The organism is Alistipes sp. DJF_B185 (genome assembly GCF_964250025.1).
Classification (GTDB): domain Bacteria; phylum Bacteroidota; class Bacteroidia; order Bacteroidales; family Rikenellaceae; genus Alistipes; species Alistipes finegoldii.
In genome coordinates, this window is sequence record NZ_CAXUDY010000008.1 from 1 (window position 1) to 57,671 (window position 57,671).

The 57,671-nt window shown below is 61.0% G+C and carries 40 protein-coding genes and 1 other RNA gene (1 of these 41 running past the window's edge); 16 read left to right on the forward strand and 25 right to left on the reverse strand.

The window, feature by feature from the left end:
- Positions 1 to 122: 122 nt before the first annotated feature.
- From udk to ACESTR_RS11285, 3 genes are all read right to left on the reverse strand, one after another.
- Positions 123 to 746 (reverse strand): uridine kinase, encoded by a 624-nt coding sequence (gene udk / locus ACESTR_RS11275; RefSeq protein ID WP_014776414.1) that lies wholly within the window; start codon positions 744 to 746, stop codon positions 123 to 125.
- A gap of 77 nt (positions 747 to 823) precedes the next feature.
- A complete protein-coding gene (gene gyrB, locus ACESTR_RS11280) occupies positions 824 to 2,785 on the reverse strand; it encodes a DNA topoisomerase (ATP-hydrolyzing) subunit B (protein ID WP_014776415.1) in 1,962 nt (653 codons plus the stop codon).
- A gap of 71 nt (positions 2,786 to 2,856) precedes the next feature.
- Complete coding sequence (locus tag ACESTR_RS11285) at positions 2,857 to 3,594, reverse strand: cell division ATP-binding protein FtsE (protein WP_022043847.1); 738 nt, start codon at positions 3,592 to 3,594, stop codon at positions 2,857 to 2,859.
- Between the two features lie 254 nt (positions 3,595 to 3,848).
- Here ACESTR_RS11285 and ACESTR_RS11290 point away from each other — a divergent pair, with 254 nt between their 5' ends.
- Positions 3,849 to 7,037 carry an ATP-binding protein gene (locus ACESTR_RS11290; RefSeq protein WP_130062722.1) on the forward strand — a complete coding sequence of 1,063 codons (3,189 nt, stop codon included), beginning with the start codon at positions 3,849 to 3,851 and terminating at the stop codon, positions 7,035 to 7,037.
- 426 nt (positions 7,038 to 7,463) lie between these two features.
- Positions 7,464 to 7,866: a transfer-messenger RNA gene (ssrA, locus tag ACESTR_RS11295) on the forward strand.
- Between the two features lie 62 nt (positions 7,867 to 7,928).
- Here the strand turns inward: ssrA and ACESTR_RS11300 are convergent.
- The gene (locus ACESTR_RS11300) at positions 7,929 to 9,785 is read right to left on the reverse strand and encodes an LruC domain-containing protein (protein WP_302576409.1); all 1,857 of its coding nucleotides are present in this window, start codon (positions 9,783 to 9,785) and stop codon (positions 7,929 to 7,931) included.
- Positions 9,786 to 9,934: 149 nt separating this feature from the next.
- Positions 9,935 to 11,794 (reverse strand): PQQ-binding-like beta-propeller repeat protein, encoded by a 1,860-nt coding sequence (locus tag ACESTR_RS11305; protein ID WP_373179300.1) that lies wholly within the window; start codon positions 11,792 to 11,794, stop codon positions 9,935 to 9,937.
- Positions 11,795 to 11,877: 83 nt separating this feature from the next.
- Between ACESTR_RS11305 and purT the strand changes: the two genes are divergently transcribed.
- A complete protein-coding gene (gene purT, locus ACESTR_RS11310) occupies positions 11,878 to 13,053 on the forward strand; it encodes a formate-dependent phosphoribosylglycinamide formyltransferase (protein WP_009596658.1) in 1,176 nt (391 codons plus the stop codon).
- Between the two features lie 14 nt (positions 13,054 to 13,067).
- Positions 13,068 to 13,508, forward strand: a complete 441-nt coding sequence (locus ACESTR_RS11315; protein WP_009596647.1) for a peptidylprolyl isomerase — start codon at positions 13,068 to 13,070, stop codon at positions 13,506 to 13,508.
- 221 nt (positions 13,509 to 13,729) lie between these two features.
- On the opposite strand, the gene ACESTR_RS11320 is transcribed toward ACESTR_RS11315, so the two are convergent.
- The 9 genes from ACESTR_RS11320 to ACESTR_RS11360 form a co-directional block, all read right to left on the reverse strand.
- Positions 13,730 to 14,581 carry a GNAT family N-acetyltransferase gene (locus ACESTR_RS11320; protein WP_195559651.1) on the reverse strand — a complete coding sequence of 284 codons (852 nt, stop codon included), beginning with the start codon at positions 14,579 to 14,581 and terminating at the stop codon, positions 13,730 to 13,732.
- Between the two features lie 220 nt (positions 14,582 to 14,801).
- Positions 14,802 to 15,989: a pyridoxal phosphate-dependent aminotransferase gene (locus ACESTR_RS11325; RefSeq protein WP_014776427.1), complete on the reverse strand. Its 1,188-nt coding sequence runs from the start codon at positions 15,987 to 15,989 to the stop codon at positions 14,802 to 14,804.
- A 185-nt stretch (positions 15,990 to 16,174) separates the two neighbouring features.
- Positions 16,175 to 17,839: a putative transporter gene (locus ACESTR_RS11330; protein ID WP_022043839.1), complete on the reverse strand. Its 1,665-nt coding sequence runs from the start codon at positions 17,837 to 17,839 to the stop codon at positions 16,175 to 16,177.
- A gap of 127 nt (positions 17,840 to 17,966) precedes the next feature.
- Positions 17,967 to 18,665 (reverse strand): LrgB family protein, encoded by a 699-nt coding sequence (locus ACESTR_RS11335; protein ID WP_130062727.1) that lies wholly within the window; start codon positions 18,663 to 18,665, stop codon positions 17,967 to 17,969.
- Positions 18,658 to 19,050: a CidA/LrgA family protein gene (locus ACESTR_RS11340; RefSeq protein ID WP_130062728.1), complete on the reverse strand. Its 393-nt coding sequence runs from the start codon at positions 19,048 to 19,050 to the stop codon at positions 18,658 to 18,660. The genes ACESTR_RS11335 and ACESTR_RS11340 overlap by 8 nt, the downstream gene beginning before the upstream one ends.
- Before the next feature lie 475 nt (positions 19,051 to 19,525).
- Complete coding sequence (gene feoB / locus ACESTR_RS11345) at positions 19,526 to 22,174, reverse strand: ferrous iron transport protein B (RefSeq protein WP_276807522.1); 2,649 nt, start codon at positions 22,172 to 22,174, stop codon at positions 19,526 to 19,528.
- Positions 22,175 to 22,252: 78 nt separating this feature from the next.
- A complete protein-coding gene (locus ACESTR_RS11350) occupies positions 22,253 to 23,617 on the reverse strand; it encodes an efflux transporter outer membrane subunit (protein WP_009596650.1) in 1,365 nt (454 codons plus the stop codon).
- Positions 23,614 to 26,748: an efflux RND transporter permease subunit gene (locus tag ACESTR_RS11355; RefSeq protein ID WP_009596635.1), complete on the reverse strand. Its 3,135-nt coding sequence runs from the start codon at positions 26,746 to 26,748 to the stop codon at positions 23,614 to 23,616. Before ACESTR_RS11355 ends, ACESTR_RS11350 begins: the two co-directional genes overlap by 4 nt.
- A 4-nt stretch (positions 26,749 to 26,752) precedes the next feature.
- Complete coding sequence (locus tag ACESTR_RS11360; RefSeq protein ID WP_014776431.1) at positions 26,753 to 27,865, reverse strand: efflux RND transporter periplasmic adaptor subunit; 1,113 nt, start codon at positions 27,863 to 27,865, stop codon at positions 26,753 to 26,755.
- Positions 27,866 to 28,039: 174 nt separating this feature from the next.
- On the opposite strand from ACESTR_RS11360, the gene ACESTR_RS11365 reads away from it, so the two are divergent.
- Complete coding sequence (locus ACESTR_RS11365; RefSeq protein ID WP_009596623.1) at positions 28,040 to 28,213, forward strand: histone H1; 174 nt, start codon at positions 28,040 to 28,042, stop codon at positions 28,211 to 28,213.
- 76 nt (positions 28,214 to 28,289) lie between these two features.
- Here the strand turns inward: ACESTR_RS11365 and ACESTR_RS11370 are convergent, their stop codons facing one another.
- The 4 genes from ACESTR_RS11370 to ACESTR_RS11385 all read right to left on the reverse strand — a co-directional run bounded on the left by ACESTR_RS11370 (position 28,290) and on the right by ACESTR_RS11385 (position 32,259).
- Positions 28,290 to 30,002 carry a phosphoethanolamine transferase gene (locus ACESTR_RS11370; RefSeq protein WP_022043835.1) on the reverse strand — a complete coding sequence of 571 codons (1,713 nt, stop codon included), beginning with the start codon at positions 30,000 to 30,002 and terminating at the stop codon, positions 28,290 to 28,292.
- Positions 30,003 to 30,016: 14 nt separating this feature from the next.
- Positions 30,017 to 31,219, reverse strand: a complete 1,203-nt coding sequence (locus ACESTR_RS11375; RefSeq protein ID WP_195291448.1) for a BamA/TamA family outer membrane protein — start codon at positions 31,217 to 31,219, stop codon at positions 30,017 to 30,019.
- Between the two features lie 4 nt (positions 31,220 to 31,223).
- A complete protein-coding gene (locus tag ACESTR_RS11380; protein ID WP_009596622.1) occupies positions 31,224 to 31,742 on the reverse strand; it encodes a hypothetical protein in 519 nt (172 codons plus the stop codon).
- Between the two features lie 103 nt (positions 31,743 to 31,845).
- Positions 31,846 to 32,259 carry a DoxX family protein gene (locus ACESTR_RS11385; RefSeq protein ID WP_009596652.1) on the reverse strand — a complete coding sequence of 138 codons (414 nt, stop codon included), beginning with the start codon at positions 32,257 to 32,259 and terminating at the stop codon, positions 31,846 to 31,848.
- A gap of 297 nt (positions 32,260 to 32,556) precedes the next feature.
- Between ACESTR_RS11385 and ACESTR_RS11390 the strand changes: the two genes are divergently transcribed.
- A complete protein-coding gene (locus ACESTR_RS11390; protein WP_022044586.1) occupies positions 32,557 to 33,033 on the forward strand; it encodes a low molecular weight protein-tyrosine-phosphatase in 477 nt (158 codons plus the stop codon).
- Positions 33,034 to 33,124: 91 nt separating this feature from the next.
- Here ACESTR_RS11390 and ACESTR_RS11395 read toward each other — a convergent pair whose 3' ends face one another.
- The 3 genes from ACESTR_RS11395 to fabG form a co-directional block, all read right to left on the reverse strand.
- A complete protein-coding gene (locus ACESTR_RS11395; RefSeq protein ID WP_009596626.1) occupies positions 33,125 to 34,003 on the reverse strand; it encodes a PorV/PorQ family protein in 879 nt (292 codons plus the stop codon).
- Between the two features lie 214 nt (positions 34,004 to 34,217).
- Positions 34,218 to 34,874: a chloramphenicol acetyltransferase gene (locus tag ACESTR_RS11400; protein WP_009596653.1), complete on the reverse strand. Its 657-nt coding sequence runs from the start codon at positions 34,872 to 34,874 to the stop codon at positions 34,218 to 34,220.
- 114 nt (positions 34,875 to 34,988) lie between these two features.
- Entirely contained in the window at positions 34,989 to 35,735 is a 747-nt protein-coding gene (fabG, locus tag ACESTR_RS11405; protein WP_022044589.1) for a 3-oxoacyl-[acyl-carrier-protein] reductase, read from the reverse strand.
- 170 nt (positions 35,736 to 35,905) lie between these two features.
- Here fabG and glyA point away from each other — a divergent pair, with 170 nt between their 5' ends.
- The 7 genes from glyA to ACESTR_RS11440 all read left to right on the forward strand — a co-directional run bounded on the left by glyA (position 35,906) and on the right by ACESTR_RS11440 (position 43,865).
- Positions 35,906 to 37,186: a serine hydroxymethyltransferase gene (gene glyA, locus ACESTR_RS11410; RefSeq protein ID WP_014776438.1), complete on the forward strand. Its 1,281-nt coding sequence runs from the start codon at positions 35,906 to 35,908 to the stop codon at positions 37,184 to 37,186.
- 1 nt (position 37,187) lies between these two features.
- Positions 37,188 to 37,868, forward strand: coding sequence for a DUF2461 domain-containing protein (locus ACESTR_RS11415; RefSeq protein ID WP_130062734.1), 681 nt, complete (start codon positions 37,188 to 37,190; stop codon positions 37,866 to 37,868).
- A 15-nt stretch (positions 37,869 to 37,883) separates the two neighbouring features.
- Positions 37,884 to 38,831 (forward strand): alpha/beta hydrolase, encoded by a 948-nt coding sequence (locus ACESTR_RS11420; RefSeq protein ID WP_130062735.1) that lies wholly within the window; start codon positions 37,884 to 37,886, stop codon positions 38,829 to 38,831.
- Positions 38,832 to 38,963: 132 nt separating this feature from the next.
- On the forward strand, positions 38,964 to 40,994 hold the full coding sequence (locus tag ACESTR_RS11425; RefSeq protein ID WP_130062736.1) for a PTS mannitol transporter subunit IICBA: 2,031 nt from the start codon (positions 38,964 to 38,966) through the stop codon (positions 40,992 to 40,994).
- Positions 40,995 to 41,039: 45 nt separating this feature from the next.
- The gene (locus ACESTR_RS11430) at positions 41,040 to 41,303 is read left to right on the forward strand and encodes an HPr family phosphocarrier protein (RefSeq protein WP_039939670.1); all 264 of its coding nucleotides are present in this window, start codon (positions 41,040 to 41,042) and stop codon (positions 41,301 to 41,303) included.
- Positions 41,303 to 42,943 (forward strand): phosphoenolpyruvate--protein phosphotransferase, encoded by a 1,641-nt coding sequence (gene ptsP, locus ACESTR_RS11435; protein WP_130062737.1) that lies wholly within the window; start codon positions 41,303 to 41,305, stop codon positions 42,941 to 42,943. The genes ACESTR_RS11430 and ptsP overlap by 1 nt, the downstream gene beginning before the upstream one ends.
- 73 nt (positions 42,944 to 43,016) lie before the next feature.
- Positions 43,017 to 43,865 (forward strand): alpha/beta hydrolase, encoded by an 849-nt coding sequence (locus ACESTR_RS11440; RefSeq protein ID WP_227042722.1) that lies wholly within the window; start codon positions 43,017 to 43,019, stop codon positions 43,863 to 43,865.
- A 124-nt stretch (positions 43,866 to 43,989) separates the two neighbouring features.
- Here the strand turns inward: ACESTR_RS11440 and ACESTR_RS11445 are convergent, their stop codons facing one another.
- The 4 genes from ACESTR_RS11445 to ACESTR_RS11460 form a co-directional block, all read right to left on the reverse strand.
- Positions 43,990 to 44,970 (reverse strand): FecR family protein, encoded by a 981-nt coding sequence (locus ACESTR_RS11445; RefSeq protein WP_009596628.1) that lies wholly within the window; start codon positions 44,968 to 44,970, stop codon positions 43,990 to 43,992.
- 39 nt (positions 44,971 to 45,009) lie between these two features.
- Positions 45,010 to 45,636 carry an RNA polymerase sigma-70 factor gene (locus ACESTR_RS11450; RefSeq protein WP_014776446.1) on the reverse strand — a complete coding sequence of 209 codons (627 nt, stop codon included), beginning with the start codon at positions 45,634 to 45,636 and terminating at the stop codon, positions 45,010 to 45,012.
- Between the two features lie 131 nt (positions 45,637 to 45,767).
- Positions 45,768 to 48,761, reverse strand: coding sequence for a fibronectin type III domain-containing protein (locus tag ACESTR_RS11455; protein WP_373179301.1), 2,994 nt, complete (start codon positions 48,759 to 48,761; stop codon positions 45,768 to 45,770).
- A gap of 15 nt (positions 48,762 to 48,776) precedes the next feature.
- Positions 48,777 to 50,156, reverse strand: a complete 1,380-nt coding sequence (locus ACESTR_RS11460) for a BACON domain-containing protein (protein ID WP_130062740.1) — start codon at positions 50,154 to 50,156, stop codon at positions 48,777 to 48,779.
- Positions 50,157 to 50,708: 552 nt separating this feature from the next.
- On the opposite strand from ACESTR_RS11460, the gene ACESTR_RS11465 reads away from it, so the two are divergent.
- From ACESTR_RS11465 to ACESTR_RS11475, 3 genes are all read left to right on the forward strand, one after another.
- Positions 50,709 to 54,341 (forward strand): SusC/RagA family TonB-linked outer membrane protein, encoded by a 3,633-nt coding sequence (locus ACESTR_RS11465; protein ID WP_130062741.1) that lies wholly within the window; start codon positions 50,709 to 50,711, stop codon positions 54,339 to 54,341.
- A gap of 174 nt (positions 54,342 to 54,515) precedes the next feature.
- Complete coding sequence (locus tag ACESTR_RS11470; RefSeq protein ID WP_373179302.1) at positions 54,516 to 56,189, forward strand: RagB/SusD family nutrient uptake outer membrane protein; 1,674 nt, start codon at positions 54,516 to 54,518, stop codon at positions 56,187 to 56,189.
- A gap of 23 nt (positions 56,190 to 56,212) precedes the next feature.
- Positions 56,213 to 57,671, forward strand: the 5' portion of a protein-coding gene (locus ACESTR_RS11475) for a calcineurin-like phosphoesterase C-terminal domain-containing protein (protein WP_130062743.1). Its footprint extends 143 nt past the window's final position; the window shows 1,459 of its 1,602 coding nt (coding positions 1–1,459); it begins with the start codon at positions 56,213 to 56,215; its stop codon lies off the right edge, out of view.

Here is a 57,671-nt window from a genome sequence, read left to right on the forward strand (position 1 = left end):
TAAATCATTACCTCATAAAAAAGCAATGCCGTAACTCATTCAGTTACAGCATTGCTTTGTAAATCCCCGGAAACCGCCGGAGATTCGGGATTTGTAATGAAACAGGGGAGGGGTACTCCGTGCTATTCGTTGCGTGCGATCAGCGAACTGATGTTCTGAATCAGCATCGCTACGGCCACCGAGTTGAAGCCGCCTTCGGGAATGATGACGTCGGCGTATTTCTTCGAAGGTTCGACGAACTCCTCGTGCATCGGCTTCACGGTCGAGGTGTACTGCGTGATGACCGACTGCATCGTACGTCCGCGCTCGCAGACGTCGCGCAGGATGCGCCGCGCAAGGCGGATATCGGCATCCGTATCGACGTATACCTTGATGTCCATCAGATCGCGCAGCTCCTTGTTCTCGAAGATCAGGATGCCGTCCACGATGATTACCTTCGAAGGCTTTACGCTCACGGTCTCCGTCATGCGGTTGTGCTCGACAAACGAATAGACCGGATGTTCGATCGGAACGTTCTCCTTGAGCGCCTTGATGTGGTCCACCAGCATCTGGGTGTCGAATGCCTGCGGGTGGTCGTAGTTGAGCTTCGTGCGCTCCTCGTAAGTCAGTTCCGGATGCGCCTTGTAGTAGTAATCGTGGCAGAGCGTTACGACGTCGTCGCCCTCGAAAGCCTCCTGCAGACGCTTGACGAGGGTCGATTTTCCTGAGCCGGTTCCTCCGGCGACTCCGATAACGGTAACTTTCATAGTGTCGGCCAATTAGTGCGGTTATATAAAGAAAAGGATCGCACCTTTCGCAAGGGCAATCCTCTTCCTGATTTCGATTATGCGTCGATGTTCGCGTAATGCGCGTTCTTCTCGATGAACTCGCGGCGGGGCGGCACTTCGTCGCCCATCAGCATCGAGAAGATACGGTCCGCTTCGGCGGCGTTCTCGATATTGACCTGACGCAGAATGCGCGTGTCGGGGTTCATCGTCGTGTCCCACAACTGATGGGCGTTCATCTCGCCGAGACCTTTGTAGCGCTGTATGTGCACGCCCTTGCCGAATTCGGCCGAGATGGTATCGCGCTCCTTCTCGGTCCAGCAGTAGCGCTCCTGCTTGCCCTTTTTCACCAGATAGAGGGGCGGGGTGGCGATGTAGACGTGGCCGTTCTCGATCAGCTCCTTCATCTTGCGGAAAAAGAACGTCAGCATCAGCGTTGCGATGTGGCTTCCGTCGACGTCGGCATCGGTCATGATGATGATTTTGTCGTAGCGGAGTTTCTCCAGATTGAGCGCCTTGCTGTCCTCTTCGGTGCCGATCGTCACGCCCAGCGCCGTGAACATGTTCTTGATCTCCTCGTTCTCCCACATGCGATGCTCCTGCGCCTTCTCGATGTTCAGGATCTTACCGCGCAGCGGCATGATGGCTTGGAAGTTGCGGTCGCGGCCCGATTTGGCCGTGCCGCCTGCCGAGTCTCCCTCGACGAAGAAGATTTCGGCGATCGAACGGTCGCGGCTCGTACAGTCGGCCAGTTTGCCGGGAAGTCCCGCGCCCGAAAGCACGGTCTTGCGCTGTACCATTTCGCGGGCGTGGCGTGCCGCATGGCGTGCCGTGGCGGCCAGAATGACCTTCTGCACGATGGCCTTGGCATCCTTGGGATTCTCCTCCAGATAGTGGCCCAGCGCCGAGGACATCGCCTGATCGACGGCGGCCGAAACCTCGTCGTTGCCCAGCTTGGTCTTGGTCTGGCCCTCGAACTGCGGCTCCTGCACCTTCACCGAAACCACGGCCGTGAGACCCTCGCGGAAGTCGTCGCCGTTGATGTCGAACTTCAGCTTCGAGAGCATGCCCGAATCCTCGGCGTACTTCTTGAGCGTACGGGTCAGCGCACGGCGGAAGCCCGTCAGGTGCGTACCGCCTTCGATGGTGTTGATGTTATTTACATAGGAGTGTACGTTCTCCGAGAAGGAATCGTTGTACTGCATGGCCACCTCCACCGGGACGCCGTTCTTCTCGGTGTCGAGGTAGATGATCTGGTCGATGATCGGCGTGCCGCGCGTGGCGTCGAGATACTGCACGAACTCCTTGAGACCCTCTTCCGAGTAGAAGTTGTCGTGGACGTATTCGCCGTTCTCGTCCTTGCTGCGCTTGTCCGTCAGGTTCAGGTGGATTCCCTTGTTCAGGAACGCCAGCTCGCGCAGACGGTTGGCCAGAATTTCGTATTTGTATTCGGTCGTGAGCGTGAAGATGCTGCCGTCGGGCTTGAAGGTGATGGTGGTGCCCCGGTCGGTGCACTCGCCGACCACCTCGACCTGCGAGGTGGGCGCGCCCTTGCTGTAGCTCTGGCGGTAAATCTTGCCGTCGCGGCTGTGAATCTCCGCGATGAGCAGGGTCGAAAGCGCGTTCACGCACGATACGCCCACGCCGTGCAGACCGCCCGAAACCTTGTAGCTGCCCTTGTCGAACTTGCCGCCGGCATGGAGCACGGTCAGCACCACTTCGAGCGCCGATTTGCCCTCCTTTTTGTGGTAGTCGGTCGGGATGCCGCGGCCGTTGTCGCGTACGGTGATGGAATTATCTTCGTTGATCGTCACGTCGATGTCGGTACAGTAGCCGGCCAGCGCCTCGTCGATCGAGTTGTCGACTACCTCATAGACCAGATGGTGCAGACCCTTCTCACCAATGTCGCCGATATACATGGCGGGGCGCTTGCGCACCGCTTCGAGGCCCTCAAGGACCTGAATATTCGACGCGGAATATTCTTCTTCTTGCTTTTTTACGTTTTCTAATTCGGTACTCATCTGTTGTCTTTAAAATATCGTACAAATATACGAAATATTTCCGGATAATCCAATAGCCCAAATTCCCAAGATCAGCCCAATTCCGCCTTGAGGTCCACTTCGCGGATTTTGCCCTGCGAGAAGAGGATGGCGCGGGCCGGATGGTTCTCTATGAGGGCGGTGTTGTGCGTGGACATCACCACGGCGCAGCCGCGGCAGGCGATCTCCTCGAAAAGCTGCATGATGCCCTCGGCCGTCACGGGGTCGAGGTTGCCGGTAGGCTCGTCGGCCAGCAGCACCTGCGGGTCGTTGAGCAGGGCGCGGGCGATCACCAGACGCTGCTGCTCCCCGCCCGAAAGCTCGAAGGGCATTTTGTAGCTTTTGGCCCCCAGATCGACCAGATTCAGCACCTGATCGATCCGCTCGCGGATTTCGCTCTCGTGTTTCCAGCCCGTGGCCTTCATCACGTAATAGAGGTTCATGAAGACGTTGCGGTCGGTCAGCAGCTGGTAATCCTGAAACACGATGCCGATTCTGCGGCGCAGGTAGGGGATGTCGCGCCGTTTGAGCCTTCGCAGGTCGAAGCCGGCCACGCGGCCTTCGCCCGTGAGCAGCTGCACTTCGGCGTACAGCGTTTTGAGCAGGGTGCTTTTCCCGCTCCCGACGCGGCCGAGCAGATAAACGAATTCGCCCGGCGCGACGCACAAATTCACATCGGAGAGTACCATCTCGCCCCGCTGGAGCAATTTGGATTCGGACGTGCTGCCGAACGGGTTGTCCGCATGATAAATAGCCGCGTTTTTCAGTCTTACAACGTATTTTTCACTCATAGAGCCGCTCTCTGGAATTATTTTCCAAAGATAGTCAAAATATTCGTTCCGGAAAGTTCCCGAAGCGAAAAAAAATACCTCCGCTGGGCCTCGGTCCGGTTTCGGAGAGGCGTTTGCGGATGTTTTTGTTTAATGAATCAGCCGTTTGTTTTCATAAAATAACCGCAATAATTTGCATATCCGCCCCGGCATGCCTACTTTTGTATAGACGTGCCGGGAGATTCCGGCCTGACAGTGACGCTAAAATTTATCGAATGAAAGAATACGAAATCCTGCAGGAGATCATGCGGGATGCCAAGATAGGTTGGTGGCAGGCCGACCGCAAACGTCGTATGTTCCACATATCGGAAGGGCTTCGCGATCTGCTGGGCCTTGCCACGTGCCAAGTGAGCTACGAGGAGTTCCGGGATATGATAAGCCCCGCCTACAGGGACTACGCCTTCGCTTCGGTGGGGGTGCGCGGGGGCGATTTCAACGAGGAGCGCCTTTACCCGCTTCGGGGACGGAACGGCGAGATCTGGTGCTACTGGAAACTGCTGCGCGAGGAGACCACCGAGGACGGAGGGATGCTGCTGACGGGTTATTTCCGCGTGGGCGATCCGCCGCTCGAAAAGGTCAACTCGCCCGAACGGCAGCAGATCAACGACCTGCTGTACCGGCTCAACAGCATTTCGCATACGCTGCTCTCGCTGCTGAAAACCAACGATCTGGATGTCGTCATCGACAAGATACTCACCGACGTGCAGACCATGTTCCACGGCGGCCGGGCCTATATCATCGAGTTCGACCGCGAGCGCAGGACGCACGACTGCACATACGAGGTTACGGCCGAGAACGTCACGGCCGAGCAGGATTTGGTAAACAGCCTGTCGATGGACGAGGTGCCGTGGTGGACCCGGCGTATCGAGAACGGCAATCCCATCATCATCTCCTCGCTCGACGAACTGCCCGACGAAGCGTTCCGCGAAAAGGAGGTGCTCGCCGTGCAGGACATCAAATCGCTGATCGCCGTGCCGTTGGCCTCGCGCGACAAGGTGTGGGGATACGCCGGCATCGACATCGTGAACGAACCCCGGACGTGGAGCGGGGAGGATTACCAGTGGTTCGCGTCGCTGATGAACATTATCAGCCTTTGTATCGAACTCCAGCGCTCCGAACGGGAGGCGCAGTCCGAGCGGACCTATCTCGAAGGCCTTTACCGCCACATGCCGCTGGGTTACGCCCGGCTGCAGATGCTGCGCGACGACGCCGGCGAGCCGGTCGATTTCAGGATTCTGGATGCGAATTATGCCGCCGACAAGATTTCGGGCGTGTTCCGGGAGCAGTATATAGGCAAACGCGCCTCCGAGCTGGGACTCGACACGCGCTTCTACATGCCGATTTTCCTGCAGGTGTTCGACAGCGGCGATTACATCGAACATGACAGTTTCGACGAGAAATCGAAACACTGGATACATTCGATTCTCTATACGACCCACGAGAACGAGGTGATCTGTCTCTTTTCCGACACGACGGACGTGCACAACGCCCACGAAGCGCTTTTCAACAGCGAAAAGCTGCTGCGCAACATCTTCGACAACGTGCAGGTCGGCGTCGAGCTGTACGACCGGGAGGGGTATCTGGTGGACCTCAATAACAAGGACCTCGAAATCTTCGGACTCAAAACGAAGGAGGCGGTGCTGGGCGTCAATTTCTTCCGCAACCCGCTTGTCCCCGGCGAGATCCGCGAGAACGTGCGCAACGGGCAGGAGCAGGCGTTCAAACTCGATTACCATTTCAACAGGCTGGACGGCTACTATTCGTCGGGCAAGAACGGAAACGTGCAGATATATACGACGGTCACCATGCTCTACGACATGTACGGCGAGCTGATCAATTTCGTGGTCATCAATATCGACAACACCGAGATCAACGAAGCTTACAGCCGTCTTGCCGAGTTCGAAAGTTCGTTTTCGCTGGTGAGCCGCTTCGGCAAGGTGGGCTATGCGCGTTTCGACCTGATGACGCGCGACGGTTATGCCGTGCCGCAGTGGTTTCATAATCTGGGAGAGGAAAGCGATACGCCGATGCCGCAGGTGATCGGGGTTTACAACTACGTGGACCCGGAGGACCGCGACGCCATATTCCGGGAAATCAGGCGCGTCAAGGCGGGCGAATCCAACGGATTCACGCTTGACCTGCGGGTTACGCCCAAAGGCGAACCGACGGGATGGACCCGCGTCAATGTGGTGCGCAATCCGCTGAACACCGACCCGTCGAAGATCGAGATGGTATGCGTCAATTTCGACGTCACGGAGCTGAAGCAGACCGAGAAGAACCTGATCGAGGCCAAGAACAAGGCCGAGGTCAGCGACCGGCTCAAATCGGCTTTTCTGGCCAACATGAGCCACGAAATCCGCACGCCCCTGAACGCCATCGTGGGATTTTCGAACCTGCTGGCCGAGACGGACGACATCGGGGAGCGGCGTGAGTACATGCGTGTCGTCGAGGAGAACAACGAGCTGCTGCTCAAACTCATATCCGACATTCTGGACCTTTCGAAGATCGAAGCAGGCACCTTCGAATTCAATTACGGCCGGGTGGACGTCAACCGCATGTGCGAGGAGACGGTGCGCTCGCTCAGTCTCAAGGTCAAGGACAAACCCGTCGAGCTGATCTTCGGGGAGCACGACGCGCAGTGCTGCGTGGTCGGCGACAAGAACCGGCTGATTCAGGTCATCACCAACTTCATCAACAATGCGGTGAAGTTCACTGACGAAGGCTCCATTACGCTGGGGTACCGTACGGAGGGCGGCGAGTTGCTTTTCCATGTCGAAGACACCGGATCGGGCATCTCCGAAGAGCATAGGCAGAGCATCTTCGACCGCTTCGTCAAACTCAACAGCTTCGCGCAGGGCACCGGACTGGGGCTTTCGATCTCGAAGAGCATCGTCGAGCAGATGGGCGGCCGTATCGGCGTCGAATCGGAGGTGGGGCGCGGCTCCCGGTTCTGGTTCACGATTCCGGTCGTGACGTGCGACGCGCCCGAAAAAAAGGGCGCCGCTCCCGCACCGCGTCCGGCGGCGGTGCATGGCGACGGACGGCTGCCGCGCCTGCTCGTGGCCGAGGATACCGACAGCAATTACCTGCTGGTGTCGCTGATGCTCCGCAAGGAGTTCGACATCGTGCGCGCTTCCGACGGCGAAGAGGCCGTGAAGATATGCCGGGAACTCAAACCCGCCGCGATTCTCATGGATGTCAAAATGCCCGGCATGGACGGTCTCGAAGCCACGCGACAGATCCGCACCTTCGATCCGTCGGTGCCGATCGTCGCCGTCACGGCGTTCGCCTACGACCGCGACCGGCAAAAGGCGCTCGACGCCGGGGCCAGCGAATATCTGTCTAAACCCCTTAACGGCGAACGGCTGCGGCAGACGCTCCGCGAGCTGCTTTCGGAAGAATAGGACAGCTCCGGAAACAGTGGCCCTGCGGTATGCCGTCCGGCGGGATTCGGGCTGTCATGGGTGTCGTTGCCGCCCTCATACGCCAATCATGCAGGCGCGCCCGGCCCGAAATGGCAAGCGGGCCGTTGTCCGACCGGCTCATAAGCGCATCGCGGAGTTTTCCGCAAACAGCGACCTGTCTGCACCCGGTTCAGCCACCCTTCCCGGCGGCGATCGCTTCTCTATTTGTCGCGGTGCAAGGAGACGCTCATGCAGTTGCGCGCAGTTTTTCCTGCCGGGCCGGACAAGTGCGTGAACCGGGACCGGATTCCCCGGCGCAACGCCCTTGGGCGGAGCCGAACAGACGATTTCTCCCGGTGCGGCTGCATTATTCCGAAAATTTGTACTATCTTTGCAATGTTTTCATGAGACTTTGTTTCGCAAAACGGGGGTGCCCGGTTTTGACAGCAGGCAGAGTTTGATTGTAAGCACGCCGAGCGCTGTGTGGCGGCTCGTTAATCCCGATGCTCGATTTACAAATGGCAATAACAGCTATGCACTCGCTGCCTAATTTTCAGAGAAAGTTAGCTTAATCGCTGGGTCCAAGGAGGCTTGGCGACGAGTATCCCGGAGAGTGGTTCCGCTCTTTAACCGCTTTCCATACGGGGTATCATCGATTTAGAGATAGTGCGCCGGACCGTCCCGGCCGGCGTGCGAAATTCAGGGACTGGGACCTCGGTTAGGCGGCCGCCTGCCGGACCGGGGTAGAAGGATCAAGTGGCGGCTAAGCGTGTAGAAAGCTTTCGGGTTCCCTGTTTGGACGCGGGTTCGACTCCCGCCACCTCCACACCGCAACAAAAAATACGACCTGCCGTCACTGCGGCAGGTCGTATTTGTCTGAAAAGCGGAGTATTATTTCTTGTACCAGTCTTTATTCTTTTCGCCGTTCGTAGCGGCCCATTCCGCATAAGCGGGGTAGATCTGATCGATCGGGGACTTTTCATTTGTCTGGTCGAGCAGTTTGGCCACGTCCCCGTCGTTCGCACCCGAAAGGAAGAAGGCGAACGGATAATTCTCGGCGCGTACGTAGTAGATGCCTTTTTCGGGAATCGACTTGTCGTCGTTCGTGCCGAAGAACGACATTTCGGCCCGTGCCGTCGGCGCTTCGTAGGGGATATGCACCTCCCAGCGTTTGCCGGCGGTCAGCCCGTCGCGGTCGGTGCGGTAGATGAACGGCTTGATCGTTCCGGCCTGCGTCTCGGCACCGGGCTTGCGGACGCTGAATTCGAGTTTTGCGTCCGCCGCCGCTCCCGTAAGGGTCACGGCGAGTCCGTTGGCGTTGCCTGCGAAGTTGGCGAAGGTCTTCAGCATGAACGACTCCTCGAAAACGCCCTTTTCGTTGAATACCTTCTCGTAATCGCTGCGGACCATCACGTCGTTCATGTCGTAGTCGCCGCGGCTGGGCCAGAGGTCCTCGAAGGCATAGATGCCGCGCAGTACGTTGGCCGTCTTCTTGCCGTCGTTGACATCGACCGACGGAATGTCCGTCACGGCGTCCACGGGGTTGGAGGTCATCGTGAATACCACGTCGCTGAAGTTCTCGTCGTTGGTGTGGTCCTCGAACGAGAAGAGCACCGAATTGATGCCGCTTTTCTTGTCCGTATAGCGGAATACGGCCGTGCGCGGCGTCTGATAGGCGACGCCGTTGTTATTGACGCTCAGACCGTCGGAAGTCGCGGCGCGGTACTTTTTGTCTCCGGCTCTCAGCCGGTTGGTCCATGCGTTGGTGGCCAGTACGAAGCCGATGCGGTAATCGGCCGGGAATACGGTCGTAGCTCCGGCCTTGCTGCCGTCGGCGATTTCGGGATAATAGATCAGCTGTACGGCGGTGCCGCGCTCCACGCCCTGATAGAGCCGTGATTCCCACGGCGAGTTGCTCCACCGGCCGTCCTGCGTGTTGGGGAAGATCATCACCACATTGGCGTCGGCGAGCGACTTGGGCTTGTTGCCGGTCTTGTAGTAATAATAACCCATCGAGCTGTTCCAGCAGGTGTTGCTGCCCAGCAGGGTGATGACTACTTCGGCCGATTTTTCGAGATAGAGGTCGCGCGAGGAGCGGTACTCCTTCGGACACTTTTTGGTCGTGTCGAACACGCTTGCGTGCGCCTTGAGGAGCGCTCCGTAATTCTTGACCTTCAGATCGCCGTCGTATTCGTAGCCGATGCTGCCGTAGGTCGTGTCGTAGCTGCCCAGCCATGTCTTCCAACCGTCCCGCTCGACAGCCGTCGAATGATACTCCTTGGCGCGCGTCGATGCGGGGGCTGCGTTGGCAGGTGCTCCCGATTCGGCCGATGCGGTCAGCATATCGCCGCTGCGGGTCGCTTCGAGCAGGGTGCGCGCATAGAAGGCGGGGGTCAATACATAAGCCTTCCGGATATACGCGGGCAGTTCGATCGTCCCTTCGAAACGTCCCTGCCCGTCGGTATAGCCGGCATAGAGCGGCTCGACACCTGCGATTTTGGCATAGGCCGTTTCGGTCTCTTCGACGGGACAGGTGTCGTAGACCTCGAAATAGACGTTGGCCGGCATCCCGGCCATGTCGCCGTAATCGACGGAGAGCGTGACCGGAGCGGTTGTCGTGAAGCCGAATTCATTGAATTCCCCGCCCTTTACGGGCGGTTCGGGCGACGGGGTGGGGTTGTCGTGGGAGCAACCCGTCGCAGCGGCCATCGCCATGGCCGCAATCGTTAGGATAGTGACGCTTTTCATTATCGTTGTTAATCACACTCGCTCTGTTTTGTGTATATTTTGGGCGGAAGTGTATATTGTACCGCAAAAGTATGCAAAAAAAGCGTACGTTGTTCTCCGACGCGCGAAAAATTGCCGGAAATTATTAAAAATAAGATTTGTAGGCCCGTTTATGGTATCCGGAAGACCTTGCCTTCGGCGAAGGTCGTCCACAGGGAGCCGTCGGGAGCCTGCGCGAAATCATTTCCGCCCGAATTGCAGCATTTGACGCTCCACAGCAGCGTGCCGTCTTCGCCTACTGCGGCAACGGTGCCGTGACGGCCCGCGACATAGACCACGCCGTCGCGCACGAATGCCGGGCAGGAGTTGTACTCATACCCCCAGCCGAGGTCCGTGCACCATAGTTCGCGGTACCGCTCCGCCGAGGTGTCTATGGCCGCCAGCTCGCCGTCCATCGTCTTGTAGTAGAACCTCCGTCCGTCGCCGCTCAGTCCGGTCGTTTCGCGCGATTTGCGGCTGTTGTCGCGCCATAGCTGCTTCCCGGTGGCGAGATCCAGACAGGTCACGACGCGGTCCGGGGCGACGATGAAGACCTTGCCGCCGGCGATGCGGGGTACGACATGCCCCGGCGAGAAGAAGAGGCTGCCGCTGCCGTTGTTCCACTTCCAGAGCAGTTCGCCGGTGCCTGCATCGAGACAATAGAGATGGCGGTCCCATGCGCCGAATACGAGCCGTCCGTCGGCCAGCGCCGGACGCCCCTGCGCCTGCCCGCAGCCGTAATCGTGCCGCCACAACAGCCTGCCGCTGCGCAGGTCGATCTTGCCTATGGAACCGGTTCCCAGCCCTATATATAATGCCCCGCCGTCCGTAAGTCCGTCGCCCACGACGGCGCTCTGCGTCGGAAGGTGCCATTTCTCGCGCCCCGTCCGGGCGTCGAAGGCCCATATGCCGCCCGATGCGGCTCCCGCGATCACGAGTCCGTCGGTGCAGAGCGGGGTGGTGTAAAGCCCGTCCGGAAAGACGTGCCGCCACAATTCGCGTCCCTTGCGCGTGTCGTAGGCGCGCAGTACGCCCTGCGAATTGCCGTAACAGAGCACCTCGCCGCAGAATGCCGCTCCCGTCAGCACCATGGCGCTGTCCTGCACGACCAGCCGCATGCGGCCTTCGGCGTCGGGCGCCGGCGGCAGCGGGTCGCAGGGGAGGGCCAATATCTGCGGATCGTCTTTCAGGCAGACCGTATACCGAGTGACCGGGGGCATGCCGAGCGGCTTCTCGCGTATGCGCACCGAGTCGGCGAAAAAGTCGAGCAGCGTATACCCCGGCGCTTCGCCCCTTTTGCCCGCGAGCGCGCGGCCCGGAATCCCCGCAATCCCGTCGAAGTTGCGTAGCTGCAGTTGGTGGTAATGGCCGTACAGCGATGCCGTGACGCCCACGCTTTTCAGCGTCTCGGTCACCTCCTGCCGGTTCGTCAGATCCCCGTTGAGCGGGTAGTGGCAGAGGCTTACGATCCGCTCGCCGGGCCGTGCGGCGGCCGCTTGGTGTTCGAGCCATGCGAGGTCTTCGCCCCGTATCATTCCGTCGGCCATTTTCATATAAGGCCCGCTGGCATAGCCCAGAAAGAGATAACCCTTGGCGCGGGTGGCGACGCATCCCGCATGTCCGAACAGACGGCGGAATGTCGTGCAGCCGCTTTCGGACCACGTCGTTTCGTGGTTGCCCGGCACCGTGAACCACGGCTTGCGGAGCTGCGACATGAGTCCGTGCACATGCGCCAGCTCGCGGTCGCTCCCCATGTTCGTCAGGTCGCCCCCGAAGATGACCAGATCGGCGTCCGAAGCGTTCGCCTCCGCGACGGCGATCCGGAAGAGCGAATCCTGCGCGTTGCCCGGCGTGACGTGTATGTCGGTGAAGAAGACGGTGCGGAGCGTATCGGCGGGCGGGACCTCCCCGGCCGTTTTCGCCGCGGCAGGCTGCGGCGCCAGCAGGGTCAGGCACATGCAGCCGCATAATTCGATGAACGGGTTTTTCATGGTTTCGGAGCAGTTTTATCATTACAAGGTACGAATTTAGGCCGAAAAAACATATCTTTGCGTCACTAAAAAAACAGAAGTCCATGAAAAAAATAATGCTGCTCGGTTCGGGTGAGCTGGGCAAGGAATTCGTGATCGCGGCGCAGCGGCTGGGACAGACCGTCGTCGCCTGCGACTCTTATGCGGGCGCCCCCGCCATGCAGGTCGCCGACGCATGCGAAGTGTTTCACATGCTCGACGGCGACGCGCTGGCCGCCGCCGTCGGGAAACACCGTCCCGACATCATCGTGCCCGAAATCGAGGCGATCCGCACCGAACGGCTCTACGAGTTCGAAAAGGCGGGCGTGCAGGTCGTGCCGAGCGCCCGCGCCGTCAATTTCACGATGAACCGCAAAGCCATCCGCGACCTTGCGGCCAAGGAGCTGGGGCTGAAGACCGCCCGCTATTTCTACGCGACGTCGTACGACGAGCTGAAGCAAGCCGCCGCGAAGATCGGTTATCCGTGCGTGGTGAAACCCCTGATGTCGTCGTCGGGCAAAGGCCAGTCGCTCGTCAAAGGACCCGAAGAGCTGGAGCACGCTTGGCGCTATGGCTGCGAAGGGTCGCGCGGAGACATCCGCGAGCTGATTATCGAGGAGTTCATCCGCTTCGACAGCGAGATCACGCTGCTCACCGTAACCCAGAAGAACGGCCCGACGCTCTTCTGCCCGCCGATCGGCCATGTGCAGAAGGGCGGGGACTACCGCGAAAGCTTCCAGTCGCCGCACATCGCGCCCGAACATCTGGCCGAAGCGCAGCGCATGGCGGCCGCCGTCACCGAAGCGCTGACCGGCGCCGGGCTGTGGGGCGTGGAGTTCTTCCTGAGCCACGAAAACGGGGTCTACTTCTCCGAACTCTCGCCGCGGCCCCACGATACGGGCATGGTGACGCTGGCCGGCACGCAGAACCTCAATGAATTCGAACTGCACCTGCGGGCCGTGCTGGGGCTGCCGATTCCGGCCGTCACGTTCGAGCGTTTGGGCGCCTCGGCCGTCGTCCTCTCGCCGGTCGCCTGCACCTCGGCGCCGCGTTACGAGGGCATCGACCGCGCACTGGCCGCCGATCCCCGCACCGACGTGCGCATCTTCGGCAAACCCTCGGCCCGCGTGAACCGCCGCATGGGCGTGGTCACGGGCTACGCCCCGCTCGACGGCGATCTGGAGGCCCTGCGCGAACGGGTCAAGGCTGCCGCCGCGGAAATCAAAGTTCTGGAACCTTAATTTTATCGAACGATATGGCACAATACGCAATTATTTCGACCGAGAAAGGCGACATGAAAGCCGAACTCTATACCGACGAGACGCCGGGCACGGTGGCGAACTTCGTAAAACTGGCGGAGAGCCGTTTCTACGACGGACTGACTTTCCACCGGGTGATTCCGGGATTCGTCATTCAGGGCGGCTGCCCCAAAGGCGACGGCACGGGCGGTCCGGGTTACACGATCAAATGCGAAACCTCGGCTCCGCGCCAGTACCACGACCGGGGCGTGCTTTCGATGGCCCATGCGGGACGCGACACGGGCGGCTCGCAGTTCTTCATCTGTCACACCCGCGAAACGACGCAGCATCTCGACGGTCGTCACACCTGCTTCGGCCGCGTCGTCGAAGGGCTGGACGTCATCGACGACATCCGTCCCGGCGACCTGATCCTCTCGGTCCGTATCGTGAACGAGTAGCGCGCCGCTGCAATCGCAGATTATCCCTGAGGTCGCAGAATTCGCCAAAGGCTCTCCGTGCGGAGAGCCTTTTTTCATCGCGGGAAGATCCGTTGCCCGCATGAGGACGCCGCACGGCGGCCTGTCCTCCTCTTTTCCGCATCGTCGGCATCAGCGTGGAGCGGCACGAAGAAAGGCCGCCGCCGGTCTGATGCGGGAACCGGCGATGCGCTGCCGCCGCGTCATATCTTCCGGATCATTTCGAACTGCTTTCCCTGCGGCACGATGTTTTTCGCTTGCAGGAATCCGGTTATCGAGCCGCACGAGACGTCGGTATTTATGATTTTGAGGGAGTCGTTTCTGTTTAGCCGGAGCATCTCCCGCAGCAGCAGGCCGGCGATTCCCTTTCTGCGGTACTGCCGCTTCACCGCGATCTGCGCGACGTCGCCCGACGCGGGTTCGAAAACGCAGTAGCCGGCGAGTTCCTCTTCGGTGAATACGCCCAGACTGACGAAATCTCCGGCGGCTCTTCCTATGGATTCGAAACTGTTCTGCCACGAGGGCGTGAAATCCCAAAAGGAGGAGATCGAAGCGAATTTTTCGGGATCTATCCGTCTCACCGAGTGGGGCAGGCGGGGCGTATCGCCCCGGTCGACGATTTCCGTGTTCGCCCGGCAGAAATAGTTGAACTCCCGAACCGTCTCGAACCCCAGATTCCGGTAAACGGACACGGCTCCGGTGTTGTGCTGCAACACCTCCAGCAGATACTGTCCGACGCCCGCCCGCCGTAGGTGCGGCATCGAGTGTCTGAAAATCTCCGTGGCCAGTCCCGTGCCCCGGTACTCCTTGAGGGTCCCGGTTCCCGTGTCGTAAGCCGTCGGCACGCCGTTGAAATTGCCGATGCCGTTCAGTGTGAAAGCCGCGATCTGCGCACCGTCGAATGCGGCGAACGAAAGGGCGGGATCGAAACCGCGCCGTGTCAGCATGGCCCGCAGCTGTTCCGCGTTCAGCTGCACCTCGTAGTCGGCGAACGCCCGGCCGAAAGCCCTGAACAGCGTGTTGAAGTCTGTCTTTTCCAGTGATTTTATCTCCATATGCGTCGGTTTCGGCGGAAAAATGGCCGCCCGGCAAGGCTATGCCCGCTCTGTTTCAAAGATAGTGATTTTTACCGATCTCCGCTTCCCGAATTCCGCTTTTTCACCGCAGCTCCGGTCCGTGCGACGGCCGGGAAACCCGCAGCAAAAAAAAGAGACCGTCTCAAAACGCTGAGACAGTCTCTTTGTCATTCGGTTCTTGGACCGTATCGCCTCCGGATTATTTTCCGAACTTGGCCTTGATGTTTTCCGTCGCCTTCTTCAGCAGCTCCTCTGGGCAGCAGAGCGTGATGCGGATGTAACGCTTGCCCTCCGAGCCGAAGATGCCGCCCGGAGTCAGGAACACGTCGCACTTGTCCATCACCTCGTCCGAGAATGCGAAACTGTCACCCTCGTACGACTCCGGCAGTTCGGCCCATACGAACAGTCCCGCCTGATGCTCGCGGTATTTGCATCCCAGCGCGTCGAGCAGCGCGTACGCCTGCTTCTCACGGCCGTAGTAGATGTCGTTCAGCTCCTTGAACCACTCCTCGCCCAGCGCCAGCGCCGTGTCGGCCGCAGCCTGAATGGGGTAGAACATACCCGAATCCATGTTCGACTTGAACGTGAGGATCGAGTCGATCCACTCCTTCTTGCCTACGACCACGCCCACGCGCCAGCCGGCCATCGAATGGCCTTTCGACAGCGAGTTCATCTCCAGCGCCACGTCGCGCGCGCCTTCTGCCTCCATGATCGAGATCGGAGCCGCCGCGTTGCGGATGAAGCTGTAGGGGTTGTCGTGCACGATCAGTATGTTGTGCTTGGCGCCGAAATCCACGATCTGCTGGAACAGCTCCATGGTCGGGGTCTGTCCCGTCGGCATGTTGGGGTAGTTTATCAGCATCATCTTCACACCGTCCAGCCCGGCCTTCTCGATCGCCGCGAAATCGGGGTAGAAATTCGTCTCCTTGTTGAGCGCATAGGTCACCATCTCGCCGCCGGCCAGACGCACGGCCGCCGAGTAGGTGGGGTAGCCGGGGTTGGGCACCAGCACCTTGTCGCCCTTATTGAGGAACGTCATGCAGATGTGCATGATACCCTCCTTCGAACCGATCAGGGGCAGCACCTCCGAATTGTAGTCCAGCTCGGTGCGGTACCATTTCTTGTACCAGTCTGCAAAAGCTTTGCGCAGGATCGGCTCTCCCTTGTAGGACATGTATTTGTGCACGTCGGGACGCTGCGCCTCTTTGGCGAGACGGTCGATGACCGACTGGTGCGGGGGCAGGTCGGGGCTGCCCATAGCGAGTTTCACGATCTGACGGCCCGTTGCCGCTTCGATTTCGGCGATCTCGCGCAGACGGCGCGAAAAATAGTACTCTCCGATGCCGTCCAACCGATGGGAACGGGCGATGTTGACTGCTTTTGCCATAGTGTAATCAGGTGTTTGGATTTGCTGTTTGCAAAGATAGGTATTCCTATTAAAAATTAAAAGCCATCGTTGAATTTTATCTCCCTTCGGACTCTCTCCGCCGCTTCGTTTCCCGCTCAGACCTGCTTCGGGGCGGTATGTCGGGCGGGTAACAGTTCGTAACATTTTTTACGAACCGTCCCCGTTTACAGCGCGAAGAGGATGAATATCTGCGCCGTCAGCACGCGCAGGAACATCACTACGGGATAGACCGTCGAATAACCCACGGCCGGCATGTCGTTGCCCGCCGTGGCGTTGGCGTAGGCCAGCGCCGGGGGATCGGTCGTCGATCCGGCGATAAGTCCCATCAGCGTGTAGTAGTTCATCTTGAGCCACAGCCGCGCTACCAGCGCGACGATTATCAGCGGCAGGACGGTGATGATGACGCCGTATCCGATCCAGCGGTAACCGCCGTCGACGATGGCGTCGATGAATCCGTCGCCCGCGCCGATGCCCACCGCCGCGAGGAACAGCGCGATGCCGATCTCGCGCAGCATCAGGTTGGCGCTCATCGTGGTGTAGGTGACCAGATGGAAATGCGTGCCGAAGCGTCCGATCAGGATGGCCACGATCAGCGGGCCTCCGGCCAGTCCGAGCTTCACGGGCTGGGGCACGTTGAGCAGCGGAATCGACCCCAGCAGCACACCTAAAGCGATACCTACGAAGATCGTCACCAAATTAGGCTGGTTCAGCTTCTTGAGCGAGTTGCCCAATACGTCGGCCACCTGCGCCACGGCCTTCGCGGGTCCCACGACCATCACGCGGTCGCCGACCTGCAGTTCCAAGCCCTGATAGGGGATCAGATCGACGCCCGCGCGGTTTACGCGCGTGATGGTGATGCCGTATTTCGTGCGCAGGCGCAGGTCGGAGAATTTCTTGCCGTTGAGCGACGATTTCGTGATCAGGATGCGGCGCGACACCAGCTCGGCGTTGGGCGTATTGTTGCCCCACTGCTCGTCGGTCATCTCCACGCGGCGGCCGAAGAAGGCCACGATCGCCTCGATGTCCTCGGCCTGCGAGATCACCCACAGCCGGTCGCCGAGGTGTATCACGCTATCTGCATCGGCCATCGAGATCGTTCCGTCGGGACGCAGGATGCGCGATATGACGAACTGACGGTTGATCAGGTCGCGGACATAGGCCACCGTGCGGCCGTCGAGCGTCTTGTTGGTGAATTCGACCGACACCTTGTCGGCGAGCTTGTGCTCCCGGCTCAGCGCCGCCAGCCCCTCGTCCTCCTTTTCGAACTTCACGCGCAGGGCGTAGCGGATGAAGATCATCGTGAATATGATGCCCACGACGCCGAGCGGATAGGCCACGGCGTAACCCAGCGCGATCGTGGGGTCTTCGATCCCCGACGCATCGGCGTAAGCCTGTTGCGCGGCGCCCAGTCCGGGGGTGTTGGTCACGGCGCCCGAAAGGATGCCGACCATCGTCGGAATCGGCGTGCCGGTCACCAGATGGACGACATAGGCCGTCGCCACGCCCAGCAATACGATCGCCACGGCGCACATGACCAGCGTCATGCCGCCGTGTTTGAACGATGCGAAAAATCCCGGTCCGACCTGCAGACCGATCGAGAAGACGAACAGAATCAGCCCGAATTCCTGCACGAAATGCCTGACCTCGCCGTCCACCGTCATTCCGAAATGACTCAGGACGATGCCCACGAACAGAATCCACGTGATTCCGAGCGAGACGCCGCCGATTTTGACTTTTCCGAGCAGAATGCCGACGGTGATGACCAACGCGAAGGTCAGCACGGCATGGGCGATGCCGTTGCCGAAGAACAAGGTGTGTAACCACTCCATATTAACCTACTTTTGTACGAATTGCCAGTAATTGTGCAAAAGTAGTATTTATTATAGAATTTAAAAAACTTTGATGCGACTTTTATGGTGCCGATATACGCCCGTCCGTCCGCCGCAGGGGTTGCGGCTAATACAGATACCGCTCCATCAGCGGCATGAGCAGCGCCGTCGCCAGCCCCATCAGGGCCATGGCCAGCCCGCTCAGAGCGCCCTCCACGGCGCCTATCTCGATGGCGCGCGCCGTTCCGATGCCGTGTGCGGCGGCTCCCAGCGCAAATCCCCGCGCTTCGGCGTCCCGCACCCCGCAGCGGCGCAGAATCCACTCGCCGAAGATACTGCCGAAGATTCCGACGCAGAAGACCACGACCGACGTGATCGGCACGATGCCGCCCAGCGGTCCCGACACGGAGACGGCGATCGGCACGGTGACCGATTTGGGGGCTATCGAGGTGAGGATTTCGCGCCCTGCGCCGAACGCCATGGCGATATAGACGACGCTCAGCACGCCCGTCACGCATCCCGCGAGGGTTGCGACGCCCACCGGCAGCAGACTGCCGCGCAATTGTTCCACCTGTTCGTAAAGCAGGTATCCCAACGCCACGACCGACATGCCCAGCGCGAAATCGAGCGCCGAAGTCGCCTGCTTGTAGCGGGGATAGTCGATGCCCGCCGCGCTGAGGAAGACGATCACCGCGACGAACGTCAGCAGTACGGGATGCAGCAGCGGCACCCGCAGCCGTCGGTAGACGGCGCAGCCCAAGCAGTAGAGTCCTACGGTGAGCGTCAGCAGGAAGAGGTCCGAGGAGAGGAAAGCCTTGTCAATCATGGTCGGGAGCGTTTGGAGCGGTTTCGCGCAGATGCCGGATGCGCCGCAGGCGCGAACGGCGGTTCAGGCTTTGGAAGGTCTGCCCCGTGACGAGCAGGACGACGATCGTCGAGACGATGCCCGAAATCACGATCGCCCACAGATTGTCGAGAATCACCCGGTAGGAGTCCATCAGCCCCACGCCGTAGGGGACGAAGAAGAGCGCCATGGCTCCCAGCAGGAATTTCGCCGCCGGACGCACGGTCTCGGCTTTGACCCAACGCATGCAGAGCGCCGCGAAAAGCAGGATCATGCCGATGATGTTACCTGACACATAACCCCCGGTCAGGATGCTCAATGCGTTGCCGATCAGCCAGAAAAGAAGTATGTAAAAGAGTCCGAGCATAATTTCTGCACATGTTCGCCTGCAAAGGCATAAAGGCCGTATACAGCGGCAAAATTAGTCGTCTGTGCACAAGCGGCCTGTTTCGGCGAAATTTATCTGCCGCAAAGATAGCGTTTTTGGCCGTATGTTGTACCTGCAGGACCCGATTTGTGAGCGGTCACGGTCTCCTGTCGCTTCGTCTGCGTCCCGGAGGATGTCGCGCGCAGATGCGGCGAGCCGAAATCGTCCATCGCATATTGATTTGCAGTTGCCGGGCGGCAAAACGCCACGCCGGCGCATCCTCCCGCGATCAGACGGGGTGCAGGGGCTTCGCCGTTTATCGTTGCGCCGCACCGCTTTGAGCGGACACTGCGCACTGGCGCACGACGCGCATCCGCCGCGCCTGCGCCCCCGGAAGAAGCACCGGAGCCGCCGTGCGAGCAACACCGTGACCGCCGCTCCGATCGCCCATACCGTATAATCCTGCCATCCCATATCAGAGCCACATGACCAAATGATAGACGGCCCATGCCGCCAGCCATGCCAGCAGAGTGTTGTACGCCACGCTGGCGACGGCCCATCGCCAGCCCGCCTCCGAGCCGATGGCCGCGACCGTGGCGATGCAGGGGAAGTAGAGCAGGATGAATACGAGGAACGCCAGCGCCGAGGCGTGGGTGAAATCGCCGCTCGCCGTCAGACGTCGCGCGAGATTCGCCGTCTCTTCGTCTCCGTCCGCCGCGGCATCTTCGGCCGCCGTTCCCGGATTTAGGCCCGGCCGGCCGTCGGCCGTCTTCGCTATGTAGATGGCCGTCGGGCCGTCCGCGCCGCCGATCACGGCGACCTTGCCGTTTGGCAAATCGTTGATCGACAGCTTCGCGGTGTCTGCCATCTCACCCGATTCGGCAACTATTTCGATCGTCCCGGAAGGCTGCGCCGCCGCAGGAGCCCCTTCGGAGTAGAGTACGCCGAGCGTACTGACGATGATCTCCTTGGCCGGGACGCCCGACAACAGGGCCACGCCCGCTTTCCAGTTCAGCCCCAGCGGACTGAACACCGGCTCGCAGGTGCGTCCGAGACGTCCGAGGTAGGAGTTTTCGTAATGTTCGGGCGTATTTCCGGCGTCGGTGCGGGGGTAGTAGCTCAGGAACCATACGACCACCGACGCGACCAGAATCATGCCGCCCATCTTGCGCAGATATTGCGCGCACTTGTCCCACATATGCCTGAGCGTGGTTTTCCACGTCGGCAGGCGGTAGGGCGGCAGCTCCATGACGAACGGCGTTTCGTCCACCGGGAACATGAACCGCCGCATCAGCCGCGCCGTGAAGACGGCCAGCACGACGCCCAGCACATAGAGTCCGATCATCACCAGTCCGGCGTTTTCGGCGAAGAAGGTGCCGGCCAGAAGCAGGTAGATCGGAATTCGCGCGCTGCATGACATGAAAGGGGTAATCAGTATGGTGATCAGCCGACTGCTGCGACTCTCGATCGTCCGGCAGGCCATGATCGCCGGGACGTTGCAGCCGAAGCCCATGATGAGCGGAATGAACGATTTGCCGTGAAGGCCGATGCGGTGCATCACGCGGTCCATGATGAAGGCCGCGCGGGCCAAGTAGCCCGAATCCTCCATGAACGAGATGAACAGGTAGAGGATCATGATGTTGGGCAGGAAGACGATCACGGCGCCCACGCCGCCTACGATGCCGTCCACCAGCAGGTCGCGCAGCGGTCCGGCGGGCATCATGTAGTCGATCGCGCCGCCGATCCAGCCCACCAGCGCGTCGATCCACTCCTGCGGATAGGCGCCCAGACTGAACGTGCACCAGAACATGAACCACATCAGGAAGAAGAAGATCGGGAATCCCCACAGCTTATGCGTCACGAAGGTGTCGATCAGCGCCGTGGTCGAAGCCTCCTCGCGCTTGCCCGGAGTGAAGGTCTCCCTGAGCGCGCCCTGTATGAATCCGTATTTCTGATTGGCGACCGCCGTTTCGACATCTTCGCCCAGCGCTTCGCTGATGCGCTTGGCTTCCAGATCGCGGATCGCGGCCCATTCGGGCCAGCGGCTGCAGCCGCGCAGCTGCTCCTCGACCTGCCGGTCGCCTTCGAGCATCTTCATCGCATAGTAGCGGGGCGGGAAGGCTTTGGGCAGCTCGCCGCGGAAAGCGTTCATGTCGCCGTTCAGGCGGCGCAGCCCCTCTTCGATGACGGACCCCATGTTGATATGGATGTGGCGCACGCGCTCGTCCTGATTCTCGTATACCGCGATCACCGTGTCGAGCAGCTGCTCGATGCCCTTGCCGTTGCGCGCCTCGACGGGCACCATCGGCACGCCGAGCATGCGGCCCAAGTTGTCGTAATCCAGCTCTGCACCGCTTGAGTTAAGCTCATCGAACATGTTGAGCGCCACAACCATGCGCGGGTTTATGTCGATCAGCTCCGTAGTCAGGTACAGGTTGCGTTCGAGGTTCGACGCCACCACCGAGTTGATAATCACGTCGGGAGTCCTCTCGGCGATGTGGCTGCGCACGTAACGCTCTTCGGGCGTGTAGGCCGAAAGGGCGTAGGTGCCCGGCAGGTCGGTCACTTCGAAACGGTAGCCGCGGTAGTGGCGGTGCCCGATCTTGGCGCCGACCGTCACGCCGCTGTAGTTGCCGACGTGTTCGTGACCGCCCGAAATGGCGTTGAAAAGCGAGGTCTTGCCGCTGTTGGGGTTGCCCACCAGTGCCACGCCGATCGTGCGGCTGTGACGGTTGATGACTTCGTCGATCGTCGCGCAGCCGTCATCCGGACCGGGCGTCTCGGCCGTCGGGTATTCCGGTTCCGCGGGCTGTCCGTCGGCGCCGCATCCGCAGTGCCGGCGGTGGTGTTCGTGGTGGTGATGGCGCGAGCCGCCCCCGGCGAGGTATTCGCTGGCTTCGCTGTCTGAGAGCACGACCACCATGTCGGCTTCGCTGCGGCGCAGCGAGATGTCGTAGCCCATGATCTTGTATTCGATGGGGTCTTTCAGGGGGGCGTTGAGAATCACTTCGACCCGCTGTCCGCGGACGAAACCCATCTCCATGATGCGGCGGCGGAAACCGCCGTGTCCCGTCACTTTGAGTATCGTGGCCGATTCCCCGGTCTTAAGTTCGGATAGACGCATTGTCGCTCTTTGGTTTTTGGCTCCAAAGATACGATTTTACGCCGAGATGTGCAATCCCCATTTGTGGGTATATTCGTCTCACCACCCGCCGCCCAACGCCTTGCAGAGATTGACGTAGTTGATATATTGCTGCGCCACCAGATTGACGAACTCCATCTGCGACTGATAGAGACTGCGCTGGGCGTCGATCACGTCGAGGTAGTCGGACAGGCCGCTGCGGTAGAGCGCCTGCGTCATCGCGGCGATGCGGTCGTTGGCGAGAACCAGCTCGCCGTAGCGTTCGGTCTGCCTGCGGTAGGTGGCGATGGCCACCAGCGCCTGCTCGACGTCGGAAAAGGCCGTCAGCACGGTCTGCTCGTAGGTCAGCGCCGACTGCGTGTAACGTTCCATGGCGGCCTGTTCCGCGCGGCGAAGTCTGCCGAAATTGAAGACGGGGAGTGTCAGCGAGCCTAACGCATCCCACGCCCAAGGGTTGGCCGAAGTTAAACCTTTGATCGAATTGGATGCGATTCCGCCTTTGGCCGTCAGAGCAATGGACGGGAACCGGTTGCCGCGTGCGATGCCCACTTCGGCGGCTGCGGCGAGCATATCGTAACGCGCCTGCATGATGTCGGGCCGCCGTTCGAGCAGCTCCGAGGGCAGTCCGACGGGAATGTCCGCCGGACGGTAATCGGTCAGCAGGCGCAGTCCAGCCCCCGCGCTGTCCGTTCGCCGCGGCGTTTCGCCCAGCAGGATGTCGAGTGACAGCCGCGTCTGCGCCACGGCCCGTCGGTACTGCGGAATGTCCGCTTCGGCGGTGTAGACCAGACTCCGGGCCTGCTCCAGCGCCACGCCGTCCGACATGCCGTAGCGGAACATCGAGTCGATCAGGGCCGCCGATTCGCGCCGCAGGGCGCAGCTCTGCCGGGCGATCGCCAGATCGCGTTCGTATTCGAGCAGGGTGAAATAGGTCGTGGCGACTTCGGCCGCCAGCGCCAGCCGCACGCCCCGCAGCGCCCACTCCGACGAGGCTATCTGGGCTTTTGCGGCGCGTTTGGCGTTGCGCAGCTGCCCGAAGAGCGCCACCTCCCACGAGAGCGACGGCTCGACGGCGTACGACTGCACGATCTTCGTGGCGGGCGTATATTCGCCTTCGGCCGTGACGCCCAGCCCGACCTGCGGCAGGTACTGCGCCCGCACGCTCTTGAGGTTCAGCCGCGCTTCCTCCACGCGCGAGGCCGCCACGGCCACGTCGCGGTTGTTGTCCAGCGCCCGTGCGACGAGGTTGTTGAGCACCGTATCGCCGAACAGCGTCCACCATTCGGGGCCGAAGCGGGTCGTGTCCTCCGAGAATCCCCGCCCGTAGATGTAATCGTCGGGCACGGAAACGCGCGGCGGGTAGAAGCGCGGCGTGCAGGCCGCCGTAAATGCTGCAAAAATGATTATGAGGTATCCGGCTTTCATGACTGTTCCTGTTTTTTGCGTTCGCGGCGGCGTTCGAAACCGCCGATGCGTCCCACGAAATAGTAGAGCGCGGGGTAGACGAAGATGCCCAGCAGCGTGGCGAACAGCATGCCGCCCACGAGCGCGACGCCCATGATGTTGCGCGCCGTGGCGTATACGCCGCTGGCGAAGATCAGCGGCATGACGCCGAGGATGAAGGCGAAGGCGGTCATGATGATCGGACGTACGCGCAGTTTGGCGGCCCCGATCGCGGCGTCCATGAGCGAGGCGCCCTGCTCGTTGAAGAGCCTGTCGGCGTACTCCACGACCAGAATGGCGTTTTTGGCCGCCAGCCCGATCAGCATCACCAGCGAAATCTGCATGTATATGTCATTGACGTAGAGGGCGTTGAGCAGGTGTGAGACGCCGATGAAGAGCACGGCGCCCAGCACCGCCACGGGAACGCTCATCAGAATCGCCAGCGGCAGCCCCCACGATTCGTACAGGGCCGCCAGCGCGAGGAACACGAAGACCAGCGCCAGCAGGTAGACCAGCCCTCCGGTCTTCGAAGCGTTGGCTTCCTGAAAGGAGGTGCCGCTCCATGCCGTGCCGACGTCGTCGGGCAGTACCTGCGCGGCCGTGCGGGTGATGTCCTGCATGACGGTCGTCGTCGAGGTGCGGGCCGCGGGGGTGACCGTAAGCCCGATCGAACGGTAGAGGTTGAACTGCGAGACGTATTCGACGCCCACGGTATCCACGACCTCGACCAGCGACGAGACGGGGACGCTTTCGCCCGACGAGGAGGCGACGTAATAGCTGTCGAGCGAGCGTTTGTCCATGCGGTAGGCGGGGGCGGCCTGAATGTAGGTCTGGTAAAGTTTGCCGAAACGCGAGAAGTTGTTGACGTAGGCGCCGCCCAGCAGGGTCGTCAGGTCGCCGTAAAGTACGCCCAAGTCCACGCCCGAAGCCAGCGCCTGCTCCTTGTCGATGCGCAGCCGCCGCTGGGGGACGCCCGCGTTGAACTGCGTGGTCACCGACGCGACGGAGGGCAGCTTGCGCAACGAGTCCATCAGCCGTTCGCTCTGCTCCAGCAGGTAGGCCGTGCCGCGCCCTTCGAGGTCCTGCACCTCGACCGAAACGCCCGACGTGATGCCCAGACCGGGGATCGACGGCGGGATGAAGGCGAAGCACTCGGCGCCCGGAACCGCCATGTAAAGCTCGTCGGTGAGTTTCTGGGCGATCTCCATGGCCGTCAGTTTGCGGTCGGAATAACCGACCAGCGACACGAAGATGATGCCGCTGTCGGTCGAAGCGATGCCCGCCATCATGTTGAATCCCGCGGCGAACGAGGTCGAAGCGACTTCGGGCAGCGTGCGGATCACTTCGTCGGCCCGGATCATGGCCTTCTGTGTCACCTGCAGCGACGAGGCTTCGGGAGTCGAAACCATCACCATCACGTATCCCTGATCCTCTTCGGGCAGGAATCCGGCGGGCAGTTTGCGCCACACGAGGAAGATGACGGCCAGTACCGCGGCGATAAATACGCCCGTGCGGGCCACGTGGCGGATCAGCGTCGGCGTGAAGGCCGTGTATTTGTCCATCCGCCGGGCGAACCAGCGGTTGAAAGCGGCGAAGAATCCCTTCTTGGGCGGTTCGCGGCGGCGCAGGAGCAGGGCGCACAAGGCCGGGGAGAGCGTCAGGGCGTTGAAGGCCGAGATCACGACCGACACGGCGATCGTCACCGAGAACTGCTGGAACAGCCGCCCCGTGATGCCGCCCGTAAACGATACGGGGATGAATACGGCCAGCAGGACGACGGTCGTGGCGACGATGGGCGAAGCCACGTTCTTCATGGCTTCGAGCGCCGCGGCGCGGGGTTTCATCCCGTTGGCGATATTGACCTGCGCGGCCTCCACGACCACGATGGCGTCGTCCACCACCAGACCGATCGCCAGCACCAGTCCCAGCAGCGAAATGATGTTGATCGAGAACCCCAGCAGCGGAAAGAGCGCGAAGGCGCCGACCAGCGACACGGGGATGGCGACCAGCGGAATGACCGTGGCGCGCCAGTCCTGAATGAAGAGGTAGATAATGCAGATCACCAGCACGAGGGCTATGATGAGCGTGGTGAAGATGTCGCTGATGCCGGCGTCGATGCTGGTCGTGGTGTCCACGACCGTCGATGTCGTGATGCCGTCGGGCAGGCGTTCGCCGAGCCGCGCCATTTCGGCCTTGACCTTGTCGCCTACGGCCACGGCGTTGCTGCCCGGCTCCTGATAAATGACGATAAGGGCCGTAGGCTTGCCCTCGAAGAGCGAGCTTACGCCGTAACTCTGGCTTCCGAGCGATACGTCGGCCACGTCGCGCAGGCGGATCTGTTCGCCCTCAGAGGTGGTCACGACGACGATGTCGCCGAACTGCTCGGCCGTGGTGATCTGCGGGGGCATGGTCACCGTATAGGTATAGGAGGTGCCGTCGGGCGCTGGTTCGGCTCCGAACTGTCCGGCAGGGTAGATGCCGCCCTGATTTTCGATGGCGGCGGTGACGGCCGAAACCGGGATGTCGTAGTATTTCAGCACGTCGGGCCGGAGCCATACGCGCATGGCGTACTCTCCGGCGCCCATGATCGAGACCTTGCCCACGCCGTTGATCTTCAGCAGTTCGTTCTGAAGGTTGATGTAGGCATAATTCGAGAGGAATTCGTCGTCGTAGCGTCCGTCGCTGTGCAGCGAGAAGACCAGCAGGAAACCCGTCATGGTCTTGCGCGTGGTGACGCCCTGCTTGGTCACCGTCGCCGGAAGCTGGGCTGCGGCCGAGGATACGTTGTTCTGGGTGAAGATGGCGTCGAGGTCGGGATCGGACCCGATGTCGAAGGTCACCTGCATGACCATCGAACCGTCGTTGGCGCTCGTGGTCTGCAGGTAGAGCATGTCGCTGACGCCCATGACGCTCTGTGCCACGGGCGTGGCCACGGCGTTATTGACCGTCTCGGCGTCGGCGCCGTCGTAGGTCGCCGAGACCTCGACCACCGGAGGCGTGATGTCGGGATACTGCTCGATCGGCAGGTTCAGGATCGAGATCAAACCCACGAGTACGATGACGATGGCCAGCGAGATGGCGAAAATCGGACGTGAAATGAAGAATTTCTCCATGACGTCAGCGTATTACGGGGATTACCTTCATGCCGTTGCGCAGTTTCTGCTGGCCTGCCGTAACCACCTGTTCGCCCTCGGCGAGCCCCTCGTCCACGCACCACATCGTGCCGTAGGTGTCGCCCAGCACCACGCGGCGGTAGGCCGCCGTGCTGTCGGGCCGTACGACCCAGACCGAATTGACGCCCTGCGCCTGACTGACGCTCTGCTGGGGCACGATCACCCGCGGCTGTACGGGGCCGACGTTGGCCGAGACGCGGGCGAACTGTCCGGGTTTGAGCGACCGGTCGGGGTTGGGGAACATCACCACCAGCACGAGCGTTCCCGTGCTGCTCGACACGTCCTTGCGCGTGTAGTCGTAGAGTCCCCCGTAAGGGTAGCGCGTGCCGTCGGCCAGCGTCAGGCGAATGTCCGAGAGCAGCCCCTCGTTGTCGTAGATCGAACCGCGTCCTCCGGCCGCCCTGAGGTATTCGGCCATCGGAATGGCCACATCGACGGTCAGCGTGTCGATATTCGAAATGCTCGTCAGCACGCTGAACTGCGTGCCGGGACCGACGTAGTCGCCCACATGCGCCGCCGTGTGTTCGATGATGCCGTCGATGGGCGAGCGCAGCTCGGTGTAGCCGACGTTCATGCGGGCGCTGCTGAGCGTCTGCTCGGCCGAGCGCACCGAGGCTTCGGCGGCCTTGTACTGCGCCGTATACTGATCGAGCTGCGCCTGACTGATGGCGTTGATCTTGGCCAGCGGCACGGCGCGCTCGTAGTTGTTCTGAGCCTCCAGCGCCTGCGCCTTGGCCGACTGGAGCGCGGCTTCGGCGGCGAGCATCGTGGTCGAAAGCTGGTCGGGGTCGATCGTGAAAAGCAGCTGCCCGCGTTTTACGGGCATGCCGTTCGAAAACCGCTTGGATAACAGAAAGCCATTGATCCGGGGCTGGATCACGGCGTCGAAATTACTCGAAAGGTAACCGATGAAGCTCATGCGGTTGGGGATGCTGTCCGTAACGGCGCGGGCCGTTTCGACCTGCAGGGGCGGCATTGCGGGTTTCGGCTTGTGCCGGCCGCACCCGGCGGGCAGGAGCGCGGAAACGAGTCCCGCCACGATTAAAAGTCTGTTCATACCGGAATGTTTTACGCTCTTGCGGGGACAAAAAACGTACCGCGAACCGGGTGACAGGCTCTTGGAAAGGGGGTTTTATGCTAAAAAACGTTGAATTTTTTGGCAATAAATGATGATGTTTAGATAATTTTTATATCTTTGCGTTGATAACAAACCCAATTAATAAAAAAAGTTATGAAAGAATTAGTAGCAAAGATCAATGCAGAGTACGAAGTATTCGCAGCTAATGCAGCAGCACAGGTAGAGAAGGGCAACAAGGCCGCCGGTACGCGCGCCCGCAAGTCCGCTCTCGAAATTTCGAAGCTGATGAAGGAGTTCCGCAAGGTTTCCGTAGACGCTGCGAAATAATTACAGACGCAATGACGCAACAAAGGCTGTCCCAAGGGGGCAGCCTTTGTTGGTTTCATACGGGCCGTGAACTTGCCTAAGGTTTGATGCCGAAACGGGCGAAAACCTCCATGTCCTCCGGTTCGAGACCGGTTTTGCGGAAGGGAACGGCCTCGTTGTGGTCGTTCAGGTAACGGCGCGGACGCTTGCGGTCGTAGCCGGGGTTCACGAGCGATACCGTCGGATCGACGAAGCGGCCCCGGATCGAGGCCATGTCGGCCATGGTGTGGAACAGGGCGTGGGTCGTGGCCGGCGCCGTCTCATTGATCCCGGCAGCCGCGGCTTTGGCGGGAAAATTCCGCCGGTAGGCGTCGGAGAACCACGCCAGCGAGGCCACGTAGAGCTGATAGGCGGTCGTGGTGGGCGAGGCGTGCAGGAAGCGTTCGCGGTCGTCGTCCAGAATGTCCTCGCCGTGGTCGGCGCAGTAGAGCAGCGCCGAGGAGGTTTGCCGCAGTCCGCGCAGGAAGGCGATCGTCTCGGCGAGAAAATGGTCCGTGTAACAGATCGAATTGTCGTAAGCGTTGCGGAGCGTGTGCGCATGCTCCCGCGAGATCGCCACGTCGTCGTCGGGTTTGAAACGTGCGAATTCGCGCGGATAACGCTGGTGGTAGCTGAAGTGGGAGCCGTAGCAGTGGAGGATGAAGAGCATCTTCTGCGCCGGGGCGGTCTCGACGATGCGGCGCATTTCGTCCAGCAGCTGCATGTCGTGGCGCGGCGAGCGGATATAGATCAGGTGATCGGCGTCGCGGGCCAGCTTGTCGATCATGGCGCCCTGCGGCGACTGGTTGGAGATGAACCACGTTTCGAAGCCCGCTTCGTTGAAGAGGGCAGGAAGCCCTTTGCGGCGGTAGAGCTGGTCGTGCTCCTCGGTCGAGACGGAGGAGAGGATGAGCGGCACGCTCTTGTGCGTGGTGTTGCTCTGCGTCAGCACATCGCGGAAAATCACCAGATCGTCCACCTGCGAGAGCCGGGGATTGGTCTCCCGTTCGTAGCCGTAAAGCTCCCAGCTCATGGCGCGCGACGCTTCACCTATAATATATACGTAAATCTCGCGTCCGGGCGCTTCGGCCTCGCGGCTGGCCTCGTAGGTGAAATCCGCCGAGGTCTTTTCGAAGTTGTAGGCCTTGCGGAATTCCGAGGCGCTCAGGTAGACGTTGTAGGCCACGTTGAGCGGGAAAATCTCGTCGCGCAGCACGTGCCGCTGCTCGCTCACATGATAGGCCGGCCACAGGGCCAGCATGCCCAGCGCCATGAGCGCGGCGCCCGAAAGGCCGACGTTCATGCGCGTCGTGCGCGAAATGTAGCGCTTGTGGCCGATCTCGCGCGCCGCGAACCACAACAGCGGCAGATACATCACGCAGACCAGAATGACCGACGGGTAGATGTTGCTCAGCAGTTCGCCCGCCTCGCCGGGATTGGTCGTCACCAGATTGGTGAACATGTCCGTGGCGATGATCGAGTTGCCGAACAGATAGAGCAGCACGATCTGGAACGCGCAGAGGAAGATAAAGGGAAATCCCAGCCAGATCATCACGCCGGAACGGCTCAGCGCCACGCTCCACATCATGTAGAAGCCCAGCGGCATCAGAATCAGCGCCTCGACCGTCCAGCCGGAGTAAGGCTCGGTATTGGCCAGCACGCAGTTGGGGATAATCAGCGCGACGAAGAAATAGACGGTCAGCAGCGTGGTGAAACGGCTGCGGGTTTTGACCGTGCGTCGTCTGTTTACCCTGTTCGGATCAGCATTCATATCGTTACACTAACCTAAAAAGCTTCGTTTATGCTCAGCAGGAAGCCGCTCGTCTTCTTGCCGAAGCCGTAATCGAGTCGCACATTGACCCGTTTCTTCAATTCCCAGCGCAGGCCGACGCCGTAGTTGGGTAGCGTCTCGGACCAGTCGAACCGCTCCAGATCGCTGAAGACGTTACCTGCGCCGCCCCAGAAGGTGCAGCCGATGCGCCGCCAGATGCGCTGGCGCAGTTCGACCTGAAACGTTATCATGTCGTTGTCCGTGTAGCGGCCCTGATAATAGCCGCGCATCCGCTGCGAACCGCCCATGCGGGCCAGCATCGGCCACGGGGTTCCCTCGGAGTTGAACTCCGCGTAAAGGTCCGCCGCGAGGATGCCGCCCTTCCACACCTGCCTGTAGTAGTCGGCCGTGAAGGTCGTGCGCCACAGCGAACGTCCGCAGTTGCCCAGTCCCTTGGGAAACAGCGTCTCCTGCAGACTGACGTAGACGCCCCGGAAAGGGTTGGGTATGAAGTCGCGCGAGTCGTATTCCAGAATCGCCCCGACGCCCGTGGCGGTGTAGTGCGTCTTCTGCCCGTAGAGGTAGCTCTCGCCCAGCGGCTTGAACTTCTTGCCCTGCGTATGCTCGAAACTGAGGATGCCGCCCACATAGGTGTTGGGCAGCACCCGGTGCAGGTAGCGTGCCTTTATCAGGTAACGTTTCTCGTTGTAGGAGCTCTCCTCGTTGTAGCGGCCGTCGTTATAGCCGATGCCCCACATGTCACGGGGCGCCGAAGCGAACATCACCGTATAGTCGATGCGCTTGCCGTTGCGGGAGAAGATGTTGTTGCCCGTGACGCCCAGCGCATAGAATCCCGAAATCGAGACGTTGGCGAAGATCGAAATGTCCGACGGCGAAGTGACCGAGTCCGTACGGTCTATGCGGTAGAGTCCGGCCGCCAGCAGTCCGATGCCGAGACTCGTATTCTTCGAATAGCTGGGGCCTCCGGCGAAGGTGAAGTCGATTTTCTTCTCGAACGTGCGGTCGCGCGTCGATCCCTCGAAATATTTCACCACGCGCCGCGGGAACGAGAGCCGTTTCTGCGGCTGGGGCTGTTCCGGAAGCGGGGTATAGCTGTAATGCAGCGTGTCGCTGCCGTTGATATACACTCCCTCTTGGGCCGCTCCCTGCAGCGCGAAGCAAAGGGCTAAAGCCAGAACGGCGGTTTTGCGCAGCATCCGGTTATTTGTACTTCTCGATCGTTTCGTAGAAATCGGCCTTGTCCTGCTCCGAGAGAACCCCCTTGCGCAGGAAGACCAGCTCTCCCTCCTTCGATACGATCATCAGCACGAACTGGTTGTTGCAGTCGCCCAGCTCCCAAGCCTTGCTCAGGATACGGTCCTGATCGGCGAGCACCAGCGCGCCGTTCTTGGCCGTGCGTTTCTTGGCCATGTTGCGGGCCATGCCGTTGGGGACCATCGGGGCGTCCTTGAGGTTCATCACGCCGAAACCGAAAATATTGTCGCTCTGGGCGCGGTGGTTCTCCTCCAGTTCGACCGTGAAATCGTTGTTCTGCTTGTGACGGTCGGGGTCCACGTAGAATATCATCAGGTTCTTCTCGCCCCAGTGCGGCAGCTTGGCCGGATTGCCGTCGAGGTCGAGCACTTCGACATTATTCACTTTGCGGGGCAGCTCCTGAGCCGCCGCTGCGGATGCGGCGAGCGTGAAGGCGGCCAGCATCCCAATTACTTTCATCTTCATCGTAATCCTGTTTTTTGGTTTCAAAAGAAAACAAATCTGGGCAAAGTTACAACTTTTCCGCCAACATACGGACAATCAGCCGTTATAATATTGTCCGTATGGTTCACTTTTTTGGCTTGGCGGGAGTCAGCGCCGTGTCGAAAGCGTAAAGTCCGCCGCCGGAAATAATCAGGAAGACGTAGACGCCCAGCCACACGAACTCCAGCTCCCCGGCGCCGAATCCGCCCCACGCGAACATCAGCAGGATGCCCAGCGAGAGAATCAGCGCCGACATCCGCACCCAGATGCCCATGATGATCGCCACCGCCAGCAGCACCTCGGCCACCGTCACGACAACGAACGTCGCCGCGCTGCCGGCCGAGGCGAACGACGGGTACGAATTGACGATTTCGTTGTAATCCTGCATTTTGCCGATATTGTGGAAGAGCATCATGCCTCCCGCGAACAGTCTCATGTAGAGCACGGCCCAATCCATGTGCCGGTATTGCCCGATCCAGTCTTCGATTCTTTTTCCCATGCTCCGGCATCGTGCAATTTGTATTCCAAAGGCGTTCCGGGAGCGATTCGCACCCGGCCTGCGCCGTTCCGGGCGCGCTCCCGAACCGCAGACGGCCCGGCATGGACGGATATTTCCGCCCCGAAGTCCGGAGCCGCCGATGACACGGATGCCGACCGGCCTCCTTGACCGACACAAGGTCTCCGGGCGGATATTTCCCGTCCGCCGCCCGCTTCGACGCGCTCCCGGACAGCCTGTTCCGGCAGAAACGCCCCTGAATTTTCGTCTTGTCGCCCGATTTTCGTTATCTTTGCGCCCATGAAGACCAATATCCTTTTCGTCTGCCTCGGAAATATCTGCCGCTCCCCGGCGGCCGACGGCATCATGCACCACATCGTCGAAGAGCGGGGACTCAGCGGCCGGATCGGAATCGACTCGGCCGGAACCTACGCGGGGCACACGGGCGAACTGCCCGACGCCCGCATGCGCCGCGCCGCCGCACGGCGGGGTTACGACCTCGGCCACCGCGCCCGGCAGATCCGGGAGGAGGATTTCGACCGGTTCGACATGATCGTCGTCATGGACGACATGAACTACGAGAACGTCCACCGGCTCGCGCCGTCGCGCAGGGCCGCCGAAAAGATCTTCCGCATGCGGGAGTTTTTCCGCCGCCACCCCCGTTGGGACCATGTTCCGGACCCCTATTACGAAGGCGCCGAAGGCTTCGAGCTGGTGCTCGACATGCTGGAGGACGGCTGCGGGGGAATTCTCGAATACCTCGAAAATCCGCAGTGACATGCAGAAAAAAAGCAATCCGGAGACGCCCCCGTCCCCGGATTGTTGTTTTCGCAGCGGCTTGCCGAAGCCGCCGTATCGAGACCGCGCGTCAGAAGTCGAGTCCGAAACTGATGCTGTAGGTATTGTGCAGCAGCGTCTGCTTCTTGGCGATCAGGTAGGCGAAGTCGAGACGCAGGTGCAGGAACCGGACGCCCGCGCCGACCGAACCGTAGGAAGGGTAGTAGTCGCGGCGCTCGCCGTAGTGATAACCCGCCCGGAGCTGGATGAGCTGCATCAGGTTGTACTCGGCGCCGACCGACATCTGGAATCCCCGGACTTTCGAAGGCGAGAAATAGTAGCCCAGATCCGTGCCGACGGTTATCTCGTGCACGTCGCTGAGGAACGTATCCAGCGCCACGCCCGCCGTCAGGTCCATCGGCAGGGTGTAGGGCGTGTCTTTCAGATAGCCGCCCAGATTGCCCAGCTTGGCGCCCGCACGCAGCGTCGAATAGCTCCCGACGTTTTCCAGCGGGTGCGACCATGCGGCGCTCAGGTCCACGGCCAGCGCGTCCGCCGAGGTTTCGGGACGCTTGAGGTGCATGTAGCGGGCCACGACGCCGACGGCCCAGTTGCCGCCGATGCGGCGCGAGTAGCCCAGATCGACCGCCATGTCGTTGTTGCCCCGCTCGCGCAGGTACTGCCGCCAGCCGATCTGCGCCAGATTGACGTTGTCGAAACGGCAGAATCCCGTCACGGCGTAGTAGTCGAACTGCCCCTGCCCGTAATAGGACGAGGATATCTGCGACGGCATCTGCGAGAAAATGGCCGTCGCGGAGTTGTTGTATATGGCGTGCGACCCAGACAGGGTCGTCATGGCGACGCCGCCCATGCCGAGCGTCTTGGCGTCGGGCGTCGGCAGGGTCGCTTCCTGCGCTGCGGCGCAGAGCGTCGCGGCGAGCAGTGTCAGTGTGGTTATCAGACGTTTCATACGGCAAATATAGCGAAAGGCGGGCGGCAAAACGAAAATTTGTCTCCTGATTTGTCCGGAACGCCTTCCATATGCGGCAAATATAGCAAAAAAGATGCAAGTTCCGCCGGTGCAGGCGGCCAAACTCCGGGCACGGCGCGCCCGGCCTGCGATCGGACTTCGGGACCCGAAGCCCCGGACGGGCCGCGACGCCGGCGTGCGAAGCATGATGCCGTCAGGCTGAAATCCGCTTCAGGCACTCCTCGACGAGCTTGAAAAACCGGGAGATATGCGCGCCGTCCACGAACGCATGGTTGACGAAGATCGAGAGCGGCATCACGAGCCGCCCTTCGCGCATCACCGCCTTGCCGGCGTTCATCAGCGGATATTCCGTCGGTTGGCCCGGCGCTCCCTGCGCGTAGGTCAGGGAGGTGAAATAGAGGTCCGGCGTGGCGCTCAGCAGGAAGACGTCGTAATCGCCCTGCGCCTGCAGCACCTTTTCGGCGCCGTAGGGATCACCGTCCTGCGGAATGTCGGTGACGATGGCGCGGGCCTCGGCGTAGAAGCGTTCGAAATCGGCATGGTAGGGGATGCGGACGGTGTAAAACGTACGGCCCGGAACGGCGATGGGCGAGATGACGTCCACCGTGTCGTGCCAGATCACGTTTCCGCGGCTGTCCGTGCGGTAACGGAACTCCTTGATTTCATTGACCGCGCGCAGCACGGCGTAGAGGTAATAGAGGAAGAAGGAGCGTCCCGCGGCTTTGGCCGCCGCACGGGCTTCGGTGCAGTCGATCTCGGTCGCCACCGAAATCCACGAATTGAGGAAGTTGCGGAAAAAGGCGTAATTGTCCCGCCGCTCCCAAGTTTCGATGTCTACGGTATGTTTCATAAGGTATGGCGTTAAACAAAACGTCCGCTCAAGCAGACTTGGCGGACGCTTTTATTGCCGGTCCGATGCCGCGGGGCACCGAACCGCTGCTGTTTTCCGATTGCCGGGAGATTCCTAACAGTTCATCGCGCCGCAGCAGTGGATGACTTGTCCGCTGACATACGACGAAAGATCCGATGCGAGGAACAGCGCGACCTTGGCCACGTCCTCCGGCGTGCCGCCGCGGCGAAGCGGAATCTGCTTGTACCAGCCCTCCTTCACCTCGTCGGGCAGTTTGTCGGTCATCTCGGTCATGATGAAGCCCGGAGCGATGGCGTTGGCGCGGATGCCGCGGGGACCCATCTCCTTGGCGATCGACTTGGCAAGACCGATCATGCCGGCTTTCGACGCCGAGTAGTTGCACTGGCCCGCGTTGCCGCTGACGCCCACCACCGACGACATGTTGATGATCGAGCCGCCCTTCTGACGGGCCATGATCGGCGTCACGGCGTGGATGAAGTTGAACGCCGACTTGAGGTTCACGGTCAGCACGGCGTCCCACTGGGCTTCGCTCATGCGCATCATCAGGCCGTCCTTGGTGATGCCGGCGTTGTTCACGAGAATATCGATGCGGCCGAAATCCTTGACGATCTCTTCGATGACCTTGTGCGTCTCTTCGAAATTCGCCGCGTTCGACGCATAGCCCTTGGCCTTGACGCCCAGCGCCGCGATCTCGGCTTCGGTGGCTTTGCCGTTGTCGTCGATCACGAGGTCGGTGAACGCCACGTCGGCGCCCTCCTTGGCGAATTCGAGTGCGATGGCCTTGCCGATACCGCGGGCCGCGCCCGTGACGACAGCCACTTTACCTTCGAGTAATTTCATAGCTTTCAAAGTATTAAGAATGTTTGCAAAATATTCTGTTTTTCCTTTTTTCGTCCGAAAGACGAACAAAGTTAAGAAAAATATTTTGAAACGCTCCGCCGCCGCCGGAATTTCGCCAAATATTACTAACTTTACCGTCCGTAAACGAATCATCACAAATCCTTAGAGATATGAAAAGAGACACCCAGATTTTCGATCTGATCGCCGCCGAGCGCAGCCGTCAGATGCATGGCATCGAACTGATCGCCTCGGAGAACTTCGTAAGCGAACAGGTCATGGAGGCCATGGGCTCCGTGCTGACCAACAAATATGCCGAGGGTTATCCCGCAGCGCGCTATTACGGCGGCTGCGAAGTCGTGGACAAGGTCGAGACGCTGGCCATCGAGCGCATCTGCCGTCTCTACGGCGCCGAATACGCCAACGTGCAGCCCCACTCCGGCGCGCAGGCCAATATGGCGGTATTCTTCGCCGTGCTGCAGCCGGGCGACACCTTCATGGGACTCGATCTGGCGCACGGCGGCCACCTTTCGCACGGTTCGCCGGTCAACATGTCGGGCAAATACTTCAACGCCGTGGGCTACCAGCTCGACGAGGCGACGGGCGTGATCGACTACGACGCCATGGAGCGCAAGGCGCTGGAATGCAAGCCGAAACTGATCGTCGGCGGTGCTTCGGCCTATTCGCGCGAATGGGACTACAAACGCATGCGCGAAATCGCGGACAAAGTCGGCGCGCTGCTGCTCGTGGACATGGCCCACACGGCCGGCCTGATCGCGGCAGGACTGCTGGACAACCCCGTTAAATACGCGCATATCGTTACTTCGACGACCCACAAGACCCTGCGCGGACCGCGCGGCGGCATTATCCTCATGGGCAGGGATTTCGAAAACCCGTGGGGACTCACCACGCCCAAAGGCGCGGTGAAGATGATGTCGCAGATCCTCAACTCGGCCGTATTCCCCGGCATTCAGGGCGGTCCGCTCGAACACGTCATCGCCGCCAAGGCCGTGGCTTTCGGCGAGGCGCTCGACCCCAGCTACAAGGAGTATCAGACGCAGGTGCAGAAGAACGCCAAGGCGATGGCCGAAGCATTCGTGAAGCGCGGCTACAAGATCGTTTCGGGCGGCACGGACAATCACCTGATGCTGGTCGATCTGCGCACCAAGTTCCCCGAACTGACGGGCAAGCTGGCCGAGAAGTGTCTGGTGGCGGCCGACATCACGACCAACAAGAACATGGTGCCGTTCGACAGCCGCTCGCCGTTCCAGACTTCGGGTCTGCGCTTCGGCACGCCGGCCATCACCACCCGCGGCCTGAAGGAGGACAAGATGGACTACATCGTCGGGCTGATCGACCGCGTACTGCACGATCCCGAAAACGAGGACAACATCGCCGCCGTACGCAGGGACGTGAACGCCCTGATGGCCGATTATCCGCTTTTCGCTTGGTAATATGAAAGAGGTAATCGACTTTTTCCGCCGCCTGCACGACAACAACGACCGTGCATGGTTCGACGTCCACCGCGCCGAATGGACGCACGTGAAGGGGCGGTTCGCCGCCTTCACGGAGCGGCTGATCGAGGGAATCGCCGAGTTCGACCCTGCGGTGCGCGGCCTGCGGGTGCAGGACTGCACCTACCGCATCGCCCGCGACACGCGGTTCAGCCCCGACAAGTCGCCCTATAAGACATATATAGGTGCGTACATCGCTCCGAAAGGCAAGAAGTCGGGATTCGCCGGTTACTATTTTCATATCGAACCGTGCTGCGACAGCCTGATTTGGAGCAACGCGCTTTCGGCGGGGCTTTACTGCCCCGAACCGGTCGTGCTGCGCAGCGTGCGGGACGAAATTACGGACAACGGCGCGGAAATTGCAGCGGCGATCCGGAAAGCCAAAGGGTTCGACCTTGTCGAGGAGAACAAGCTCAAGCGGGTGCCCACGGGATTCCCCGCCGACAGCGAGTACGCCGACATGCTGAAGCTCAAGGATTTCTACATCGCCAAGCGGATCACCGAGGAGTTCCTGCTCGCGGACGACCTGCTGGAGAAGACTTTGGCGGAGTTCCGCCGCACGCAGCCGTTCGTAGCGATTCTGAACCGCGCCGTGCAGTTCGCCTACGAGGAGATGATGTAATTTTATGCAGACGATATGAAACGGATTCTTGTATTATTCGCGCTCTTCGCCGCTGCGGCGGGTTATGCGCAGACGGTCGAAAAGCAGACCTTCGTCTATGCCGTCAAGCAGACCGACACGCTGCGGCTGGACCGCTACGTGGCGCTCACGCCCGACAGCCGGACCAAACCCTGCCTGATGTTCGTCTTCGGCGGCGGTTTCGTGGGCGGCCGGCGCGACAATGCGAGCTTCCTTTCGTATTTCGAATATTACGCCCGGAAAGGGTATGTGGTCGTGTCGATCGATTACCGGCTCGGCATGAAGAAGGCCATGCAGGCCGGAACGCTCAGCGAGGAGACCTTCCCCGAAGCGTGGATCACGACCCTTGCGATGGCGACCGGCGACCTCTACGACGCTACGGCCTACGTCTGCGACCATGCGTCCGCGTGGGGCGTGGACAAAACCCGGATCGTGGCAAGCGGTTCGAGCGCCGGAGCCATTACGGTGCTGATGGGCGAATACGGCATCTGCAACGGGCATCCGCTGGCGCGGCAGAAGCTCCCGCAGGACTTTAACTACGCGGGTGTAATATCCTATGCAGGAGCTATTTTCAACACGCAGGAAGAGCTGCGCTGGGCCAAGACTCCCGCGCCGATGATGCTCTTCCACGGCGACGCCGACCGCAACGTCCCCTACGACGCCGTGCTGTACGACGGCAACGGGTTTTTCGGCTCGAAGCATATCGCCGATATGCTTACCGAACGGCGCATCCCGCATTGGTTTTACTCGGTCGCCAACACCAATCACGTCATGGCGACCCGCCCGATGTACGACAACCGTTACGAGATCGACGCGTTCCTCGAAAAGCTCGTCCTGAAGCGTGAACCGCTGGTGATCGACACCTACGTCACGCCGCTGGAAGCCCCCGAACTGCCGAAGGCCTTTACGCTCTCCGATTATATCGACGCCAATTACGGCAAATAGCGGCTGTCCGTTCCGTTTTATACGACCGTCCTCCACAGGAGGACGGTTTTTTTATGAAAAGCGCGCCGTTTTTTTCGGTTTCGAATAGGTGATAGTCCCGTTTCGCTTGTATATATAGCAAGAAACGAAGTTATGCGACAACAAATCCAGCAATTCGGCAGGACCCTGAGCGGCATGGTCATGCCCAATATCGGCGCGTTCATCGCGTGGGGATTCATCACAGCGCTTTTCATCCCGGAGGGATGGTGGCCCAACGGACAGCTCGCGCAGCTGGTCGGGCCGATGCTGACCTACCTTCTGCCGCTGCTGATCGCCTACACCGCAGGGCGCAACGTCGCCGGGGAGCGGGGCGGGGTGATCGGCGCCATTGCCGCCGTCGGCGTGATCGTCGGCAGCGATATTCCGATGTTCATCGGCGCGATGATCATGGGTCCGCTGGCGGGATATGCGATCCGCCGGTTCGACCGCATGGTCGAGGGGCGCGTGAAGGCAGGCTTCGAAATGCTCGTCAGCAACTTCTCGATCGGCATTCTCGGCATGCTGCTGGCCGTTCTGGGCTACTATGTCGTCGGCAGCGTGGTCTCCGGCCTGACGATGCTCATAAGCAGCGGTGCCGAGCTGGTCATACGCCACGGACTGCTGCCTCTTGTGTCGCTTTTCGTGGAGCCGGCCAAGGTGCTGTTTCTCAACAACGCCGTCAATCACGGAATCTTCTCGCCGATCGGCATCGAACAGGCCCGCGAAACGGGACAGTCGATCATGTTCCTGCTCGAAACCAACCCCGGTCCCGGATTGGGCGTACTGCTCGCATACTGGCTTTTCGGCCGGGGAAATGCGCGCCAGTCGGCTCCGGGAGCCGTGATTATCCAGTTTTTCGGCGGCATCCACGAAATCTATTTTCCCTACATACTCGCCCGTCCGGTGCTGATCGTTGCCGCAATCGCGGGCAGCGCCGCGGGACTGCTGTTTTTCTCGCTCTCCGATGCGGGGCTGGTGGCTCCGGCGTCGCCCGGAAGCATCCTCTCGGTGCTGGCGATGGCTCCCAAAGGCAAGACGCTCATCGTCCTGCTGGGCGTGGCGATCTCCGCGGCCGTATCGCTGCTCGCCGCCGCGCCCTTTATCCGGCGCGCGTCCAAGACCGAAACGGAAGGCGATCCAGCCGTCGGGAAGCTCCCGCAGAGCGCAGCGGGCATATCGCCGCATGCAGCCGGACGGCCCGTCCGCAAAGTGATCTTCGCCTGCGACGCGGGCATGGGATCGAGCGCCCTCGGCGCGACCCGTTTCCGCAGACGCCTCAGGGACGCGGGAATCGGCGTTGCGGTGGGCAACAGTGCGGCGGACCGTATTCCGTCCGATGCCGACGTGGTCGTATGCCAGTCCGTACTGGCGGAGCGGATCGCCGCGGCCGCAAAAGGCGCCGAGCTGATCGTGATCGACAACTTCCTCTCCGATCCCGGTCTGGACACCCTGTTCGTCCGGCTGGAGGGAGCGGAACCAACGGCGGCAGATTCTGGAACTGTTTCCGGCGGCGAATCGGCCCCCGACATGTCCTGCACCCGGCTTGCGGAAGCCGTATTGCCTTCCGACGTCTGCGACGCCCGATCTGCCGGAGCGACGCCCTCTTCCGATACATCCGCGTTCCGACCGGCAGAAACAACAGCGTCTCCCGACATGCCCGCCGCGGCCGATTCGGACCCGAAACCCGAAGAAACCGCATCCGCCCCCAAGGACGCCGCTCCGGACGGCGCCATCCTGCAACCCGGAAATATCCGGGTCGGACTGCCTGCGGAGCCGAAGGAGAAGGCGATCCGGCGGGCGGGCGAACTGCTCGTCGCGGGCGGATATGCCCGGCCGGAGTATGTCGATGCGATGCTGCGCCGCGAAGAGTTGGCGACGACCTGTCTGGGGATGGGGCTTGCGATTCCGCACGGAACCTCCGATGCCAAGGAGCGCGTACTGCGCTCCGGCATCGTGATCCTGCAATACCCCGACGGCGTGGATTTCGACGGCGAGAAAGCGCATCTGATCGTGGGAATCGCAGGCGTGGGGGACGAGCATCTGGAGATCCTCGCCCGGCTGAGCGCATCGTTCGAGGACGAGGAGCTGTTGCAGCGGCTTATGACCGCGACCGACCCGCAGGTGATCTACGACGCGCTGAAATAGCCCCGGACGAAGAACCGAAAACCGACCGAACCAACAACGACTTATATGACATCGCAAAAAGTAACGATTACGGCTCCCAACGGCATGCACGCGCGGCCGGCCGGGGAGTTGGCAAAACTTGTCAAGGGCCTTGCGCCCGTCAGGATCACTTTCCGCACCGCCGCTAAGGAGGTCAATGCCGCGAGCATGCTCGCCCTGCTGTCGCTGGGGCTGAAGTGCGGCACGGAGATCGAAATATGCGCCGAGGGCGGCGACGAAGCCGCCGCCGTGAAGGCCGTCGCGGCGTTCATCGCAAACATGAGCGAGTGATGCGCGTGCTTCGGACCGGAATCCCGGCGGCGGGAATTGCCGCAGGAACGGCGTTCGTCCTCGAACGCCGCGTTTCGGCCGCACCGTCCGCCGCGCCCGGAGATCCGGCGGCCGAAACGGCCCGCTTCCATGCCGCGCTGGCGCAGGCGAAAGCGGAGCTGGGCGTATTGGCGGCGGAAAACGACATCTTCGCGGCGCACTTGGAGATGGCCGACGACCCGATGCTGGCGGAACAGGTCGAAGAGCGGATTTCGGAACACGGCTTTTCGGCCGAACGGGCTTTGGACGGAGCCTGTGAAGAGGTGTGCGGCATGCTCGCCGCGCTCGACGACGAATACCTCGGAGGCCGCACCGACGACGTGCGGGACGTATGCGGCCGCATACGCCGTATTCTCACGGGCGAAACGGCCGAAAATCCGTTCGCCGGACTTGCGCCCGGAACGATCGTCGTGGCCGAGGAACTGACGCCGTCGGATACGGCGCTGATGGATTTCAGCCGCATCGCGGGCGTGGTGACGGCCCGCGGAAGCGTCACGAGCCATGTCTGCATCATCGCCCGCGCCAAAGGAATTGCGGCGATGGTCGGAGCGACTGAATGTATGCTTGAAATAAAAACAGGCGACAAGCTGATAATCAACGGAGAAACCGGCGAAATAATCGTCGCTCCCGATACCGCAACCGAACGGCGATACCGCGCCCTGATCGCATCGCGGGAACGGCACGGCGCACATTGCCTGAAAGGTGCGCATACGCCCGCCGTGACGCGCGGCGGACGGCGTATCGCCGTGCTGGGGAATGCCGGCAGCGTCGCGGAAGTGCGCGCGGCCCTCGATGCGGGAGCCGAGGGAATCGGGCTGTTCCGCAGCGAATTCCTCTACATGCAGAGCCGCGGCGGGTTTCCGGACGAGCAGACGCAGTTCGAAGCCTACCGGCATGCGGCGGAGTTGTGCGGCGAACGCCCGTTAGTTATACGAACGCTCGATATAGGCGGGGATAAAGCATTGCCGTACATGGATTTCGGACATGAGGAAAATCCGTTTCTCGGATGGCGCGCCATCCGCGTTTCGCTCTCCATGCAAGACGTGTTCCGTACGCAGTTGCGGGCGTTGCTCCGGGCGAGCGTATTCGGCAACCTGCGGATCATGTTCCCGATGATTACGTCGGTCGGGGAGTTCCGCCGGGCCGAAGCCGCCGTGCGAGAGTGCATGGCGGAGCTGGACGCGGAAAAAGCCGCTTACAATTCCGGAATCGAGCTGGGCGTGATGATCGAAACCCCCGCCGCGGTCATGGTCGCCGACCTGCTGGCCGCGGAGGCGCGGTTTTTCAGCATCGGGACCAACGACCTTACCCAGTACGTCATGGCCGCAGACCGGGGAAATCCGCGCGTGGCGCATCTCTGCGACCCGTCCGATACGGCCGTGAGACGCTCCGTCGCCATGACGCTCGCGGCGGCGCGCAGCGCGGGCATCGAAGCCGGCATGTGCGGCGAACTGGCCGCCGACCCGGAAGCCACGGCGTGGCTGCTCGAAGCGGGACTGGAGAAGTTCAGCGTCAGCGCACCCGCCGTCGCGCCGCTCAAAGAGCGGATCCGGACGCTGGACCTGCCTGAGGTGCGAAAAACACCCGGCGCAGCCGAATAAATTTGCCGCGGCACGCGGTTTACACTATCTTTGAATCCGATTTACCCGTTTAACCCAAAATAAACTGCAAACCATGAAAAAAACACTGCTCCTGCTGGCCGCCCTGACCTTGTCGCCGGCCCTTTATGCGCAGGACTACCATGTCGTACTCTGGGACAACGCGACGGCGCCCACCTCCAACGGCCTGACGGGCGAGGAGCTCCAGCCCAAACCCGGCCAGTGGTCCAACACCCAGAAAGCCGAAATGTGGATCTACAAGGCAGGCGACAACGCCACGGGACAGGCGCTGGTATTCTTCCCCGGCGGCGGCTACTCGACGCTTTCGGTCGGCAACGGCCACAAGGAGGCCAAGTGGTTCGCCGAAAACGGCGTCACGGCCGCCGTGGTGAAATACCGTCTGCCCAACGGTCACAGCGAAGTTCCGCGCAACGACGCCGACGAGGCGCTGCGCGTCATGCGCGAAATGGCCGCTGAGCTGAACATAGACCCGGCGAAAGTAGGGGTGTCGGGCACCTCGGCGGGCGGCTATCTCGCCGGCAGCGTGGGTACGCTTTCGGAAGTGAAGCCCGATTTCATGATCCTCTACTACCCGGTGATTTCGGCCGACGCCGACAAACGCCACAAGGGGACGTTCGTGCAGCTGCTCGGCGCCGACGATGCCGACAAACCCGTCGCGCAGGAGTTCTCGCTCGAAAAGAAAGTCGATGCCCGGACCCCGCCGACGCTGCTGTTCCACTGCGACGACGACAAGGTGGTGCCTGCCGTGAACAGCGCGCTTTTCTACCAGAAGCTCAAGGAACACGGCGTCAAGGCTACGCTCCACATCTATCCGTCGGGCGGCCACGGCTGGGGCATGAACCCGAAGTTCCGCTATTACGGAGACTGGCAGAAAGCCACGCTCGACTGGCTCTCGACGCTGTAACGCAGTTGCAAAAACATGAAAAGCCCCGCCGGAAAGCGGGGCTTTTTGTATGCGGTTTGCTCCGGATGCCGGCGGCGGGGCAGCATCCGGCTGCAACCCCGACCGGCGATGCGGCGGAGCGACGTTATTTCTGGCGGAAGATCACCTCGCAGTGTTCGCCCGTCATGTACTCGACGATGTTGAGCACCTCTTCGAGCGAGTTCGAACGCTGGTAGTTGAACGCATAGCGCTTGTCGCCGTAACGGCCCGGCACCGAAATCCGCACGCCGTAGGTCGTTTCGATATGCGAGATGATTTCATGCAGGGTGGCGTTGGCCATCGTCACCAGATCGTATTGCGAAAGCACGAGGTGCGAAGCGTTCACGTGCGAGATTTCGAGGTTGTCGGCCGCCGCGTCGTACAGCGCGCGCTGGTCGGGCTGCAAGGTGACCAAATTGACGCCTTCTGGGGTTTGCAGGCGCACCGAGCCGTGTTCGAGGACCACTTCGGCCTGCCCGGAGTTCTCGTAGGCCTGCACGCAGAAGGCCGTGCCGAGCACCCGGACCCGCAGGTCGTCGGTAGCCACGGTGAACGGCGCCGCTTCGTCCCGCGCGACTTCGAAGAAGGCCGCGCCGGCAAGTTTCACGTTGCGCTCGGTCGGACTGAAAGCCTTGGGCAGTATCAGCCGGGTGCGGGCGTTGAGCCATACCTGCGTGCCGTCGTCGAGGGTGACGGTCGTCACGGTTTCGGTATTGTTCTCATAGACCCGGTAAATGTCGGGACCTGCGAGGAAATGCCATGCGAATCCCGCACACACCACCAACAGCACGGCCGCTGCGGCGCTCATCGACCAGCGCAGCAGACCGCGGCGGCGACGGGCGCGCTCCTCGCCGGCGATTTTCGCGATCCGGGCGTCGGTACTGCGCATGAAGGCCGCGAACCGGCCGAGGTCGGCGCTTTCGGCGAAGACGTTGCGGGCGTTCCAGATACTTTTGAGTTCGAAGAAGTATTTCCGGTGCTCCTCCGACTCCTCCAGCCACGCCATGAGGAACTGCTCCTCCCGATCGCTGGTCTCCCCCGCAAAGTATTTATTGATGACTGCATCCATTATAAGCGTATCTTCCATTTTGGTTTTGCTACTTACTATACAATCCTCAGGGTGAATCTACCCAAAGGACTGCGAATTATTACAGAGGAAAATGAAAAACAGGAGCATCAGCAGTTCCGATTTCGACAATTTCGACCGCAGGGCCTTCAGCGCGAGGTAGATGTGGTTCTCGACCGTACTCTGCGCAATGCCGAGCCGTTCGCTGATTTCGCGGTGCGAAAATCCCTGCAGGTAGCTCAGCGTGAAGACCTCGCGGCACTTTTCGGGCAGGGCGGCCACCGCCGCGTCGATGCCGGCGCGCAGGTCCTGCGAATAGATCTTTTCGATGATGGGATTGTTGTCGGGATCGTAGTAGGCGTATCCGATGCTCTCGATCCGCTCCTGATGGTAGGAGCGGTAGTTGCCCGCATGGCGGTTTTTGTTCACGTAATTGACCGACTGGTTGTAGACCGAGCGCAGCAGGTAGCCGTAGAGCGACTGCCGGGGATCGAGCGTCTCGCGCCGAATCCAGACGTTTACGAAAACGTCCTGCACGATGTCCTGCGCCCAGTTTCCCTTCAGGAAGAGACGGGCGTAAGCCATCAGCGGCGCGTAATAACGGCCGCACATCTCGTCGAAAGCCTCGCGGCTTCCGTCGCGGATCGCCGCCGTGAGCCGGGCGTTGTCTGTCGGAATGGATTCCATGTCTACAAAGATACATAAATCTTGCGTATTCGCCACTCCGCACCCGGTTTTTTCACCCTCCTGCAACAAAACGACGGCGCCGGAACACATCGCTGTATTTCGGCGCCGAAGCAGTCAGAGAATGCAAGGCGTCAGTTCTTGACGACCGATATCTCGTCGATGTAATAACGGCTTTTCTTGGCGCCTACGCTGGTGAACATCAGCTTGTCGGTAGGCAGCAGCCCCTCGATCGCGACGCTGTGCGATTTCCACGCCAGCTCGCTCCCGGCATCGCCGACCGCGATCGTGTCGCCGACCTTGACTTTCGTTCCGTCGCCGTGGACCACATACAGCTCCATCGACTCGAACTGGTCGCGGCACCAGCCCGCCTTGAAGACAACGGCAGGGGCGGTGGTCGAAGCCGCGGTCCAGACGTTTACGGCGGTCTTGAAGGTCACCGTGACATTCGCCGCCGCAGTGAGTCCGCTCATGGCGGGCGTCTGGATATAGCTCTGGTTCGCGTTGTCGCCGCCGAGACGGAAACTGCCGCAGAAGGCATTGTGAACCCCGTTGCCCGTAACCAGCGCACCGGTTTCCCAGCCGTCGTCCTTGAAGAACATCAACCGGTAGGGATCGCCGTAGGTGCCGCTGCCGGCATTCATGGCGCCGCCGCCTGCCGACCAGTCGGTGTAGGTGAACTCGGTCAGCATGGTCGACAGCCCGGCCTCGCTGGTCACCTTCTTGGCCGATTTGACGCCGACGGCGGTCATGACGGCGTCGCCGCCCATAAAGCGGTCGAAGTCTTCATAGAACACTTCGCCGGCAGGGGCCGTGCGGCGCGCTACGGTGCCCGTAATGTCGTTCGACCACGCCGAATCGGAATCTGCGGCGCCGGCCTTCACCCTGAGCCTGTAGCTTGCCGAGGGTGACAGGGCGGCCGAAGCCCACTCCGTGCCTACATAGTTGAAGGCGAAGCGCAGGGGGATGCTTCCGTATCCCGAAGCTTTCGACCAGTCATAGGTGAACCGGGCGCTGCGGGAGGGATCGCCCTCCTCCTCGATGGCCACCGTATATTGCGAGACGTCTCCCGCCTGCTCCCATTCGAGGATGATGCTCGACGTGGTTACGGCGGCTATCCTGACGTAAAGCGTCTTCGACTGCAGCGTCGCCGCATCGGAGTTGTCCGCGGCAAGCGCGGCGAGCGCCACGACCGAGAAGTCGTGCGAAGTGCCCGCCGTCAGCCCGGTCGCCGTGAAGGCGTTGTCCGTCACGGTCTGCGGCGTGCCGTTATCGACCGTCACGCTGTATCCCGTGGCGCCGGAAACGGCGTCCCATGTCAGCGCCACGGTCGAGAATCCGGGTTCGGCCTTCAGGTTGGCGGGTGCGTCGAGCTTGCCCTGCGAAGCTTCGGCGGTGGTTGCCGAAGCCTTGGCCGACCAGTCGGAGTCGGTGGCCGTGCGGCCGGCTACGGCCTTGACCTTGGCGTTGTATTTGGTTTCGGGCGTCAGCTTGTCGAGCGTGCAGGCCGTGCCGTCGATCTTTTCGACCAGCGCGGCTTTGCTTTCGTCGGTGCCGTCGGCCCAGCAGGCGACCGTATAGGATGCCGCGCCGCTCACGGCGTCCCATTTGAGCGTCAGCTTGTCGGGCTGAACGGCTTCGGCGTCGAATTTCACGTTCGCCGGGGCCGCGAGCTGCTCAAGATGCGTTTCGCCCTCGCAGGTGACGACGATGTCGTCGAGCAGGAAGCGCGTCTTGTTGGCGCCGGCCTGCGCCGGATTCGAGGAGAAGGCGATGCGCGACGCCGGGGTGAGTCCTTCGAGCGTCACGGTGTAGGTTTCGAACCTGCCCACGGCGGACGAGATGTCGACCGTTTTCGACACGAAGGCGGTGCCTTTCTTGCTCACGACGTTGTTCGAGCCGAATTCCGCCCCTTCGACGGCTTCGACGATGATGTCGCTGCCGTAGACGTTTTCGCCTTCGGCATAGGCGCTGGCCGAGAAGCTGACCTTGACGGTCGTGTTCGCGGGCAGGGCCGTCAGCTGGGGCGTGTAGAGGATGCCGATGCCGCCGCTTCCGCCGCCGCACTTGATGTAGCCCGGACGGGTGGAGGTGTTGCCCGACGAACCCCAGCCCTTCATGCCGAGCGCTTCGACGTATTCGGCCGACGTGCCGCCCGTGTGGATGTGGAACTCGGTCGCCCAGTTGCAGAGGGGACGGTCGCCGTCCGCCTGCGGATTCACGCCCTCGGCCTTCTCCCACGTCTTGCGGAAGTCGGTGCCCGAAACGGCGTTGTAACCGGCCGCCGAATTCACGATGTCGCCGCCGTGGATGAAGGCGGAGAAATCCTGCGCCAGCACGATGTCACCGGCCTTCGCGGGGGTGTTCGCAGCGGCTTTCGGGCCGGCTTGGGCCGTGGTTCCGGCCACGACGGGAGTCTGGATATCGGCAAAACTCAGGTTGGTGATCCGGGCGTAATAGGTCGTTTCGGGATCGAGCCCTGAGAAGGTGTAGCGCACGACGGGGTAGCCGGCCAGCGCGGTGAAGATGCCTTTGCCCGACGAGAGTTTGCCGTCGGCGAGCCAGCTGACGTAGAGATCGGTGCAGGCTTCGTCGCGGAAAAGCTCGACATTGTAGCTGCGCGCGGCGTCGGTCGCCTTGTCGTCGGTGTAGGACCACTCGAAGGTCAGCGTCGAACCGCTCGCCGCATGGAGTTTCAGCTGCGGATCGAGGTCGAGGATGCCCACCGAAGCCATCAGCATGGCCGGTTTGTCGTGCTCGGTGACGTACACCCAGTCCGAAGTGGCGGAGTAGGGGTAGTTGGCCCGCACGCGGCCGTAATAGATCCGGTCGGTCGGCAGGTCGGTGAATTCATGGTAGTCGATGTCGGCGGTGGTCATGCAGAGCGCTTCGCTGACGGGGTTCATGTCGCCGTCCACGAGCTGCACTGTGTATGATGTCGCGCCGCGGACGAAGTCCCAGCAGATAGTGAGCGACTTGTTGCCGTATTCGAGCAGTTTCACGTTTTTCGGGGTCTTCGACTTGTAGGCGTCCGAAATCTCCACGCCGTCGTCCTTGCAGGCCGTGAGCGAAACCGCGGCCGAGAACGAGAACAGGGCGAACAGAATGTATATGATGCTTTTTTTCATGGTTGTTGTCCGGTTTTAATATACGAGCTTGATGTCGTCCACATACCAGCGGCCCGCCTTCACCGTCGATCCGGAGAACCAGCTGTCGGCCGTGGAGATGAAGAGCGACGGATTGGCCAGCGATCCGGGGTTGGGGATGACGGCCGACACTTCGACCCACGTGTAGGCCGGGATGTCGAGCGAGACGTAGCTCTTGGTCGAAGCGACGATCTTGCTGAGCGTGCCTTTCGAAATCCAGAAGCCGTCGTTCTTCTCGCAGATGCCGACCATGCCCTGATCGGGCGCGGCGGCCCAGATGCCGACCTTGAATGTCAGCAGCATGTCGTAGCCCGCGGGAATGTTCAGCACCGGAGAGATGATGTTGCCGGGCTGTCCGTCGGCATTGTCGCCTGCCGCTCCGAACTGCATGTAGCCGGGGCACATGTAGTTGAGGTAACCCGTCCAGCCCTCCATGCCGATGGCGCGGTAGAACGAGGGATTGCCGTTGCGTACGGTCGAGGTGATGCCGCCGATGCTGGCGTTGGTGCCCGCCGTGACGCTCACCGTCTCGTTGTCGAGGCTGAGGTTGGCGACGGTCTTGTCCGCCGAGGTCACGCCGGCTTTCTGGCCGATGCAGTCGCCGCCCCACGGAAATTTGTTGAAGTTCTGGACCAGCAGCGGCGTCTCTTCGCCCGCTTGGTCGAATCCGGCGCGGACGATGGTCGAAATCTCGCCGAAGTCCGTTTCGACGCCCGCGGCGTCGGTGACTTTCAGCGCGAAGGTCACGATGCCCTGTTTGGTCGCGGTGCCCGTGAGGGGTATCGCGATGAAGCCGTTGCCCGGCGAGGAGATCGAATAGCTGCCTGCGGCCGCCGTCAGCCCGTTGCCGCCCGTCTGGGTCACCGAAACGGTGTATTTCTCCGTGCCGACGGCCTTGATGTAGGGGATGCGGAGGCTGGCTTCGGATTCGGCGTTCAGTTTCAGCAGGCCCGACACGCCGAACCGCTGTCCGTTGTCGAAGGGCTTCCATTCGAAGATGCCGTTCTCCTGTTTGATGGCGATGGCGACGTTCTCCTCGCCGCAGCCGTGCAGGTAGATGGTCGCCGTGCGTTCGTCCGAGACGTTCTGGTCGCAGGTGACCGTGATTTTCTGATAGGTGTCGGGACTCCCTTTTCCCGACAACCGGTCCACGTGCACCCAGCCGTAGGCGCCGGTCCACTCCCGGCTGTCGGGCACATCGCTGATATACCAGTCGCCCGTGGCGCGAATCGTAAACGTATTGCTCGACTCGACGTACGAGAAACTCATCTCGCGCAGGTTGCGTTTGAGGAACCCGCTGTCGTCGTCGCTGCATGCAGTCAGACCGCCGATCCCCGCCAGCGCGAGAATTATCGTCAGTTTGTGAAAAAATTTCATAATGCTTGATCGTTAGTTTTGTTTTAAACCGATAAAAAAATCAGAAACCGACTCCGGGGCCTGCCGGACGTCAATTTCCTACGCGGTTTCTAACGATATCGAATGACTTGCACGACAAATATAGCGAATTTTCCGGACTTCCAAATAAAAACGGCAAAAATTTCACGACCTTCCCGCGCGAAAGTAAAATATTGATAAACATAGGTGTGAATATTTAAATTACAAAACGATAAAAAAAGGGTTTTCGTTTGGGTAGTTTCCTGCGGTCGCTTGTATCTAATGCAAACCGGACCCGAAAAGTCCGGCCGCCAACCGAACCGACAGCAACTGAAACACGCAATATTAACTGAAAACAACCTAAAAAACGACCCAAGCGATGCCTACCTAATCAATCACAATCGGCACTACACGGTTTTTATCGGACGACGGATGACTTGCAAGGTTCCGCAGACCGTATGAAAACGAACACGCTCAGGCCCGTCCCGCAGACGGCGCCGGGATTTCATTTTGCACCGGCCGCAGGAAGTAACCATAATTAACCGAATTGAAACTATGAAGAATTTATTCCATAAAGGACTCTGTCTGGTCATGGCGCTCTGCTGCATAGCATTTAAGGGTTATGCGGGAGGAGGAACGCTTCCCGACGCCCAAGGGCACGACCTGAAGCTGTCCTATTCCCGAACGACGCTCAAAACCGTTGCCGACGCGATCACGCAGCAGGTGGGCATCGTATTCTCCTATGAAATCGCACTGGCCGATTATCCGATGGAGAACCTCTACGTTACGGAACAGGGGGCCGCGCTCGACGCCATCCTCAAAACGGTATTCACGCCCCGCGGCATCGATTACCGCGTGGTGGACAAGGTCGTGGTGCTGACGCGCAGCGCGCATCCCGCACAAACCGTCAAGGCCGCTCCGGCCAAGGCGCAGGTGACGGGCGTGGTGCGGGACGCCGCAGGCAACCCGATGATCGGCGTGACGGTCACCGTCAAAGGCACGCTGGTCGGCGTCTCCACGGGCGTGGACGGCAGCTACACCATTCCGGCGGACAAGGATGCGATGCTGCTCTTCTCGTACATCGGCTACCGCAATCAGGAAGAGCCGGTGGGGCAGCGCACCCAGATCGACGTCACGATGCAGGAGGATCAGTTGGTGATGGACGAAGTGGTCGTCGTGGGTTACGGTACGCTCAAGAAGCGCAACATCGTGGGCGCCGTCGAGAATCTGGCGGGCGACGCGGTGGAGAACCGTCCGAACGCCGACATCACCCGTTCGCTTCAGGGCCAGATTCCGGGTCTGAACATCGTGCAGACCGACGGTAAGGCCGCCCACGGAGGTCAGGTGACCATTCGCGGCGTGAACAACAGCTTCAAGGCCCGCGTCAACGACGGGCAGAAGGAGAACAAACTCGGACAGGGCGGCAGCGCGCTGGTGCTCATCGACGGCGCCGAGGGCGACATGAGCTCGGTGAATCCCGACGACATCGCCTCGATCTCGGTGCTCAAGGATGCTTCGTCGGCAGCCGTTTACGGCGCCCGCGGCGCATTCGGCGTAATCCTTATCACGACCAAGAATCCCGAAAAAGGCAAGGTGCGCGTGAATTACAACGGTTCGGTGTCGCTGCACCGCCGCACGGTGATCTGGGAGGACAACGTGGTGACCGACCCCGTGCAGTGGGTCGAGGCGTTCCGCGAATCGTATCTCAACTCGTCGCCGACGGCCACCGTCCCGTCGCTGTTCAACAACTACATGCCTTATTCGAACGCATGGTTCGAAGAGCTGAAACGACGCCGCGCCGATCCGACGATGGACAACTACAGCATCGACGCCAACGGCAACTACAGCTATTACGGCGAGACGAACTGGCTCAAGGAGATTTACAAGTCGGTGAACTACTCGACCACGCACGCCGTCAGCATTCAGGGCGGCCGCGAGGGCGTGAGCTACTACGTTTCGGGACGCTATTACAATCAGGACGGCATCTACAAGGTGGGCGAGGAGACCTACAAGAAGTACAACCTGCGCGCCAAAGGCTCGATCCGCATCCGCCCGTGGCTGACGCTCGACAACAACACCAGTCTGATGAGCAGCAAATACCATCAGCCGATGATGCACTACGGCCAGCAGATGATCTCGCGTCAGATCGACATGTTCGCCTTTCCGTTCGCGCTGCTGAAGAACCCCGACGGCACATGGACGCAGACCGCCGCCAAGAGCGGATACGCGGCCTTCGCCGAGGGCACTTCGTGGCAGGAGGACAACCGGCTTGAGGTGGCCAACACCACGACGTTCAACTTCGAATTCGTCCCTGAGGTGTTCAAAGTCTCGGCCGACGTGACCTACAAGGGCGCACGCTGGACGCGCGACCGCATGGAGAACCTCTACACCTACTATACGGGCGTGAACGTTTCGGGACAGGACAACAGCTACTCGTCGCTCGAAAACTGGAACTACATTTCGAACTACATCTCGACCAACATCGTCGGCACCCTCACCCCCAAACTGGGACGGGACCACGACCTGAACGTCGTGGCCGGATGGAACCTCGAAGATTACGACTACCGCGCGCAGAAGACCTACCGGCAGGGCAACCTCTATCCCTCGAAGCCCAGCTTCACGCTGATGGACGGCGAGTATTACTCGACCACGTCGGGCGGTTACACGTGGGGGCTGGTCGGCTTCTTCGGACGTATCAACTACGCCTACGCGGGCCGCTATCTGGTCGAGCTGAGCGCACGCTACGACGGTTCGTCGAAATTCCCGGCCAACTCGCAGTGGGGATTCTTCCCCTCGGCATCGGTGGGCTGGCGCCTCTCGGAGGAGCCGTGGCTCAAACCGCACGTGGAGGGATGGCTCGACAACTTCAAGATCCGCGCGAGCATCGGTTCACTCGGCAACGCCAACATCGACCCCTATCAGTACCTCGAAACGATGACGGCCACCAACAGCGCCTCGATCGCCAAGTCGTCGGTCATCATCAACGGTCAGAACGTGCCTTACACGTCGGTTCCCGACCTGATTCCCGACGACATCACGTGGGAGAAGGTGACCACCTACAACATCGGTCTGGACCTCGACCTGTTCAACAACCGGCTCTCGTTCACGGGCGACTACTACCGCCGCAACACCACCGACCTCTACACCGTCGGTCCCAACCTCCCGCAGGTGCTGGGCAGCGCGGCGCCCTACGGCAACTACGCCAGCCTGAAGACCAAGGGCTGGGAGGTCAGCCTCGGCTGGCGCGATTCGTTCAAACTGGGCGGCAAGCCCTTCAACTACAGCCTCCGGGCCATGCTCTGGGACAGCCGCAGCTGGATTACGGACTACTACAACGAGACCGGCGACCTGACCACCTACTACAAGGGCATGGAGATCGGCGAGATCTGGGGCTTCCGCACCGCGGGCATCTACGCCAGCAACGCCGAGGCGCTCAACGGCCCGGCCTATAACTTCTTCAAGAACGGCGAGATGTTCCGCGCCTACGCCGGTGACCTGCGGTTCGTCGACGTGGACGGCGACGGCATCATGACCAAAGGCAACCGCACGCTGTCGAACCACGGCGACATGGAGATCATCGGCAACCAGTCGCCCCGCTACCAGTACAGCATCAACATGTCGCTGAACTGGAACGGCATCGGCCTTTCGATGCTCTGGCAGGGCGTGGGCAAGCGCGACTGGTATCCGTGGACCGAATCGGGCTTCTTCTGGGGCAAGTGGAACCGCGCCTACAACTCGCTGATGAAGACGCAGACGGGCGACAGGGTAGTGAAGATCGACAAGAGCACCGACAACTGGCGCGTGACGAACATGGACAAGAATCCCTACTGGACGCGCATGGTATCGCTCGCCGCCAACCGCAACGACGGTCCGCTGACGTGGGAGAACGACCACTACCTGCAGGACGCCTCGTACATCCGTCTGAAAAACATCACGGTCGATTACACCTTCCCCAAGCACATCTGCAAGAAACTGCGCATCGAAGGGCTGAAGATCTACGTGTCGGGCGAAAACCTCTTCACGCACTCGCCGATGTTCAAGTATACGGACATGTTCGACCCCGAAGTAATCACCAGCGGCGACTCCGACTTCGCAAGCACCCAGAAATCGGGACTCGGCGGCACGGGTAACGGCTACTCCTATCCGATGCTCAAGACCGTGACGCTGGGCGTAAACGTAACATTTTAACCGACTGCAACCATGAAAAAAATCCTATTATACACGCTGATGACCGTGGCGGCCGCAGGAATGACCGCCTGCGAGGACTTCCTGACGCGCGACACCTACGACCAGATCGGCAGCGACGAATTCTGAAAATCGGAGACCGATCTGGAGCTATATGCCAACGGATTCATCCAGAAGATGATCCCCGGCGACGGAACCATCACGCGCGGCGACATCGACGCCGACTACTGCGCCGTGGACATCGCCACCGACCTGCTGCGTCCCGACGGCAACGTCTCGCCCGACAATCAGGGCGGCTGGACCGAAAGCAGCTGGACCAACCTGCGCCGCGTAAACTACATGCTCGACAACATGCACCGCTGCCGGGGCCGCGTAAGCGACGAGGTCTACAACCATTACGAAGGCGTGGCCCGCTTCTGGCGCGCATGGTTCTACTACGACAAGGTGCGGACCTTCGGCGCCGTGCCTTGGTACGACTTCACGATCTCGGCCAGCGACAAGGAGGCTCTGACCAAACCCCGCGACAGCCGCGAATACGTCATGGACAAAGTGCTCGAAGACCTCACCTTCGCCAGCACCTACTGCCTTGCCGACGCCAAGTACACGAAAGGCTCGGCCCTGATCAACAAGTGGGTGGCGCTGGCCTTCAAGTCGCGCGTATGTCTCTACGAAGGCACCTTCCGCAAGTACCATTCGCGTGAGCCGTCGTCCGACAAGCCGTGGCAGAACGACGTCTACAACGCCGATAACAAGTTCCTGCGCGAAGCCGCCGCGGCAGCCAAGGAGATCATGGACAAAGGTCCCTTCTCGCTCGTGACGGGCGACGTGAAGACCGCCTACCGCTCGCTGTTCACCAGCGCCGGGCTGCTGACCCAAGAGGTGATCTTCGGCCGCGAATACAGCAAGGAGCTTTCGGCCTTCCACGAAACCAGCTGGTATTACTATTCGCCGACCTACGGCACCAAGATCGCCATGACCAAGAAGTTCATGAACACCTACCTCACGACCAAGGGCACGCCCTTCACCGACATCGACGGCTATAAGACCATCGACTTCATCCACGAATTCGACGGCCGCGACGCCCGCATGGCGCAGACGGTCATCAGCCCCTCGTACCAGATGAAGATCAGCGGCCGCACGGTGCCCTATTCGCCCAACTGGAAGGTGACCCGCACGGGCTACCATCCGATCAAGTGGTCGATCGACGACGATGCCGACAACGTGCTTTCGAAGGCGGCCAGCTGGAACTCGCTGCCGATCATCCGTTACGCCGAGGTGCTGCTCAACTATGCCGAAGCCAAGGCCGAGCTGGGCGAAATGGACGCCGCCGTCTGGGATCAGACCATCGCGCCGCTGCGCAGCCGCGCCGGCGTGACGTCGGTCATCCCCGCCAAGGCCGATCCCTACATGGAGGCTTATTTCCTCAATACGGTGACCGACAAATGGATTCTCGAAGTGCGCCGCGAACGGGGCATCGAGCTTTGTCTCGAAATGGGTCTCCGCTGGGACGACGACATGCGCTGGCACATGGGCGACCTGCTGACGAGCGACAACAACCCGTGGACGGGCATCTACATCGGCAGCACGAGCTATACCTACGACTACACGGGTCTCAGCACCGACGACAACGGCGATCCCGTGCCCGACTTCTACATCCGTCCGGGCGAGGACACCGAACATTCGATCGCCATTTCGAATACGGGCGCCAACCAGACCTTCTCGCTCAACGGCGAGGGCAACATCGTCTGGGAATACCGGCGCGTGTGGAGCGAGAAGAAGTACCTGCGTCCGATTCCGCTGACGGCGATCACGCGCAACCCCAATCTCGAACAGAACGCGCTCTGGAAGTAAGAGGACAATAAAAACGACAAGATATGAAGACAAGAATCATGTTATTCTGCTGCATGGCGGCCACGCTTCTGCTGGCGTGCAGCAACGACAAATCGGACGGCGAGGGCCGCGAACCCGGCGTCGAGACCGAGCTCAACGGCACGCAGCTCGGCGAGGGCACGACCCTCTACGGACTGGTGACCGACACGTCGGGCAACCCCGTACGGGGCGTGGTGGTGTCGGACGGCTACAACTGCGTAGAGACCGACGCCAACGGCGTCTATCAGATGATCCGCTACAAGAAGGCGCGCTTCGTCTGGTACAGCACGCCGGCCGGGTACGAAATCAACACCTCGGCGGACAACTATCCGCTGTACTATGCCGAAATCGTCCACAAGAACATCGCCGACCGCCACGACTTCGTGCTCAAGCCGCTGGCGGCTCCCGAAACCGACTTCACGCTGCTTTGCATCGCTGACCCGCAGTGCGCCAGCACGGCCGACATCAGCCGTTACGTCAACGAGACCATCCCCGACATCGAGGCGACGGTCGAAACGTTCAAGGCCAAAGGGCGCGCCGTGTACGGCATCACGCTCGGCGACATCGTCTTCGACACGCCCGACTTGTGGAGCAACATGAAGGAGGCGATGGCCAACCGCAACCTGACGATCTTCCAGACCATCGGCAACCACGACCACCTGAAGACCGAGACTTCGGACGACAAGGCCGCCGCCAACTTCGAATCGCAGTTCGGACCGCGCAACTACTCGTTCAACCGCGGCAACGCCCACATCGTCTCGATGGACAACGTCTTCTACGTCGGCGGCAGCACCCCGTCGAGCAACTACAAGGGCGGCATCACCGACCAGCAGCTCGAATGGCTCCGTCAGGACCTGTCGCACGTGGCGAAGGACAAGCTGGTGATCTTCTGCGCCCACATGCCCTTCCGCGGCGGCACGAGCGAAACGGACGAAAGCCACATGAATCACGCCGGGGTGCTCGACCTGCTCTCGGAGTTCGCCGAAGCGCACATCATGATCGGGCACACGCACTACCAGCAGAAGTACATCCACACCCGCAACGGCAAGAAGATCTTCGAACACATCCACGGAGCGGCCTGCGGCGCGTGGTGGACCTCGACCCTCTGCGCCGACGGCACGCCGAACGGATACGGCGTGTATGAGATTTCGGGCAGCACCGTTCCCAACCAGTATTACAAAGCGACCAACAAGGCCGCCGACCACCAGATCCGCGCCTACTCGGCCAAGCAGGTGTTCGGCACCTCCGGCAGCACGACGTTCGGCTTCGCCGCCAACGCCTCGGCCATGAACGACGCGAAGTGCATCGTGGCCAACGTCTGGAATTCGGACACGGGCGGCGACTGGAAAGTGTCGCTCTGGCAGAACGGCGCGAAGGTGGGGGATATGACCCGCATTTCGACCTGCGACTACTGGGCCTACGCCTACCACGTGCTCTACTTCAGCAAGAGCGTGGGCAGCACGT

Excerpts from the sequence above, each read along its gene's own strand:
- ACESTR_RS11355 (WP_009596635.1), bottom strand. The coding sequence starts at position 26,748 with ATGGAGAAATTCTTCATTTCACGTCCGATTTTCGCCATCTCGCTGGCC.
- ACESTR_RS11420 (WP_130062735.1), top strand. The coding sequence starts at position 37,884 with ATGAAACGGATTCTTGTATTATTCGCGCTCTTCGCCGCTGCGGCGGGT.
- ACESTR_RS11320 (WP_195559651.1), bottom strand. The coding sequence starts at position 14,581 with ATGGAGATAAAATCACTGGAAAAGACAGACTTCAACACGCTGTTCAGG.
- fabG (WP_022044589.1), bottom strand. The coding sequence starts at position 35,735 with ATGAAATTACTCGAAGGTAAAGTGGCTGTCGTCACGGGCGCGGCCCGC.
- udk (WP_014776414.1), bottom strand. The coding sequence starts at position 746 with ATGAAAGTTACCGTTATCGGAGTCGCCGGAGGAACCGGCTCAGGAAAA.
- ACESTR_RS11325 (WP_014776427.1), bottom strand. The coding sequence starts at position 15,989 with ATGGCAAAAGCAGTCAACATCGCCCGTTCCCATCGGTTGGACGGCATC.
- ACESTR_RS11350 (WP_009596650.1), bottom strand. The coding sequence starts at position 23,617 with ATGAAAGCCGGATACCTCATAATCATTTTTGCAGCATTTACGGCGGCC.
- feoB (WP_276807522.1), bottom strand. The coding sequence starts at position 22,174 with ATGCGTCTATCCGAACTTAAGACCGGGGAATCGGCCACGATACTCAAA.
- ACESTR_RS11415 (WP_130062734.1), top strand. The coding sequence starts at position 37,188 with ATGAAAGAGGTAATCGACTTTTTCCGCCGCCTGCACGACAACAACGAC.
- ACESTR_RS11375 (WP_195291448.1), bottom strand. The coding sequence starts at position 31,219 with ATGCTGCGCAAAACCGCCGTTCTGGCTTTAGCCCTTTGCTTCGCGCTG.
- ACESTR_RS11335 (WP_130062727.1), bottom strand. The coding sequence starts at position 18,665 with ATGATTGACAAGGCTTTCCTCTCCTCGGACCTCTTCCTGCTGACGCTC.
- ACESTR_RS11290 (WP_130062722.1), top strand. The coding sequence starts at position 3,849 with ATGAAAGAATACGAAATCCTGCAGGAGATCATGCGGGATGCCAAGATA.
- ACESTR_RS11340 (WP_130062728.1), bottom strand. The coding sequence starts at position 19,050 with ATGCTCGGACTCTTTTACATACTTCTTTTCTGGCTGATCGGCAACGCA.
- purT (WP_009596658.1), top strand. The coding sequence starts at position 11,878 with ATGAAAAAAATAATGCTGCTCGGTTCGGGTGAGCTGGGCAAGGAATTC.
- ACESTR_RS11390 (WP_022044586.1), top strand. The coding sequence starts at position 32,557 with ATGAAGACCAATATCCTTTTCGTCTGCCTCGGAAATATCTGCCGCTCC.
- ACESTR_RS11330 (WP_022043839.1), bottom strand. The coding sequence starts at position 17,839 with ATGGAGTGGTTACACACCTTGTTCTTCGGCAACGGCATCGCCCATGCC.
- ACESTR_RS11430 (WP_039939670.1), top strand. The coding sequence starts at position 41,040 with ATGACATCGCAAAAAGTAACGATTACGGCTCCCAACGGCATGCACGCG.
- ACESTR_RS11455 (WP_373179301.1), bottom strand. The coding sequence starts at position 48,761 with ATGAAAAAAAGCATCATATACATTCTGTTCGCCCTGTTCTCGTTCTCG.
- ACESTR_RS11395 (WP_009596626.1), bottom strand. The coding sequence starts at position 34,003 with ATGAAACGTCTGATAACCACACTGACACTGCTCGCCGCGACGCTCTGC.
- ACESTR_RS11470 (WP_373179302.1), top strand. The coding sequence starts at position 54,516 with ATGATCCCCGGCGACGGAACCATCACGCGCGGCGACATCGACGCCGAC.
- ACESTR_RS11300 (WP_302576409.1), bottom strand. The coding sequence starts at position 9,785 with ATGAAAAGCGTCACTATCCTAACGATTGCGGCCATGGCGATGGCCGCT.
- ACESTR_RS11365 (WP_009596623.1), top strand. The coding sequence starts at position 28,040 with ATGAAAGAATTAGTAGCAAAGATCAATGCAGAGTACGAAGTATTCGCA.
- ACESTR_RS11445 (WP_009596628.1), bottom strand. The coding sequence starts at position 44,970 with ATGGAAGATACGCTTATAATGGATGCAGTCATCAATAAATACTTTGCG.
- ACESTR_RS11370 (WP_022043835.1), bottom strand. The coding sequence starts at position 30,002 with ATGAATGCTGATCCGAACAGGGTAAACAGACGACGCACGGTCAAAACC.
- glyA (WP_014776438.1), top strand. The coding sequence starts at position 35,906 with ATGAAAAGAGACACCCAGATTTTCGATCTGATCGCCGCCGAGCGCAGC.
- ACESTR_RS11440 (WP_227042722.1), top strand. The coding sequence starts at position 43,017 with ATGAAAAAAACACTGCTCCTGCTGGCCGCCCTGACCTTGTCGCCGGCC.
- ACESTR_RS11315 (WP_009596647.1), top strand. The coding sequence starts at position 13,068 with ATGGCACAATACGCAATTATTTCGACCGAGAAAGGCGACATGAAAGCC.
- ACESTR_RS11360 (WP_014776431.1), bottom strand. The coding sequence starts at position 27,865 with ATGAACAGACTTTTAATCGTGGCGGGACTCGTTTCCGCGCTCCTGCCC.
- ACESTR_RS11460 (WP_130062740.1), bottom strand. The coding sequence starts at position 50,156 with ATGAAATTTTTTCACAAACTGACGATAATTCTCGCGCTGGCGGGGATC.
- ACESTR_RS11450 (WP_014776446.1), bottom strand. The coding sequence starts at position 45,636 with ATGGAATCCATTCCGACAGACAACGCCCGGCTCACGGCGGCGATCCGC.
- gyrB (WP_014776415.1), bottom strand. The coding sequence starts at position 2,785 with ATGAGTACCGAATTAGAAAACGTAAAAAAGCAAGAAGAAGAATATTCC.
- ACESTR_RS11385 (WP_009596652.1), bottom strand. The coding sequence starts at position 32,259 with ATGGGAAAAAGAATCGAAGACTGGATCGGGCAATACCGGCACATGGAT.
- ACESTR_RS11465 (WP_130062741.1), top strand. The coding sequence starts at position 50,709 with ATGAAGAATTTATTCCATAAAGGACTCTGTCTGGTCATGGCGCTCTGC.
- ACESTR_RS11425 (WP_130062736.1), top strand. The coding sequence starts at position 38,964 with ATGCGACAACAAATCCAGCAATTCGGCAGGACCCTGAGCGGCATGGTC.
- ACESTR_RS11285 (WP_022043847.1), bottom strand. The coding sequence starts at position 3,594 with ATGAGTGAAAAATACGTTGTAAGACTGAAAAACGCGGCTATTTATCAT.
- ptsP (WP_130062737.1), top strand. The coding sequence starts at position 41,303 with ATGCGCGTGCTTCGGACCGGAATCCCGGCGGCGGGAATTGCCGCAGGA.
- ACESTR_RS11305 (WP_373179300.1), bottom strand. The coding sequence starts at position 11,794 with ATGAAAAACCCGTTCATCGAATTATGCGGCTGCATGTGCCTGACCCTG.
- ACESTR_RS11380 (WP_009596622.1), bottom strand. The coding sequence starts at position 31,742 with ATGAAGATGAAAGTAATTGGGATGCTGGCCGCCTTCACGCTCGCCGCA.
- ACESTR_RS11400 (WP_009596653.1), bottom strand. The coding sequence starts at position 34,874 with ATGAAACATACCGTAGACATCGAAACTTGGGAGCGGCGGGACAATTAC.